The organism is Bacteroides sp. AM16-13 (assembly GCF_003602705.1).
Lineage (GTDB): Bacteria > Bacteroidota > Bacteroidia > Bacteroidales > Bacteroidaceae > Bacteroides > Bacteroides xylanisolvens.
The window spans coordinates 37661-95331 of record NZ_QTLK01000024.1 but is presented as its reverse complement, the minus strand read 5'-3'; the positions used below and the strand labels follow the sequence as shown (position 1 = coordinate 95331).

Genomic DNA, 57671 nt, shown 5'->3' with positions numbered 1-57671 from the left:
ATCCGACGACCATTAATCGGGCTATGAGAAGGAAGCATTATTTCTTCTATGAGATTATAAAAGATGGTATTCTGTTGTATGACGATGGTACGTTTCAGATTGGCAAACCGGAGAAATTGCCGTTTCGGGAAATTAAGCAATATGCGGAAGAAGAATATGCAGAATGCTTCGACATGGGAGAATGTTTCCTAGATTCAGGACACACTGCTTACAAAAATGGTAATTTTAAATACGGTTCTTTCTTATTACATCAAGCCTGCGAGCGTTTCTACAAAACATTTACGCTTGTGTATAGCGGCTTTCGCCCTAAATCTCATGAATTGAAAGTGTTGGGAGCGATGGTTAAAAGCTGTTCACGAGAATTCGCAAATGTATTTCCAACCCATACTTTCGAAGATAATAAAGCCTTTGATAAATTATGCAGAGCATATGTCGAAGCGCGATATAACCGACTATTCACCGTTAGCAAAGAGCAATATGAGTATATGCTGGCACAAACAGAGGTGCTACACGAAGTTACTATTCGGGAATGTGCCGCACGCATGGCATATTACGATGAGATGATAGAAAAAGAAGAGAAAGACAAGATGTAAACCATATATTGTAAAATAATATATCAACCTTTTACATTCTCCTTTCATGTACGATTTGTTTTTCAAATATCTCCCTTTTAAAATAGCCAAAACAAGAGAAAAGAGGCTGTATTCCTCTTCGGGATACAGCCTAAATATCAAATTTATACATGAGTAACTATATACTTTATTTGGTCACTTTGTAAGTTCCACTTCCATAGTCCTTTGACTTCACCTCTCCGGGAAGGGTTACGGTAGCGGTAACACCCTTAGGAATGGTGAATTCCCAAATCCAAGTGTCACCTTCGTATTTCCAGGCACTCTTGATGAGTCCGGCGGTGGAACGGTATTCGGCAGTCACATGTCCCAGTCGCTTGTCTGGAATGGGCTTCATGATGATATGCTTAAAGCCGGGAGTGGCAGGATCGGCTGCGATGCCGGCAACGGTTTCCCAAATCCATTCACATACACATCCGTAGGCATAATGATTGAAGCTGTTCATGCCGCGCGGTCCCATTCCCTTGTCTATCATATAACTGTTCCACCGTTCCCAGATGGTGGTGGCTCCGTTGTCCACAGAATACAGCCAACTTGGGTTCTTACGTTGGAAGAGGAGTTCATAGGCAATGTCTTCCATGCCATTTTCCGTGAGGGTGGGCATGAGGATAGATGTGCCCAGAAATCCGGTCTGCAAGCAAAGATCGTGTTGTGCAAAGTTTTCGCGCAGGCGGTCTATCATCTTCGCTTTGGCTTCGCCTTCCACAAGCTGGTTCTTTAGGGCAAATAAGGCAGGAGTTTGCATGGTGTTGAGGATGGCGGTTTTGAAAGTGCCGTCCTCGTTGAGGAAGTTCTCTTTGATGTATGCCTTTGCCGAATCGGCCATTTGCTGGTACTTGGCGGCATCGCGACCAGTGGCGGCAGCCATATCCCGCATCATGAAAGCATCTATCACCCAGTAAGAAGCGCTCAAATAGTTCCAATAGCTGACGGCATCAGGAAGCGGGCCTTGGGGAGAGAAAGCGAGTCCGCTACAACTTTCCAGTGGTTCGTAGCTCAACCAGTCAGCCCATTGGTAGTTGCCGTTCTCACCGCAGAGAGTCTCGTGATTATACTTGGTGTCGTTGATGTGGTTCATAAACAGGTCCATGGCGTTCCAGCTCTCTTCAATAATTTGCGTGTCACCGAATTGCTTCCATACCGTCCAGGGCACAATGATTCCGGCATCGGCCCAACCCAAACGCATTTTCTCATCACCGTATTGTGCCAAGGGAGCCACTCCGGGGAATCCACCCAAACTGTTTTGAGTGTCGCGCATGTCACGCATCCACTTATGGAAAAACTTCATGGTGTTAGCAAAGAACGTACCGGTTTCTGCAAACACTTGTGTGTCTGCTGTCCAGCCCAGACGCTCGTCACGCTGCGGACAGTCGGTGGGTATAGACAGGTAGTTGGATAGCTGTCCCCAATAAGTGTTGGAGATGAGCTTGTTCACAAGGTCGTTGCCTGTGGTGATAGTGCCGGTCTCCAGTTCCTTTGCGATGGAAGTAACGGGGATGGACTTCAACGACTTGATGGCAACATTCCCGGTGGCAGTTATGGAGACATAGCGGTAACCGAAGAAGGTGCAGTGAGGATAATAGGCCACATAGTTATCTCCGCCAGCAAAGGTGTAATCCAGACGGATGCTGGTGTGGGGGATGCGCAGGTTTTCGCGATGGCAGCTTCCTTCCGGACCGTCCATGCCACGAATCTTGGCACCGTTGCCATCATTGAGCAGCTCTGCAGGAAGGCAGGTCAGCACCGTTCCCTCGGCGGCTTTGAATACGAAAGAGGGTACGCCGGCACAATTTTGTCCGAAGTCCACCACTAACGTCTCTCCCGGACTTACGGTCATCTCCGTACCCGATGCGAACTCACGGGCGATAATTACCTTACCGAACTCATTCTCCTTTGCTCCTTCTACATTCTTCCAAACGTATGCTTTGACAGGAGCGAGGGCGAGATCAGTACGCAGATAGACTTCCGCTCCGTCCGAAGGCAGGATGTCGCCGGAGAATTCTGTATTCTCTTCGGGGGTGGAAAGTTTGTCCACACATTCGTAGCCCATCGGCTCGCGTGCATCGTACTCTTCTCCGTCAAAGATACCGGCATGTTTCACCGGGCCGGCAATTCCGGCTTTCCAGTTTTTAAGGTCAGTACCGTAACGCTTTTTGCTTCCGTCAGAAAAAGTCAGTTCCAGTACACCACGGAAGGCACATTTCTTGCCTATCATGCCGTCATATCCTCCGGGGGTTATGATTTTGTCACCCCACCATCCCGGCGTCACCTGTACGGAAAGCATGTTCTCGGCGTTTGGCTTGGTACGGATGATGTCTGTAATATCATAGGTGAAAGAACGTTTGGTCTTGGCATAGTGTGTGAAGCCCGGTTTCAGAAATTCCCCGCCTACGGGTTTCCCATTCACATACAACTCGTAAACTCCCAGTCCAGCGGTCATCCACTTGGCAGAGACAATTTTCTGTTCGTTTTTCACGGTGGACACGAACCAACTCGCGCCATCGGCTGCGCGACCGTTGTTATGTCCTTTCACTACAGGGGCGTCTACTGCGGAAATCCATTGGGATTCGTTCCAGGCTGATGCTTCCAATGCGTCAGTACGTTTTCCGACTTCGGTTGCGTTTATCAGTCCGCTATTCGAGAAAAGCGCGAGAATCATTATCGGGATAAGATTCGCAAAACAATGAAGATTCATTTTCATACTTATATGTATTTTTTAGTATTAAAAGATTAACTTGGAAATGCAGTTTTAGTTTTACAGGGCTTGCACAACAAAATTACAGAATTATATGATATGACAGACGATTTCTGCATTTTTTTTGACTCAATGATGGTTTCTATTCAATCCGGAACTGACTCATAAGTCCGAACTGATTGAACAGACAACAGGAGCTTTTTACGTTGAATGATCGATTACCGAGCAAAACAATGACATATTGTAAAATAATATAATCAATACACTCATTCAGTATATTGTAGAAATTATTTATTAAAAAAGAAAAGAAGATGCCGGTTATTCATTGCAATCATTCTTTCTTCTTTACACGAAAGCCTCGAAATCGAATAAACTCTATTCAAGTTTTTAATAAATAACAAAGAGGTTTATTATAAACGGTATCCAAGTTTATTATAAACTCTTTTTTGACACTTTCAATACCTAAAATAGAATTATTGCAACAAAAATGGGCAAGAACCTTCACAGTTTCTTGCCCATTCGTTATCCTCATTATGCAATTCGCATATTAACCTATTGAACTTTATGTAATAAAATTTATATATTTCATTGTTATTTCTTTATTATTATTGACCTCAAATATACAAAATAAAAAGAAGAAAGTCAATAGGGAAAGCGTGGTTATCTGAAAATAAACACGTAAATTTGTGCCTCGAATTAGAAATAACAGTATAAATCACTATAAATAAAAACTTTATCACTATGGAGTACAATTTCAGAGAAATTGAAAAGAAGTGGCAGAAAAGGTGGGTAGAAGAGAAAACCTACCAAGTTACGGAAGATGATTCGAAGCAAAAATTTTATGTACTAAACATGTTTCCTTACCCATCAGGAGCTGGTCTACACGTAGGTCATCCGCTGGGATACATTGCTTCGGATATTTACGCCCGTTACAAACGACTGCAGGGCTTCAATGTACTCAACCCGATGGGATATGACGCTTACGGTCTGCCGGCAGAACAGTATGCCATCCAAACCGGACAGCATCCCGCCATCACTACCGTCAACAATATCAACCGCTACCGCGAGCAGTTGGACAAAATAGGTTTCTCTTTCGACTGGAACCGTGAAATCCGTACTTGCGACCCGGAATATTATCATTGGACCCAATGGGCCTTCCAAAAAATGTTCAACAGCTATTATTGTAACGACGAACAGGAAGCCCGTCCTATCGAAGAACTGGAAAAAGCCTTCGCCATCTACGGAAACGAAGGACTCAATGCCGCTTGCAGCGAAGATATCAGCTTTACTGCCGAAGAGTGGAACGCCAAAAGCGAAAAAGAAAAGCAGGAAATCCTGATGAACTATCGTATCGCTTATCTGGGTGAAACAATGGTAAACTGGTGTGCCGAATTAGGAACTGTACTGGCTAACGACGAGGTAGTAGACGGAGTCAGCGAACGTGGCGGTTTTCCTGTTATCCAGAAGAAAATGCGCCAATGGTGTTTGCGTGTATCTGCGTATGCACAACGTTTGCTCGACGGATTGGACACAATCGAATGGACAGATTCTCTGAAAGAAACCCAAAGAAACTGGATCGGACGTTCGGAAGGTGCTGAAGTGCAATTCAAAGTAAAAGACAGTGACCTCGAATTCACTATTTTCACCACTCGTGCAGATACCATGTTCGGTGTTACCTTTATGGTATTGGCTCCGGAAAGTGAATTGGTGGCACAGTTAACGACTCCTGAACAAAAAGCAGAAGTAGACGCCTACCTCGATCGTACCAAAAAACGTACGGAACGCGAACGTATTGCCGACCGTAGTGTTACCGGTGTGTTCAGTGGTTCGTATGCTATCAATCCGTTCACAGGTGAAGCAGTACCTGTATGGATCAGCGATTACGTACTGGCCGGATACGGAACAGGAGCTATTATGGCCGTACCTGCTCATGATAGCCGCGACTACGCATTTGCCAAACATTTCGGATTGGAAATCCGCCCGTTGGTAGAAGGCTGTGATGTAAGCGAAGAAAGTTTCGATGCAAAAGAAGGTATTGTTTGCAACTCTCCGCGTCTTGATGTCACTCCTTACTGTGATCTTTCATTGAACGGACTGACCATCAAAGAAGCGATAGAAACAACCAAGAAATATGTAAAAGAGCACAATCTGGGCCGTGTGAAAGTGAACTACCGTCTGCGTGACGCTATTTTCTCTCGCCAACGTTACTGGGGTGAGCCGTTCCCTGTTTACTACAAAGACGGAATGCCCTATATGATTGACGAAGCCAGCCTGCCGCTGGAACTTCCGGAAGTCGCTAAATTCCTGCCTACCGAAACAGGTGAGCCTCCATTAGGACACGCAACTAAATGGGCTTGGGATACAGTAAACAAATGTGTCGTAGAAAATGAGAAGATTGACCATGTAACCGTCTTCCCGCTGGAACTGAACACCATGCCGGGATTCGCCGGTTCTTCGGCTTATTATCTCCGCTACATGGACCCGCATAATCATCAGGCATTAGTTGATCCGAAAATTGACCAGTACTGGAAAAATGTAGACCTATATGTAGGTGGTACCGAACATGCAACAGGCCACTTGATTTATTCTCGTTTCTGGAATAAATTCCTGTATGACATGGGTGTGTCTGTAATGGAAGAACCCTTCCAAAAGTTAGTAAACCAAGGAATGATTCAAGGTCGCAGTAACTTTGTATATCGTATCAAAGACACCAATACTTTCGTTTCACTGAACCTGAAAGATCAGTACGAAGTTACCCCTATTCACGTAGACGTAAATATCGTATCTAATGATATTTTGGATTTGGAAGCATTCAAAGCATGGCGTCCTGAATATAAAACAGCCGAATTTATCCTCGAAGACGGAAAATATGTCTGCGGATGGGCAATTGAAAAGATGAGTAAATCTATGTTCAATGTAGTCAATCCGGATATGATTGTTGAGAAATACGGTGCAGATACACTTCGTATGTATGAAATGTTCCTCGGCCCGGTAGAACAGTCTAAACCGTGGGATACAAACGGAATCGACGGTGTACACCGTTTTATTCGTAAATTCTGGTCGTTGTTCTACAGCCGTACGGACGAATATCTGGTAACGGACGAACCTGCAACAAAAGAAGAATTGAAGAGCCTTCATAAATTAATCAAGAAGGTGACTGGTGATATTGAACAGTTCTCTTACAATACATCTATCAGCGCATTCATGATTTGCGTAAACGAACTCTTCAACCTGAAATGTAGCAAAAAAGAGATTCTGGAACAGCTCGTTATCACTCTCGCTCCTTTCGCTCCACATGTCTGCGAAGAGTTGTGGGATGTATTGGGACACGAAACTTCCGTATGCAACGCCCAATGGCCTGCATACAACGAAGAATATCTGAAAGAAGATACTATCAACTATACCATCTCTTTCAACGGAAAGGCACGTTTCAATATGGAATTTGCAGCAGATGAAGCTTCGGACGCTATCCAAGCCGCAGTATTGGCAGACGAACGTTCACAGAAGTGGATTGATGGCAAGACTCCGAAAAAGATCATTGTCGTTCCGAAAAAGATTGTAAACGTTGTAATTTAAAGTATTAAGTATAAAACAATAAGTATTAAGTAATAAGTATTAAGTATTATCCGTAGTCGTTTTCCAAATATATCCGCCAGGTTAATACTTAATACTTATTACTTAATACTTGAACTTAAAATCCATGCATAAACTGACAAAAGCGGAAATAATGAGAGAAGTGAAAGATTATATCTACATCACTCTCGGATTGATAAGCTATTCTTTGGGATGGGCTGCATTCCTGTTACCTTATCAGATAACTACCGGAGGAACTACCGGTATCGGGGCTATTATCTATTATGCAACAGGATTCCCAATCCAATGGTCATACTTCATCATTAATGCAGTTCTGATGACCTTCGCAATCCGGGTATTAGGTCCAAAATTTAGTATAAAAACCACTTATGCTATTTTTACGCTGACTTTCCTGCTTTGGTTATTCCAGTTGGTGGTGAACAATTATATAGAAGCACCGGATATGACGCCAGACGGTAAGCCGCTGTTGCTTGGTACAGGACAGGACTTTATGGCTTGTATTATCGGTGCAGCCATGTGTGGTGTAGGTCTGGGCATCACTTTCAACTACAACGGAAGTACGGGTGGAACAGATATTATCGCTGCTGTTGTTAATAAATACAGAGATGTATCACTCGGACGAATGATTATGATCTGTGATGTATTCATTATCGGTTCCTGTTACTTTATATTTCATGATTGGCGCCGGGTTATTTTCGGCTTTGTCACCTTGTTTATCATTGGTGTTGTGCTCGACTGGATTATCAACAGTGCCCGTCAATCGGTTCAATTCTTCATCTTCTCCAAGAAATATGATGAAATAGCCGACCGTATCATTAAAGACGCCGACCGGGGAGTAACGGTACTCGACGGTACGGGATGGTACAGTAAAAACAATGTGAAAGTATTGGTAGTACTTGCCAAGAAACGTCAGTCACTCGAAATTTTCCGTTTGGTAAAACGCATTGATCCGAATGCTTTTATCTCTCAAAGTTCCGTTATCGGTGTGTATGGCGAAGGATTCGATAAGCTGAAAGTAAAATAAGAACCGGTTGATAAGTAGTGAACAACCCTGTTAAAACAAAAAATAAGATGATGAAACGCAAACTTGTATTTGCTACCAATAATGCTCATAAACTGGAAGAAGTAGCCGCTATCCTGGGAGATCAAGTAGAATTATTAAGTCTCAATGATATCGGTTGCCAAACGGATATTCCCGAAACAGCCGAAACACTGGAAGGAAATGCGTTATTAAAATCTTCCTATATCTACAAAAACTATCATCTGGATTGTTTTGCCGATGATACGGGATTGGAAGTGGAAGCCTTGAACGGAGCTCCCGGAGTCTATTCCGCCCGCTATGCAGGAGGTGAAGGACACGACGCCCAGGCTAATATGCTCAAACTTCTTCACGAACTGGACGGAAAGGAAAACCGTAAAGCACAATTCCGCACCGCTATTTCGTTGATACTGGACGGAAAGGAGTATCTCTTTGAAGGAGTGATAAAAGGCGAAATAATCAAAGAAAAACGTGGTGATTCCGGATTTGGCTACGATCCTGTATTCATGCCTGAAGGTTATGACCGGACTTTTGCCGAATTGGGAAATGATATAAAAAACCAAATCAGCCATCGTGCACTGGCTGTACAGAAACTTTGTGAGTTTCTGCAAAGCTGATTATACATACCCACTTAAAATATAAAACACAATGAAGAAAATTACTTTATTTACTTTACTTACGCTCCTATTGTGTACTTCGTGTGTAACAAAAAAGAAGTTCATGCTTGCAGAGATGGCAGCCATCGCAAGCAAAGACAGTCTGCAAGGGTTGTTGAATAACTCCCGCGAAGTTGGTAACCAGCTATCGGCACAAGTCAAAAACCTCTTGCGTGATACGACCAAGATGGGGAACAGTATCCGCCAGTATCAGAGTATGTTGAATGTCAACATGACTGAACAGGAAAAACTGAATGCGCTGTTGAGCCAAAAGAAAAATGAGCTGAACGAAAGAGAACGCACGATCAATGAATTGCAGGACATGATTAAGGCGCAGAATGATAAGGTACAAAATCTCTTGAGTAATGTAAAAGACGCATTACTTGGTTTTAGCACCGACGAGCTGACCGTTCGCGAGAAAGACGGAAAAGTATATGTAGCGATGTCCGACAAATTATTATTCCAGTCAGGAAGTGCCCGCCTGGACAAACGTGGAGAGGAAGCTCTCGGCAAACTGGCCGAAGTATTGAACAAACAGACGGATATCGACGTATTTATCGAAGGACATACGGACAACAAACCGATCAATACTGTACAATTCAAAGATAACTGGGATTTGAGTGTGATCCGTGCCACTTCCGTAGTTCGTATCCTCATCAAGAATTACAATGTAAATCCTTTGCAGATTCAGCCTAGCGGCCGCGGTGAATATATGCCTGTTGATGATAACGAAACAATAGAAGGAAGAAGCAAGAATCGCCGTACGGAGATTATCATGGCTCCGAAGTTGGATAAGTTGTTCCAGATGCTTCAAAGTTCGGAAGAATCCAAATAAAAAATAATTGATTCAATAATCAACAATAAAAAATCCTCTCGGTTAATAAACTGGGAGGATTTTTTTATCTTTAAAGAATTGAATTATTTTAAAACAGTTTCTAACTGTTATTCATTCAAGAACAATAATAGAAACCAAATTTCTTTATAATCCCAACTTAGCCGAAATCTCCAACATCCGCTGAATCGGCTTCACTGCCTTCTTAGCCACCTCCGGATCTACCGTAATTTCCGGTGCTTCATTCTTCAAACACTCATAGAGCTTCTCTAACGTATTCAACCGCATGAAGCTACACTCGTTACATCCGCACGTACTATCGTTCGGAGGAGCAGGGATAAACGTTGTCTGCGGACACTTCTTCTGCATCTCATGCAAGATACCCGATTCGGTAGCCACAATATACGTGTTTTCCGGATGGTTCACGGCATACTTCAACAAAGCAGCTGTAGATCCTACCACATCAGCCAATTTCAAAACCGTACTCTTACATTCGGGATGTGCCAAGACCAACGCTTCCGGATGCTGCGCTTTCAATTCCACAATCTTTTCAACAGAGAACTGTTCATGCACGTGACAGGCTCCGTCCCAAAGCAACATATTCCTGTTCGTAACAGAGTTGATATAATTACCCAAATTCCTATCCGGACCAAAGATTATTTTCTCATCTTTGGGGAAGCTTTCCACGATCTGCTTCGCATTGGTGGAAGTCACCACCACATCTGTCACTGCTTTCACGGCAGCTGTTGTGTTGACGTACGAAATAACGGTGTATCCCGGGTGTTCTTTGACAAACTGTGCAAACTGATCCGCCGGACAACTGTCCGCCAACGAACAACCTGCCGCCATGTCGGGTACCAACACTTTCTTGTCCGGACAAAGCACCTTTGCCGTTTCCCCCATAAAGTGAACGCCACACATCACAATAATGTCCGCTTCCGTTTTGGCTGCCCATTGAGCCAATGCCAAACTGTCGCCAACGTAATCGGCGATGTCTTGTATTTCCCCTTTCTGGTAGTAGTGGCCCAGAATGATTGCATTCTTTTCTTTCTTTAGCTCGTTAATAGCCTTTATGAGTTCATTCATAATAATATTCTTATTTCTTTCCTTTTAAAAAAAATCCTTTGTTAGTGATGATAGCCTGTTAATAATGTTAGCAAATAAATACGATCTTTCTTGCCGGATAAGTTATTAGTCCATACTTCTGCTTTATGAGTTGGTTATGAACTGATGTAAAGGGCAAGATATTCTATCCTACTTGCTTCATTATCAATGAAAGCATCGTTAAATGCCGTCAAATGGAAGTTTGCTATTAACTCCCTGTTGATAAAGTGCAAAGTTAAAAACTTTATGGATATAAACAGGTAGATAAGTGCTGAAAAATATGTTTATGTCTGTGTAGAAAGTTTTGGGTTAGTTTTTTGGAATGTTCATAACGAAGACCTCTTATACCTTCTTTTGAATAATGCAAGAATTATTTTTCAAAATCTTTGCCGATAGTTTTGACAGGTTTTAAACCGTTATCAACACCTTGTTAACTGAAAAGAATTACCTTTGTGGACAAGAACATAATAAAAGAAAAGACGTATGCGTAAACTGAAAATAACAGAGCTGAACCGTATCAGTGCCGAAGAGTTTAAACAGGTTGAAAAACTGCCTCTGGTGGTAGTGCTGGATGATATTCGTAGTTTGCATAATATAGGTTCTGTGTTCCGTACTTCGGATGCTTTCCGTATTGAATGTATCTATCTGTGTGGTATAACAGCTACCCCACCGCACCCTGAAATGCATAAGACTGCGTTGGGTGCAGAGTTCACTGTCGACTGGAAGTATGTTAATAACGCTGTTGATGTTGTTGATAACCTCAAAAACGAAGGGTATATCGTTTATTCTGTAGAACAGGCGGAAGGAAGCATCATGCTTGATGAACTCCAGCTGGATAAAACCAAGAAGTACGCTATCGTTATGGGAAACGAAGTGAAAGGGGTACAGCAGGAGGTTATTAACCATTCGGATGGCTGTATAGAGATTCCTCAATATGGTACAAAACATTCGTTGAATGTTTCCGTAACTACCGGTATTGTGATTTGGGATTTGTTCAAAAAGTTACACTAATAGTCATAATACAGGATTGGTTAATAAGTTGTTTATAACGAGTTAATAGCTTAGTTAATTCATTTATAATCAATAACTATGTTCTGTTTATAACTATATGGAGCCATGTTGATTCTATGGGTGTTGGGTAGTTATTATTATAGTTGTTGATTGTTCGTTTTCAGGCTGTTAATACTTGAGTTGTCAGGTATTAACAGCCTATATGATACGTATTAATAGCTGGGAACTCAAGTATTAACTTCTGAGAAACCGGAAATTAATACCTTGCAGGAAGCTTATTAATTCTTGAAATGATAACTAGTATGGTTGAGTAGTGATCAATTAGTTTATAAAGTTGATAAACTTATAAGCTGATTGATTTTAGATCTGTCCGTTCTCCACCATCAACACTACACGTTCCGTTAGTTTGTCTTCACCTTGCGGATCATATTCTTTTTTTAAACTGGCTCCGAACAATGCAGCAAAAGTCTGATAGAATCCCGCTTTGAAAGGTCCCATAAATGCTTTTACCAGTTCATAACTGGTAGAATTGCTTTGGCGGTCTATTAATTTAATCAACAGTTTCCCCTGTGCAAACGATAGTTTTTTCATTCGGGGAGTATATTGATCTTTCAATCCTTTTTCAACCCGTTTGATATGTTTTTGGCGGGCTTTCTCATTGGGCAAAGTCTGAAGATATTCGTAAGTTTCAATGATGGCCTGGTTAATTTCTCTGGAGATAGGATATACCTTTTTCACATTGCGAATCAGTCGGTAATATTCCTGACGTTCCTTTTCATTTTTGAATTTCAACGGACGGAAAATATACACAGTTCTTAACTGGACACATGGAATGGTATCTCCATTGTAGATACACATCGGAACCAAATATCCATTGATGCTTTGTTTATCTTGAGCTTGCAGGCGCAACGAACAACAAACAATAGCAAACAGCGTCATTACTACTATGTTAAGCCTTCTTTTCACGATACAAAAATAGAATTAAAATTTTATTATTCAGACATTTCTCTTCGATGTTAACCTATTTAAAGTATCTTTGCGGCCTTATCTGTTAAAAAGCAGGAAGAATAAACCATTTTATTGATGAAAACTATTCAACTTTTACGGTTGATAAGTATTATAAACAGCCTGTTAATAATTCCTGCTTGTAGTGCTCAAAACCCTTCCGAAAGTCTTTTAGAAGATGTTCTTGAAGATTTATCTGTTAATAACGGAACTGATAACTCTGTTAATACTCCTAATTGGGAAAATGAATTGGAAGAACTTTCCAATCGTATGCAGGAACCAGTTAATTTGAATGTTGCTACCCGTGAACAACTCGAACAGTTTCCTTTCCTTAGTGATATTCAGATTGAACATCTGCTGGCCTACATCTATATACACGGACAGATGAAAACCATCTATGAACTTCAACTGGTAGAAGAGATAGATAGGCAAACAATCCAGTATTTACTACCTTTTGTCTGTATAAAAGCTATTAACAATGAACCTGCTTTTCGGTGGAAAAGTCTGTTGAAAAGCGCAGCAAAGTATGGAAAGAATGAACTGTTAACTCGCTTTGATATACCATTTTATAGGCGAAAAGGTTATGAACATACCTATTTAGGACCTTCTGTTTATAACTCTGTGAAATACAGTTTCCGATACAGTGACCGACTCTATGCAGGAGTCGTTGCTGAAAAAGATGCCGGAGAACCTTTTGGAGCTTTACACAATCGCTACGGCTACGATTATTATTCCTTTTATCTGTTATTAAAAAATTGTGGACGATTAAAAGCATTAGCTGTTGGTAACTATCGGCTTAGTTTCGGACAAGGATTAGTGATTAGCACTGATTATCTGATGGGAAAAACAATCTACGCCTCTTCTTTCAACAGCCGTAGTAGCGGGATAAAGAAACATTCTTCTACCGACGAATACAACTATTTCCGAGGAGTAGCTGCCACTGTTTCTTTAGCAAAAGATTGGGATCTTTCCGGTTTCTATTCACACCGTTCATTAGATGGAGTAATCACTGACGGAGAAATCACCTCTATCTATAAAACCGGACTGCACCGAAGTCAAAAAGAAGCGGATAAAAAGAACCTATTCACCATGCAATTAACAGGTGGAAACGTGAGTTATCAACACAACCGTATTCGACTGGGTATCACCGGTATTTACTACCTTTTCAACCGACCATACGAACCGGAATTAACAGGCTATTCCAAATACAATCTTCATGGAAACAACTTCTATAATCTGGGGATTGATTATGCTTACCGCTGGCATCGTTTTTCTTTTCAAGGAGAGACGGCCATCGGAAAACAAGGTTGGGCCTCTTTGAACCGTTTGCAATATTCACCGGTTCAAAACACTCAAATCATGTTGATACACCGGTTTTATTCTTATAACTATTGGGCCATGTTTGCCCATTCTTTTGGTGAAGGAAGTACGACACAAAATGAACAGGGATATTATATCGGCATGGAGACTTCTCCTTTTGCCTATTGGAAATTCTTCGCCTCATTCGATTTATTTTCTTTTCCGTGGAAAAAATACAGAGTAAATAAACCCTCTCGCGGAACAGACGGATTGCTTCAAGCCACTTTCACTCCACGCAGCTATCTATCCATGTATCTGAAGTACCGCTATAAACGCAAAGAACGGGATTGGACAGGTAGTAAAGGATCACTAACACTTCCTATTTTTCACCATCAACTTCGTTATCGTTTGAACTATTCTTTAGGAGATGTGTTAAGCAGTCGTACAACTTTAGATTATAATCATTTTCATTCTCAGGACAGAGCTGCTAATATAGGATATCAGGTTACACAAATGATATCCTCCCAACTGCCTTGGGCCAGGCTGTTTGCTGACGTTCAGGGCAGTTACTTTTTTACAGAGGATTATGATTCGCGCGTATATGCTTCGGAAAGCGGATTGCTTTATACGTTCTACACACCGTCCTTCCAAGGTCGTGGATTTCGCTGTAGCGTCCGTCTCAGATATGAACTGAATAAGCACTGGTTGTTCATAACCAAGTTTGGCGAAACAGTCTATTTAGATCGGAATGAGATCGGTTCGGGCAATGATTTGATCTGTGGAAATAAAAAAGGAGATGTACAAATGCAGCTGCGTATTAAGTTTTAATGTATATTTGTCTGCCAAAAATAATAGAAGAATACGATATTAAATGGATGACAGGGCTACTTTTGACAAAATGTTTAATGAATGGTATGCACAGTTTGTATATTTTGCATATTATTTTATAAATGACGCTGAGGTATGCAGAGATATCGTAAGTGATGCTTTTGAGTATTTGTGGCGTAATTATGAAAAGATAGAAGAGGCGACGGCTAAAACTTATCTTTATACAATCATTCGTACACGTTGCATTGACTATCTTCGCAAGCAAAATATCCATGAAGAATATGTAGAGTTTACTTCGCAATTAACTGATAAAATGATAGAAAGCGATTCGCAACATTCTGATTCTCGTGTTTTGCGTATTCGTAAAGCTATGGAAAAGTTGACTCCTTATAATTATCATATATTGGAAGCATGCTATATTCATAATAAGAAATATAAAGAAGTGGCCGAAGAATTGAATGTAAGTGTTGCGGCTATTCATAAGAATATAGTAAAGGCTTTGCGTATTCTTCGCGAAGAATTGGGTCAAGAGGGTAACCGGAATAGACTTTAAAACGTAAATATATATATTGAATACATTATTTATGGATGAAAAGAATATAAATATAAGTAAGTCGGAAGAAGAACTCCTGGAAATTATGGAGAATCGTTCTCATATAACTGCTGATCAATTGCATAATTTGAAAGAAGATGAGGAGTGCTTGCAGGCATGTTCTGATTTGGCAGAAATTGTGATAGAGATGCAGAAAAAACAAAATATGCTGGCAATTGATGTCCGGAATGAATTGGCAGATTTTCATAATAAACATTCTAAAAACGATCGAAGAAAAAATACGCGGATACTGTTGTGGGCCAGTGCCACAGGTGTAGCGGCGACTGTTGTCATAATTTTAGTTTTGCGTGCAATGATGATTTCGTCGCAACCGGAAATCATTAAAGTGTTTCAAGCCAATCATGTTGCCCAACAGGTCACTTTACAAGTGAATGATGAGAAGGAAATAAAACCACTAAAAGAAGTGGTAGAATCTCTTTCGTCTTCCTCTACTGCACAGTTGTCTTCTAAAGAAATAGATTATAGTCGTGCTCTTCTTCAGACAGAAACCAAGGAAGTAGGAAAGCAGAAAGTACAGATACATAGATTAAGTATTCCTAGGGGAGAGACATTCAAAGTCGTTTTATCTGATGGGACTGAAGTTTTCTTGAATTCGGATAGTCGTCTGGCTTACCCTACGGTTTTTAAAGGAAAAGAAAGAGTCGTCTCTTTGGAAGGTGAAGCTTATTTTAAAGTTACTAAAGATGCAAAACATCCTTTTATTGTGAAAAGTGGAAATCTACAGGTTCGCGTATTAGGAACGGAATTTAATGTGCGTAGCTACTCTCCTATTGATGTCCGTGTTACGCTCATTACAGGAAAAGTGGCTGTTAGCGATACTTGTGGAATTCATAGTGTTGAAATGATGCCGGGACAAAGTGCACAGCTTTCTTCTGACGGAACGTTTGCTGTGAACGAGGTGGACATTGAATCATTTTTATATTGGAAGGAAGGATTTTTCTATTTTGACGATGTTGCCCTGGTTGACATGATGAAAGAAATAGGGCGTTGGTATAATATAGATATTGAGTTCCGCAATAGCAAAATTATGGATCTTCGTATGCATTTCTTTGCAAATCGTCACCAAGACATCTTTCACTTGATTGAATTATTGAATCGAATGGAGAGGATACATGCTCATTTTGAAACAGGAAAACTAATTATTGAATAAAAAACGAGCAAAAAGTCATAAATCTGAATAGAAATATATATTTCTGAAAAATAAATTCTTTTAAGGGTAACCATTCTTTTTTAAACTTCGTATATAATTAAAAGAATGAAATATTATTTAACTATTCGGGCTTATGAAAAAGAATCAAGCACAAAAGTTCATTGTCTTGTTCTTGTTTTTCCTTTTTGCCTATTCATGGCGTGTTGAAGCGCAAACAGGTAAGGAAAAGCAAATAACAATGGAGTTTAAAAATGAAGGATTACCCTCTATTTTTAAACGTTTTGAAAAAGTATCGGGATATAAAGTTCTTTTTATCTACGATGAAATCAGTTCTTATACTTCTACCGGAAAAGTAGAAAAAGCTACAGTCGATGAAGCATTGAAAGTGATTATCGGGAAAAATCCGTTGAAATACCACATTGACGGACAATTCATCAATATCACAAAAGAGGATTCTAAAAAGTTTTTTTCACAAGTAAAAGGAAAAGTTTTTTCCGAGGAAGACGGACTTCCTGTTATCGGTGCCACTATTATCGTAGAAGATACCAATAATATTAGGGCTATCACGGACAATAATGGTAATTTTCAGCTTTCTAATGTTTCGAAAGATAGTCGGGTTAGAATATCGTATGTAGGTTTGGAGACTCAGTTCTTGAATCCTTCATCCTATATGTCGGTAGTGATGAAGTCTGATACAAAAACACTCGATGAAGTGGTGGTGACAGGTATGTTTAATAGAAAGAAAGAGGGATTCACTGGTTCTGCTGTTACTATCAAGGGTGAAGAGCTGAAAAAGTATAGTACGAATAATGTGGCTAAAGCGATAGCTGCTGTCGCTCCCGGGCTTCGTATCATGGATAATATCAATATGGGGTCTAATCCGAATAATCTGCCTGATATGCGTATGCGTGGCGGTGCAAATATGGATTTGAATGCACAGGCTACGGTAGATTTAAATTCTGCCAGTAATGATGTGCTGGCAGTTCAGGGCGAATATGAGACCTATGCCAATCAACCGCTGCTTATCATGGACGGATTTGAAATCAGTATACAGACACTTGCTGATATGGATCCCGACCGTGTTGCTTCCATCGTTGTGTTGAAAGATGCGGCAGCTACGGCTATTTATGGTTCGCGTGCGGCAAATGGAGTAATTGTTATCGAAAGCAAGACTCCCAAACCGGGACGGATTTGGGTGACTTATGGTGGGGAACTTCGTATTGAAGCTCCGGATATGACCGGGTATAACTTGATGAATGCAAGAGAGAAGATAGATGCAGAGTTGCAAAGCGGACTTTATACATACGGCGGCGAAACAGTTGAAAAATGGCAGCTCTATCAATCTAAATTGCGTGAAGTGCTGGCAGGAGTAAATACTTATTGGCTGGACAAGCCTTTGCAAACAGCTTTCCAACAACGACATACAGTTACGCTGGAAGGTGGTGATGAAGCCTTACGCTATCGGATGTATGTCGGATATAATAGTTCTCCGGGTGTGATGAAAGACAGCAAACGTGATGTACTGACCGGTTCACTTGATTTTCAGTATCGTCTGAAAAAGGTGTTGTTAAAGAATAGCATTACGTTGGATAATTCGGTGGCTAATGAGTCTCCGTGGGGAAGTTTTAGTGAATATACCCGCTTGAATCCTTATCTGCGTCCGTATGGAGAGAACGGAGAAATACAAAAACGGCTTGATAATTTTGAAGGAGTGGGTGGTGAGTCGAGCTACCTGAATCCGATGTACAATACGACATTCAACAGCAAAGATCAGAGTAAGAACTTCACAGTACGTGAACTTTTCAGGGTAGAATATAATCCTACTAATGAATTACGGTTTGAAGGAGCTTTTAATTTGTCCAAAAGTGTAGGACATCGTGATATTTTCCGTCCTGCACAACATACGCTTTTTGATAATGTGACCGATCCTACCTTAAGAGGTGATTACCGCAGAAGCCAGAGTGAAGCTGTCAGTTGGGGAATCGATTTGACAGGAAGCTGGAACAAGCAATTGAAAGACCATTATCTGACTGCTAATGCACGCATGAGTGTATTGGAGAATAATTCGGAGACTTATGGAAACTATGTGACCGGTTTCCCGAATGATAATATGGATAACTTGTTGTTTGGTAAGAAATATAACGAGAAAGTGACGGGCGATGAGAGGACAACACGCTCTATCGGTTGGGTGGCTGCCGGAGGTTATTCTTATAAATATAAGTATTCGTTCGACTTTAATATACGTTTGGACGGTTCTTCACAGTTTGGAAAAAATAACCGTTGGGCTCCTTTCTGGTCAACAGGATTGCGCTGGGATTTGAAAAAAGAGAACTTCATGAAAGATGTATCTTTTATTTCCGATTTCATTTTGAGGGGTACATACGGTACGACCGGTTCGCAAGGTTTTGATCCTTATCAGGCACATGGTTATTATACATACTCTAATTTGCTGCTTCCTTATTACTCATCTGATGCAACAGGTTCGGAAATCTTGGCTATGCATAATGAGAGTTTAAAATGGCAGACAACGAAAAGCACTAACCTTGCTTTGGAACTCGGTTTCTTTGACCAGCGTCTTACTGCACGTGTGGAGTATTACCGGAAAATAACAGATAATATGGTTACTTCGATAAGCCTTGCTCCTTCTCTTGGCTTCGGCAGTTATCCGGAAAACCTGGGTAAGATAGAGAATAAAGGTTGGGAAATCTCTCTTTCGGCTATTCCTTATAAGAATACTGCCAAGCAGGCTTATTGGACCATTACGGTGAATGGTTCTCGCAATACAGACAAATTGCTGGAGATATCGGAAGCAATGAAATACAGGAATGACCTGAATGCGTCAAATCTGAAAGATACACCATTGCCACGTTATGAAGAAGGCGAATCTCTTTCCCGCATTTGGGTAGTACGTTCATTAGGTATTGATCCCGCTTCCGGAGATGAAATATTATTAAAGCGTAACGGAGAAATGACCAGTGCCGTTAACTGGAGTGCGAATGATGTAGTACCTATCGGCAATACGGAACCTACATGGCAAGGATATATTAATTCTTCCTTTACATACAAAGGTTGGGGAGCGGATGTTAGTTTCAGATACCAGTTTGGCGGTCAGGTGTATAACCAGACTTTGATTGACAAGGTGGAAAATGCCAATCTGAAATATAATGTAGACCAACGTGTGAGCCAGTTACGTTGGGAGAAACCGGGTGACAAGGCACAATTCCGTGCTCTTAATCCGAGCGGTTGGGAAACGAAAGCTACATCCCGGTTTATCATGGATGAAAATATATTTCAGGGAAGCTCGTTGTCTGTCTACTATCGCATGGATCGTACTAATACAAAATTTATCAGCCATTGGGGATTGAGCTCCGCCAAAGTGACGTTTAATATGGAAGACTTTTTCTATTGGTCTACAGTGAAACGCGAAAGAGGTTTATACTATCCATATTCCCGTCAGTTTACATTTGCTTTGAATGTTGCTTTCTAATTAAAAACCTATTTGTATGAAACAGATAATATATATATTATTAACGACAACCGTGCTGGGACTTATGTCTTGCAGCGACTGGTTGGATGTATCTCCGAAGACTTCTATTCCTACCGACAAGCAATTTGAGTCGGAATCCGGATTTAAAGATGCTCTTACAGGTATTTATTTGAAGTTGGGCACCAAGACATTGTATGCCGGAGACTTGACCTATGCATATTTGGATGAGTTGGCAGGATTATACTCCGATTATCCGGGATATAATACAAACGCTGTTTTCAATCAAAGTATCGTATTTGATTATGAGAACATGTTTTTGAGTAAGAAAAACGGGATTTACTCGGCAATGTATAACGTCATCGCTAATATTAACAACTTCCTGGAGTACGTAGACAAAAATAAAGATGTTTTGGTGACCGAACGCTATTATGAAACCATGAAGGGAGAGGCGCTCGGGCTTCGTGCTTTTCTCCATTTTGATTTGTTGCGCATGTTCGGTCCTATTTACAAGGAACATCCTGCATCCAAAGCTATACCCTACCGTACAGCTTTTGATAAGGACGCCACGCCTGTTTTATCGGCCAGCGAAGTGGTTGATGCCATTCTCAAAGATTTGAATGCTGCTGAAAAATTACTGGAAGAGAGTGACCCTCTTGACTTCTTTACCGATCAGATGGGTGAAGATGCTACAGAGGTAAATCCTTTTCTTGTCAATCGTGAATTTCGTATGAATCTATATGCGGTGAAAGCTATGCTGGCCCGTGTATATTGTTATAAAGGGGATGCGGAAAGCAAAAGATTGGCTGTGGAGTATGCTAAACAAGTGATTGCTGCCTCTAAATATTTTACGTTGTACAAATCGCAGACAGCTTCCAATTACAATTCCATACGTTACGCAGAGCAAATATTCGGAATAACAGTCAATGAATTCTCCAATCTGCTTATTGGAAACTATATGGATATGGAGAATACCAATACTCAGCAACATTTCTACTTGGATGGAGATAAATTTAATGCTTTCTATGAAACAGCCAGTGCGGGGAATACCGATTGGAGAAGAATTGCAGAAATGTTTGAAGTTGTTGACGGAGGAAACCAGGCAAATGTTTTCTGTAGAAAATATAACCAGAAACCTTTGAATAGCGGATATACTTATTCCGGTGCTAATGCCGTTCCGTTGATACGTTTGCCTGAAATGTACTATATTGTAGCAGAGTGTGCATCTTCTGCGTCGGAAAGTGCTGATGCACTGAACACCGTACGTTTTGCTCGGGGTATTTCTTACAGTGATGAGATACCGACTACCGGATATGATGATCTTGATACTACTTCGGAAGAAGACAAAAACCAGACTAAACGTATCAATGAAATAATGAAAGAATATAGAAAAGAATATTTTGCAGAAGGACAACTTTTCTATTTTTTGAAAGCGCATAATTACAGCACTTATTACGGTTGTGGGATAGAAACAATGACTGAAGCCCATTATCAGATGACATTGCCGGATGATGAGTATATTTTTGGAAACAACTCTAAATGATGAAGCATTATGAAACGTATTATATATTTTGTTTTAGCTATTCTTGTTTGCGGCATCTATGCGGGATGCAGTGAAAGCGAGATAGAATTATACAATCAGACATCACGTATCAATTTCTATGGAAGTCTACATATCCGCACGTTGGTTGATACAGACTATGTGAAAAAAGATGATCCTTATGCCATAGACAGTTTTACGGTGAAAATACAGGGGGATCTTTTGAAAGAGAACCGTGATTTCTGTGTGAAAGTTAGTCCGAATAGTGATTATCAGAAGTCGGTAGATGTATTGTTGGAAAGCAAGTATACATACACTGAATTGGATACGGTTTGCCAAGTATTCTATTATAAAATTAAACGTCCGGCAGTAGAGGCAGGTAGAAAAGTCTATGGCTGTTTTCTGGAGTTTGATTTGAACAATCCTCTACATCAGTTTGACAAAGGGCTGGTTGAGCAACATCAAATACCTTTAAATGTCAGATGGGAGTTGAAAACGGATGAATGGGGTTGTTGGAGCGGATATAAATATGGCAGCTATAGTGACGAGAAATATATGTTCATTATGGATGTATGTGGGTGTGTGTATGAGGAACTGGAAGAGGAGGATTATGACAAAGTCAAACAAGCTTACAAGGAATATAGAGAAGCAGGAAATCCTCCTATTTTAGGTGAAGACGGTGATGAAATTGTTTATGAATAAGATTAAAGAAAAAACGTTATGAGGAAATATATCATCTATATAGCAAGTTTTATCGGAGCGGCTTTATTGCAAACAGGTTGTTACGATGACAAGGGAGATTACGATTATCATGATGTGAATATGATGGGAATTGTAATACCTGAAACCAAGTTGCGTATGCCGAAGGAAGAAGCGGTGGAAGTTTCAATCATGCCGCAGATTTCTCAGACATTGGAACAGAATGAAGAAAATCTTGTATTTCAGTGGAAGCGTCTCAATCCGAATGCCACATTGGGTTCGGACCGCTTGTCTGATTATACGGATTATTCTGTAGGAAAAGAATGTAAGATAACTGTTGAGCCTAATGAATCGGATAATATAGGTTTGATGTTGGTTGTTTCGGATGAAAAGAATGGAACTATGTGGTATCAGCAAGGACAGGTGACAATAATCAAGCCATTTAATCCTTGTTGGTTTGTCCTTCAGGAGAAAGAAAATAAGGGAGTGCTTGGAGCTATTGAAGGAACATCGGAAGGGTATTATGTATATCCGGATGTATTTCTGTCGGAAACAGGAAATACGTTTCCTTTAGATGGAAAGCCATTAGCTGTGACTACCCGACGCAAATACGGTCCGATTGATCAGATATCTGCTATGATTATAGGATTAAAAACTGTTCCTGTTCTTACGTTAGTGACAGATAAGGATGTGGCTTTATTTACTCCGAGTTCGTTAATAATGAAATTTCAGGCGGATAGGATATTATTTGAGCCGGTTCAACAAGGCAAAGCAATAAAAATTGATACTTATAAAATGGATAAACATGGCGAATTGTTTGTGAATGACGGTAAGTCTTATTTCGCTTATATGGATGGTTGTTGCGTACCTTATTCTATTAAGAATAACGCTACTGGTGATTATCCTTCTGTTTCTGTTTATGGTTCTTATGGAAAAAAATTGCTTTTTTTTGATTCTTCTACACATTCTTTCTTGAGGCGTAATGCTTTGTCTAGTTATGGTGATTATCTCAATCCTTCTAATAATGCTAAAGCTATTCGCGAGAGGGGTACTATATGGGATGATAAATATCCGATACAAGCTTCTGCAATTGATTTTAATGATGGAGATGGAAGTGCCTTTGATCCGAATAACATTGATCCTTCTTTACAAGTGAGAACGATTGTCACAGGAGGAAGTGGTGGTAATAATGCTTATGCCATTGCTTCTACTCAGAGCGGGAAAGATTTGACGGTATTTAAGTTTAGCAATAATACTCCTACTTGTGCAGGTTTATATACTGTTTCTTTACCGTCGGATATAAATGTGGAAACTGCAAAGTTTGCTGCTTCTTATGCTTATACGGCAGATCTTCTGTTTGTAGCTTCCGCTAACAAGTTATATCGAATAGACTTGAATCGTAGTCAGGTGACAGAACTTTATCAATATGAAGCAGACCCGTCAGCACAAATCACGTGTCTGAAGTTTAAGGATGCTGAAGATGAAGAACTCGGTATGTCTCTCGGATTGGGTGTCAATACTGCTGACAAGGGTTTAGTTGTAGAATTACAGCTGACAGTGGCTGGAGATGTATCCCGTGGAGAAAACAGCATTTGTGTTTACGAAGATCCCAATCAGCCTATCGGGAAGATTGTTGATATTAGTTATAATTACGAATAGAATGAACCACTTCTTATGCTAAAAGGAATTATCAGTGCAATATTTCTTGCTGTTGTCTGTACTTTTTTGTACGGGCAACAGCCAAGTATTGCTACTTTCTTAAAGGGGAGAGCCCCTGTGGAAGTTATTCCCGGTATGTTTACTACCTATCGAAGTGATAAACATATCTATTGGGAAATCCCGGATTCATTGATTGGACGTGAGTTTGCCGTAACGACAACTATCCTGACAGCTCCTGCCCGTCCGGACCGGGATATGGAAAAGAAATTCGGATATGCGGGTGACATGATAGGTCCGGTATTTTTCAGTTTCCGTAAACAGGGTGACGAGTTGTGGATGATGGATCCACAATATGAAAGGGTGATAGAAAATCCTGAAGGAACGTATGCAAAAATCGCTGCCCAACGTGGGAATGAAAGGCTTTATAAGATATTACCGATTAAAGCAAGGAATCAGGGAAGTAGCCTGATAGAGATTGGTGAAGTATTAAAAGATTTTCCTCTGTTCACTCTCGGCATTGTGTCTTTTGATTTGTTGATAGGTACACATCTAAGCGAAAAAGACTGTATCAAGGAAATCAAGGGATATGATAATCGTTTGTTGATACATGCGTCACGAACTTATCAAAGTTCATCAATGGGAATACCGGGTAAGCCTGTTGCACCTCCTTATATTGGAGACTGGGATACAGGTATCTGCATAAAATTACTATCAAAAAGACCGTTGGAGGCAGTAACTGCAAATACCGGAACTTATTTTACGATCAGCAAGGATTGTTTTCAAGGGGATCAGCCTGCTATTCAGAAATCTGTTGTCAAACGATGGCGGCTGGAAATAAGGGTGGAAGATGAAGAAAGATATATGAGAGGGGAACTAGTAGAACCCATACAACCTATTGTTTTTTATATAGATCGTAATACACCGGAAAAGTACATCAACTGTATTATTGAAGCGGTACGTGACTGGCGTCCGGCTTTTGAAAAAGCCGGGTTTAAGAACGCCATTGATGCGCGGCTGGCTCCTACCGTTGAGGAAGATCCTGATTTTAGTATTTATGATAGTAGTTATCCGTTCATTTCATGGAAGATATCAGGGCAAAATAACGCTTATGGACCGACTCCATGCGAACCCCGGTCCGGTGAGATTATAGCTTGCCACATCGGTATTTTTTGCAGTGTCTTGAATTTGGAACAGAAATGGTATTTTGCTCAATGTGGAGCGAATGATCCGCAGGCATGGAATATAGAGTTGCCGGACTCTTTGCAATACGAACAGATAAAACAAGTATTGACACATGAAGTGGGTCATACATTAGGGTTGGAACATAACTTTCTGGGTAGTTCTCATTACTCCATCGATCAATTACGTGATAATGACTTTTTAAGTCAATATAGTATTGGTAGTTCCATAATGGATTATGTGCGGTGTAATTATGCTTTGCGTCCTCAAGATAAAGTTGATTTGAGAAACAGGCGGGTACGTGTCGGCGAATATGATAAGTGGGCTATTGAATGGGGCTACCGTATATTTCCGGGTAAAGATGCTTCTGAAAGAGAAAAGAACAGGAGCCTTTGGAATCAGGAAAAACAGAAAGATCCCTCGTTACATTTTTCGGGCAGAATGGATGTAAGGGCTCAGGCAGAAGATTTGGGTAATGACCATGTTATGGTTAATACACAGGGAATAGAGAACTTGAAATATTTGTGTGAACATCCGGATGTCTGGAATGTGACGGATAAAACGTCTTTGCGTGTATTACAGGGGCGTTATGAAGCGGTATTGGAGCATTATAAACAGTGGGTACAGCACGTTTTGTCTCATTTGGGCGGGAAACGTCTTGCTGAGCCGGATGATGAGAATATTTACATACCTGAAAAAGCCGATTACAATAAGAAGGTTATGAGCTTTATACAGGCTTATATATTACAACCGCCTGTGTGGATGTTTGATGAAAAACTTACCGCTAAATTAGAAATAAATGGTAGTCGGGAGTTCGATCGCTTTTATGAAGAGCTGATGTCGGAAATGATTCGTTCCCTCCGGGAAGTGGAAAGAACGGAGAATGTTTGTGAGGATATGTTGTCTGTAGATGAGTTTTTGGAAAGCATACATAAAGAATTATTTACCGAATGGGCTGACAATATTCCTGTAAGTGACGCCAAGTATAAAGTGCAGCTGCTTTATGTGAGTAAACTTGTTAAATTGTTGGATAGATCAGAAAAGATAACTTCGTCGAGATTATTGGTTTCCATTATGCAGGCTTTGAATAGAATAAAGGAGGAAAGTCTTGATTATAGCCATAAGATTACGGATCCGGTTACCAAAAAACGGGCAATGTTTCTTGTAGATAGTATTTTGTTTTAATGATGAAAAGTAAATAAAGAAATTCATGAAGAGAAGAAGATATGTGATTGGTATATTGTTGTGTGTCACAGCTTTGCTTCAGGCACAGGATTCCGTCAAGTCATTTGACGAGTTTTTTGTTGCCGGGATGGATAAGATCGACGGTGTGTTTCCTGTGTATGTAGCGGAAAAAGAAATCTATTTGGAAATACCCGAAAAATATATCGGGCGGGAAATTGAAGTCAGTGGACAGATAGACCGAGGGTTTGATTTGTTGAATCGTCCGGTTGACGGACTGGGAGTAGTGCGTATTATATCTCTGGATAAAGCTACAATTTGCTTTCAAAAACCGTTTTATACAGAGCGTATTTTAGATGAAAAAAGCACATATCAGCAATCTTTCTCGTTGTCAAATATGCAACCTGCCGGTAAAAGTTATCCAGTGGTGGCCTATTCAAAAGAGCAGGGAGCTATTATTCGGATAACAGAGTATCTGATGACTGGCGATGACTGGTTCAGCTATAATGATAGTTTTATTCGTTCCTTGGTTCCGGAACTGTCGGAAATAATGAAAATACATCCTTTTAAGGAAGGTGTGTCGTTTACGGTCAGGCGCTATCATGGAGTTGAAGCAGAAAGATATATGCTGTCCAGTTCTGCCGTTCTATTGCCTGAAGGTAGTATGCCTTTGGAAGTCACTTGTGCAGTACGCTTGCTACCTCTGAAAAAAGATCAGATCCGCCTGGCAGATTACAGAATACCCTACCGGACATTGAGTTTCAAAGATTACTCGCAAAATCCTTATTGTATGGTAGAAGATTCATTGATTCTTCGTTGGGATATGTCACAACCGCTTACTTTCTATGTAGATACCCTTTTTCCGAAGGAATATTTCCAGGCAGTAAAGGAAGGAGTGGAAGCATGGAATACCGCCTTCCATAAAGCAGGTATTCATGATGCTTTACAAGTAAGGTATGCAGACCGAAAGATAATTCCGGCGGAACAACGTGCTTTTATATCTTATGATTTAAGAATACCGGGGATCAAAAGTGACTTTATCTGTCATCCTCGTACCGGAGAAATACTTTCATGTCGTCTGAATATCGGACATGGATTCCTAAAAGGAAAATTAGACGACTATCTGTTAAGTTGCGGTGCCTCGGATTCGCGTATTCTGGCTGACCGTTATTCTAAAGAAGTGGAAAAAGAATTGTTGCAAAATGAAATAACGGAAGAAATTGGATATCTTTTAGGTTTGCGCAGAAGTTTATCGAAAAGTTCGTGTGGAAAGACTTTAAAAGTTGGAGATGATGATTGCCGGACTATTTATTTTGGTTATCATCCTTTCAAAGGAGACCAAAATTGTTATGATGAACGGGAGAAGCTCCGCCAATGGATAGATCATAATTTACCAGATCACATTCGTTTATTCCAACCATCAGGGAAGGAGAATTCTGATTCTTCATTTCCAGAAGATTATACGGTCAAAATATCGGATTTACAGACTGTAGTGAGTCGGTTGGACAAGATTGTGTATAAGGGGAAGAAATACGATAAAGGGAGTTCGCTCACTGATATATACAGAAAGGCTATTCGTCTGTATGGGAGTTATCTGATGGAAATGGCAAAGGTGGTGGGTAGTTCTCAACCGGCAGATGCGCAGCGTCAGGCAATGCTTGATTTGGACAACTATTTATTTCATTCTGTTAAAAAGATGGAATGTACCTATGTAAAAGAGAATTTGTTGGAAACAAGAAACAATCTTCTGTATCCGGAACTGGCGAAGTTGTTCAAACAATTGTTGAGTGTAAAGACAATTTCAGCTCTTCGATTGCAGGCGTTGCAGAGTGACCGGAAGGGGTATGACGATATTGATTTTTTCCGGGATCTTTATAAAGGATTGTTTAATGGTTTTGATCCGCAGTCTGCCGTTAGTTATGAACAGATGGATATTCAGCTGATATGTTTGGAAGCGTGGCTGGATATTATGCAGGAAGCTACTGAACATAATAGTATAAAGAAACGTTTAACGAACGAATTGCATAGTCTGCACGATAGACTGGAGGAGCTTAGCACGATACATTCCCAAAAGGAAGTACGTGATATGTATATTCTGCTTTTGAGAAGAATGGATCAATATTTCCGTGTGGTTTCTTGAGTGGCGTTAGAGTAATAATTTGTTTGGGATGATGAAAAAATGGTCGTACAGATAGAATAACCTATAAGTTTTGGGTTATCTTTGCTATGATTTATGAATAAATAATTAGAATAAGATGACTATTATTTTTCCTTCACCCATCTTCGGCCCTATTCATTCCCGCCGTTTAGGCGTTTCATTGGGAATCAATTTATTGCCGGACGACGGTAAGGTTTGTTCATTCGACTGCATTTATTGTGAGTGTGGTTTCAATGCCGAACATCGTACGAAGAAACTTCTTCCTACCCGTGAAGAAGTCCGCACGGCTCTCGAAGAGAAACTAAAAGACATGCAGGCAAACGGCCCTGCTCCCGATGTACTGACATTTGCCGGAAATGGTGAACCGACTGCGCATCCCCATTTCCCGGAAATCATAGAAGATACACTTGCGCTTCGCGACAGGTATTTCCCAAAAGCGAAAGTAAGCGTATTGAGTAACTCTACATTTATTGATCGCCCTGCCGTATTCGAAGCACTGAACAAGATAGATAATAATATCCTGAAACTGGATACAGTGGATGAAGAATATATTCATCTGTTGGACCGTCCTAACGGAAAATATTCTGTTAAGAAGATCATCGAAAGAATGAAAGAGTTCAAAGGAAACTGCATCGTACAGACGATGTTCCTGAAAGGAGGTTATCAGGGAAAAGACATGGATAATACATCCGACAAGTATGTGCTCCCCTGGATAGAAGCAGTGAAAGAAATCGCTCCCCGTCAAGTGATGATATATACGATTGACCGGGAGACTCCCGACCACGATTTGCAAAAGGCTACGCATGAAGAGTTAGACCGTATTGTGGCTTTATTGGAAAAGGAAGGTATTCCGGCAACAGCTTCTTATTAAAATATAATTTAAACAGGGATATATTTCTTCTTGATAATACGTAAGAAAATTAATATAAGAGGGCGAACCTATAGAATTCAGAAGTTTTATACTTCCTATTCTATTGCTCGCCCTTTTATTGGCTTCATGAGCTGTTTCAGCCTATTCTGACAAGGGTATATTCTCACTTTGATGAGAAAAAGTTCTCATTGCAGTGAGAGTTTTTTCTCATTATAATGAGTATTTTTTCTCATCGCAGTGAGAATGCTTGAGAATGTGTACTTCCCTGATAATGTTTCCTTTCTTCACATAATCTTTCGGCAATATCCCGAACTGCTTTTGAAAGCAACGGGCAAAGTACGAAGGATTATTGAATCCTACAATGAAACAAACCTCATTGATTCGGTATTTACGCCAAGTGTTATCTGCAAAACGTTCTTTATAAAGAACACTCCTTTCAGATTAAAGGGCTTGTTTACCTAACTATGTTTCGGTAAAATGGCTATTTACAGGAAACATAATTAGGTAAACAAAATAAAGTTCTTATATTTGCATGAATTGAAGGTTATTAAAAAACTGATTTTGGTATGGAAAAGACCCTGATACGCCAGAATGCCCAATGGAATGGCAAAATGTTTGATCACTTGTGTCCGAGAGACATCATGGACAATCTTTTGAAAAAGAAAACGATGCGTCATGTTCAGATACTGACCGGTGTACGTCGTTGTGGCAAATCTACTGTCTTCAAACTATTAATTAATGACCTGTTGCAATCAGGAGTGAGCGGTAAGTCGATTCTTGTACTTAATTTGGATGATCCGCAGTTCATTCCATTTTGGGATGATTCCTCCAAATTATTCGGCGTGATTGAAAATGCAGAACGTCTGACGGGAGAGAAAGTGAAATACCTGTTTTTGGATGAAGTACAACATTTATGTGATTGGGAGATATTCATAAAGAGTGCTTATGACACTGAGATATTTGAAAAGATATATATTACGGGGTCTAACTCGCAATTGTTACAGAACCGTTTTTCCGCCTTGTTGTCCGGTCGTTATTTCGAGAATGAAGTGCGTCCGTTTTCTGTTCGGGAAGTTTTTCGTTCGCAAGGAATAACGACTTTGCTTGATTGTTATACCCAAACACCGAAAGTTCTGCGTATCATGGACAATGTCCTTTCTACAGGTTGTTTTCCTGAAATCGTATTGGGTGATGCTGATGAGGACATCAAACAGGAATTATTAAAAAGCTATTTCGAATCCATTGTGCAGAAGGATTGCATCGTTTATAGTGGCATACGTGACACCCATTTGTTCTTTCGTCTGGTCAGTTACTTGATGCAGAATATGGGGAGCCGTTTTTCTATACCGGCTGTGGGTAAGGCACTGAAAAGCAATGAAAATACAGTTGCGTCCTATCTCAACTTTTTGTGTGACAGTTATATTTGCGTCGATGTACGTAACTTTTCTTATTCTTTGAAAGAGACTTCCCGTTCCCAGCATAAGTGTTATTTCATTGACAATGGCTTGGTTTCAGCCAATGTCTTTCGTTATTCTCCGCAAAGTGGTAGTGCCTTGGAGAATCTTGTTTATAATGAGCTGAGAAATAAAGGGTATATGAATATTTCATTCGACAATAGTAAGACGGAATGTGATTTTTTGGCATATAAAAACGGGAAAGCTTATGGCTTTCAGGTTTGCTATGAACTGAATGACATGAACCTGAAACGTGAACTGTACGGATTCGAACTGGAAAATGTGATGCTCGAAAAGAAGACCCTGCTTACTTACAACCAGAAGGAAACTTATGGGGATATTGAAGTTGTTCCCTTTTGGGAATGGGTTATGTCACCACCTTTCACATAATCTTTCGGCAATATCCCGAACTGCTTTTGAAAGCAACGGGCAAAGTACGAAGGATTATTGAATCCTACAATGAAACAAACCTCATTGATTCGGTATTCTCCTTCACGCAGAAGTTCTCCGGCTGTTTTGAGTCGTATCAACCGGATATAATCATTGGGCGGCATTCCGGTCAGTCCTTTCAATTTGCGCTGTAAGTTGGAACGGCTGATAGCCATCTCCTCTGCCATCTTATCGATGGTAAATTCTTCATTGGTGAAATTGCGGGTAATGATTTCATTGATCGTGTTCAGCCATTTCACGTCTGTTTTGTTCATTAATGTCTGGTCGTATGACATATTCGGAACAGTTGTAAAGTGGTTGAACAGCATGCGCCTGTTTTCCAGCAGATTATTGATGGTGGCTTTCATGTGGCTTAGCGAGAAAGGCTTTTCTATATAAGCGTCCGCGCCATAGTCAAGACCCGCAATTTTTGAATCGATGCTGTCGAGTGCCGAAAGCAGGATAAACGGGATATGGCAAAGCATATTGTCGGAACGGATGGACTTTAATAATTCGAATCCGTCCATGTGAGGCATGACGATGTCACTGATAATAAGATCTACTGTCGTTGTCTCCAGACATTCCAAGGCTTCCTTGCCATTGGCGGCTGTATGGATGGTGTAGGTATTTCCCAGATTCTTAGCCAAAAACTCCAGCATATCCGTCGTGTCTTCCACTACCAGAAGAGAGTAACCGGCGGGTTCGCCTTCTTCTTCCAAAGCGGGAACCTTGTCGGGCATGGAAGTAATGGAAGGGCTGACAGAGACGCTTTTCTCCAAATACGGAATTTCTACACATACCTCGCACCCTTCCGCATAGCTGGGATTGATATAAACCTTTCCCTTATGCTTCTCCACCAACAATTTGACGAGACTCAATCCGATTCCTACTCCCGATCCGTTATTTCCTGTATTCCCTACCTGATAAAACGGTTCGAAAACCTTGCTACATTCCTCCTGTGGGATGCCCGGACCGTCGTCACGCACACAAAGAGAGAGCGTGCGCCCTTCGGAAGACAGGTGTTCGTCCATAATGACCATAATGCGGGTGCGGGCATACTTCATGGCATTCGTCAACAGGTTGCTGACAATTTTAGTCAGCGCCTCCTGGTCTACATTATATTGCAGATGTTCTTTCGGCAGCGAGACACTGAAAGATATTCCGGTCAGGGAGATGGCACGGAAACGGTCGATGATGTCCTCAATCATTCGGTTGATGTCTACCTGATTGAATGAAAGCGTATAACCTTCCTTGTCCACTTTACGGAAGTCGAGCAATTGCTTGATAAGCTCCATCAGCCGGTTGGTGTTCTTCCGTATCACAGATAGGTTGCTTTCTACTTCACTGTTCCATTCATGTGTTTCCAAAATAGCTTCCAGCGGAGCTTTGATAAGACTTACCGGAGTCTTGATTTCATGTGCCACTTGGGTGAAGAATGTAATTTTCGACTGGAACAACTCCTGATTCTTGATTTGTTCCATCTCTTTCATCTTTCTTATTTTCACGGCCTGTTGCTTACGCAGATAAAGCCTTACCAGAAAATAAGTGAAGCCACATGCAATTAGTAAATAGAAAATCTTGGCGTAGATCGTTTTCCAGGGTGGAGGAAGAATTTCAATATGCAGGCAACAGTCGTCATTGCTCCAATATTCATCGTTGTTACTGGCTTTCACACGGAAAGTATATTCACCCGGAGGCAGGTTGAGAAAAGATACGTTATGTTTATCCGTGTATATCCATTCTTTGTGAATACCGTCCAGTTTGTAGGCATATAAATTCTTGCTGGGAGCCACATAACTAAGACTTTCGAACGTGATGTCGAACGACACCACCTGATAAGGAACAGTTACCTGTCCGCTAAGAGCAGGTATACGCTTGCTAAGGCTTACTTTGTCGTCGGGGCTGTGCATATATACCGCCGAGATAGACGCTGTAGGTCTTACCTTATTAATAGATAATTTGAACGGATAAAAACAATTAAACCCGTTCACCCCACCGAAATAGAATTTCCCGTCACTGGCTTGCAGGGAAGAACGGAAATTGAACTGGTTACTTTGCAACCCATCCTCGATGGTATAGAGCTGTGCCCGTTTGTTTTGCGGCTCATACCGGATCAGTCCCCTGTTGGAAGAAAGCCAATAGTTACCCGATTGATCGTCCAGTATGCCATAGATGATATTGTTCGGCAGATTCTCTTTGGTAGAGAAGTTTTCAAAACGGTCCTCCTGATAATGATAACGGCAGATGCCACCACCTTCAGTACAGAACCATAGATGCTGTTTATGATCGATATACACACGGATTACCCAGTTACTGCAAGGAGAATCAGGATTTACTGGGTCGTTGCGATAGTTGTGCAATTTACCGGTTTGGCGGTTGTAACGCCAAATGCCGTCCCTTTTGCTTGCCAGCCACATGTCCCCATGTTGGTCTTCAACCATATCGTAGATAAAGATATGGCTTAAAGGTTCCAATGTCCGGAAAGAGTCACTTTCCGGGTCATACCGGCAGAATCCGGAAAGCGTTCCCAGATAAATGCTGCCATCCTTCGTTTGATAGATGGAGTAGATATGGTCGTTAGGAATTGAATGTGGGTTTGCGCGGTTATGGCGATAGTTTTTCATTTTTCCCGTTTGAGTATCCAGGATATATAATCCCCGTGAGAAACTGCCAATCCACAATTTTCCTTCATTGTATAGTAGTGCATGGATATTGTGATAACCGATGTTAGGGTTACTGCTTCTCAACAGATGGTTTTTGAACTTTTTCGTGCGGGGATCAAAGAGATTCAGTCCCCCGTCTTCGGTAGCAATCCAGATGTTACCGTCGGGATCTTCGCAGAATTGGCTGATTACATTTCCCGAAAGAGAATTTTCCGTACCATTGGGATAATACCACTCGATATCCTTATGCTTGGGAGACAGGTAACTCACTCCACTGAAATAAGTCCCGATCCAGATTCCCCCTTCCCTATCCTGATAACAGGCATAGATACTTTCTTTATTTTGTTCGTCGTCGGTAGGCAGACATTCTCCTGTCGTGGTGTTGAATGTATAAAGTCCGTCGTCGGAGCCGAGATAGAAAGAGTTGGCTGTCCGTTGAAACAAGGTGCGGATGCGCGGAATGGTAAGCGTGTCCCCTTCTCCGAAGTAATAGCGGAATTGCCCTGTCTCTTTATTGAAACGTGCCAGTCCCCCGTACCATGTACCCGCCCATAATACTCCCTGCGAACTTTCCATCAAAGAGATAATCTCGTTGCAGGCAGGACGTCCGAAAGAAGTGCCCTCGGATATATATCCTGTGAAGTTGTCCGTACGTTGGTTGTATTTCGCCAGCCCATTCCGGGTACCTATCCAGATAGTCCCGAACGAGTCGTTATAAATCACCCATATGTGATTATCCGGCAGTGAATGAGGATCGGAAAGAGAATGCAGATATTGCCTCAACGTACCTTTTTTCTCGTTGTAGACAAACAGCCCGTTGGTTGTTCCGATCCATAACTGCCCGTCATTGTCGTATGCCATTCCGAAGACGCTGTTGACTGATGCCCCGTCTTCCGTCTGTTTATCGAATACGGAGAACTTCTCTTCCCACGAATCGAATAAATACAGCTTCTCCGTACTGGCCACCCAAATCTGATTGTTATCCTGATGGCGGCAGATCGTTACTATATTCATATAGCTGTTTCCGCCGTTTTCTGACGAATGTCCGTAGTTGGTGAACTCGATGCCGTTGAAACGATTCAGCCCGTCCTGCGTTGCAAACCACATATATCCGATGCTATCCTGAAGGATGCTCCGGACACAATTGCCCGATAACCCCGATCTAACGTCATATTTCTTGTAGATATTGGCGAAGACCAGAGAAACGGATGCAAGCAGTATACCTATGAATAAGATGAATCGTTTCATAATTTCCTTTCTTTGTTATTAGGTTCGGTTTAATTCAATTCTGTCCAGCTTAATTCTGTTCCGTTCTGTTTTTCAGTTTAATTTTGTTCCGTTCAGTTTAGTTCTATTCATTCCGGTTTGCTACCGTTTAGTTTTCGTTGGCAGTTATCCCCTCCACAAGCTATGAGAGCCTGTTTTATGGGGGATATATTTCTTGTTTACAAGAGCTATATGTGCTGCGTATTGGATCTATATACCCAACACGCAGGGCATATATACCCAACAGATTGGATCTATAGCTCCTGTAAACAGGGTAATTACCCCCTTTGTAGAAGCCTTTATTTCACGTCATCCCACGTATCTGTGCGGAATGGGAAAGCACTCAATCCGAAAGTATTCCGCAGCGTGATATTTCCCACATAATTACGGAAAGCATAGCGCACGGCAATCGGTTGGGCTACCTCTTCACTCCACACTTCTACTGTGTTGGTACGTCCTACAATCTTTGCTTTCGCCGGATAGAACTTCTTGTCCGCTCCCGCAATCTCAAATCCTTCCAGTTCGGAGAAAGTAGGGAACAACCCCGCAGGTGCATTATCAAATGTCACTATGGCCTTTTTGTCCGCATAGTCCACTTTGGTCATCGTCGGACCGTTGGATGGTAACCGGCGAATACCGTATGTTTTAGTCAGTGCAAGCGTAGCCAACCGAAGCCCTACTACATCCTTCTGTGGCGGATGGATACAGAATTCATCACCAATATCCGTAGTAGGCACCATGCCCGAATTAGGAATTGTTTTCAGTGCTTCCATCTGTGCTTCCCGCAATAGAGCGGCCCCTGTATCACGGCTGTCCTTATATTTATGAGGAGCAATCTGCACATAATAGAAAGGCATATCGGGAGCCTCCCATACATTTCTCCATAGCTGCACCATAGCAGTCATCATCGGAGCATAGAATTGATAGTTGGATATATTCGATTCTCCCTGATACCAAAGGAAACCGCGTGCCGTGAAGTTCTTAACAGGCCATAACATCGAGTTGTACAGACATTCCAAACGCTGGTGCACCCCTCTTTTAGGATTTTTGGCAGCTTCAATGTTCATACCTTCCACGGTTTTCAATGTCGGTTCATCCATCCATGCTTCAATCGCCGAACCTCCCCAACTGTTGATAACCAGTCCTACCGGGAGATGGAGACTTTCAGTCAGTTGGCGGGCAAAGAAATAGGCGGCGGCACTGCAATCAATGCTCGTTTCGGGTGACGATACTTCCCATTTTCTTTTCTCGAAATCCGTGCGGCGTTCTGTATCATTGGTTCTCGGTACGGTAATAAAACGAATACGGTCGCGATAATTTCCCGAGTTCAGCAGCGTTTCAAGTGAGTGGTCAATGGGTTGTGCTGCATTTCCCATCATACGCATTTCCATGTTCGACTGTCCGGAGCAGATCCACACCTCCCCTATCAGTATATCCGAGAGAGTGACCGGAGTGCCGTCACTGATCGTAATAGAATAAGGAGTATATCCTCCTTCGGGAGTGTCTACTTTTACCAGCCAGGCCCCGTCTTTATCCGTAGATGCCTGATAAGTCCGGTTGTTCCACGAAGTGGTGACAGTTACTTTTTTGCCATCCGCCCAACCCCATAACTTAACGGAGCTGTTCTGTTGAAGTACCATGTGATCTCCCATCATTGCAGGGAGTTTTACTTTGCCTTGTGCAATCGGCAGGAATAAAAGTGATAAAATAAGAAGTAGAAAATGTTTTTTCATACTGTTTTTATTAGATATTCGACGAATAATTATTAGGTATCAGGCAAAAATACAACCTATTTTTAAATATGGAATAAAACTAGCTAGTCATTTTCTGATAAAAGCTGGTCGAAATCTTAAAAGCTTGTTTTTCCTTTTCATTCTCCGCCGAATTTTCTTAATTAGTGGCATCAATCGCCTAAACAGTATTATTAGATTGGCTAAATATCCCATTTCTTTGCAGGGTGAGTATTTAACAACCTAATTGTTTCATTAAATCTAATAAAATGAAAAAGAAGCATTATCTATTATTTTTATTGGCTTCGCTCTTTTTACTGACAGATGTGGTGTGGGCACAAACATCTGCCACGGTAAATGGAGTAGTGATCGATGAGAATGGAGAAACCCTGCCGGGTGTTTCCGTCGTCGAAGTAGGTACAACAAACGGTGTCCTGACAGACCTGAACGGACACTACACCTTAAAAACAACTTCTGCCAAACCTTCCGTTTCTTTCAGTTACATTGGTTATCAGACCACCACGCTTCCCCTGAACGGGCGTACGAAACTCGATGTACAGATGAAAGTGGAAACGAAAGTATTGGATGAAGTAGTGGTAGTGGGCTACGGTGTACAGAAGAAAGTGAATCTGACCGGCTCCGTGACTTCCATCAACTTTGCCGACCAGACGGAAGGACGACCCATCATGAGTGTTTCTTCCGCCCTTTCGGGACTCGCCGCCGGTATGAACGTCACACAAGCTTCGGGACAACCCGGCTCGGACGGTGCCACCATCCGCGTCCGCGGTAACGGTACGTTCAATACCAACTCCCCATTGGTCCTGGTGGACGGTATCGAATGGAGCATGGACAATGTGAACCCCAACGACATCGAAAGCATCTCCGTACTGAAAGACGCTGCCTCCACAGCTATTTATGGTACGCGCGCCGCCAACGGAGTCATCCTTATCACCACCAAAAACGGGAAAGGCAAACCGCAAATCTCCTATTCTTATTCGGGAGTCGTGCAGATGCCCTACAATAACCTCTCTTTCGTAAGCGACTATGCCCGTTATATGGGACTGGTGAACGAGGCTTGCGACAATGTGAATACCAAAGGTATCTTCTCACAGGAAAGCATCGACCGCTGGAGGGCTGCTTCTGCCGATCCGAACGGGTTGAACGAGTACGGAGTACCCAATTACGTGGCTTATCCCAACACCGATTGGTTCGACGAAGTATTCGACACCGGATATTCGCAAGAGCACAACCTGTCTGTCTCCGGCAGTTCGGAGAAAGTGAAATACATGCTTTCCTTAGGCTATCTCGACAATCAGGGAGTCATGAACCGCTGGAACCTCGACTCAAGTACGCAGAAAATCAATTTCCGTACCAACCTGGAAGCCAAGATAGTGAAATGGATGACCGTCGGCACCCGTCTCTACGGACAAAAGCAAGATTACGGGATGGCTAATATCAGCAACGGATTCAAGTATCTCTATCAGACCACTCCGGGTGTATACCCCGGCGAACCGAACTACTGGGGACGTGCCGCGCTGGCCAGCGAAGAATCTTCCAATGCCAATAATATCTTCGGTCAGATGGCAGGAGCTACCGGTTTCAATACCGTCTGGCGTCTCAACGCATCAGTCTACGGAATTATCACTCCCTATAAAGGGCTCAACATTGAAGGTACATTCAACTATTCGCCGACATTCACCGACAAGTCTTCTTATAGCCGCCAAAATGGTTATTGGGACTACGTCACCGACCAGCGTGTCAGCGAAAGCGCGTTGGAGAACGCTTCCATCACCAATACGAGCGCACGCACCTGGCGTCAGAGTGCCGAAATACTGGTACGCTACAATACAACCATCAAGAAAGACCACGACCTGGGCGCACTGCTCGGATATTCCGCACAGGAATATTACAGCAAGAGCTTTGCCGTTTCCCGTAAAGGCGCTACGGACTGGACGCTGAACGAATTAAGCACTTACGAGACGCTCGTCAGCTCTTCCAGCTCGGCACCCGCCAAATGGGGATTGCTCTCTTATTTCGGCCGTGTCAACTACGGATATAAAGGGCGTTATCTCTTCGAAGCCAACCTTCGTGCCGATGCCTCCTCCCGTTTCGGTGTGAACCAGCGTTGGGGATATTTCCCCTCGTTCTCCGGTGGATGGCGTATTTCGGAAGAATCGTTCATGCAGGGAGCATCGGACTATCTCTCTAACCTGAAACTCCGTGTTTCCTGGGGAAAGACAGGTAACAACTCAACGGGCAACTACGACTGGCAGGCAAACTACGCCACAGGCAATGTTGTAATCGACGGTGAAGGAACCAAAGGATTGGTACGCAAGAAACTAAGCAACGACAAGCTGCATTGGGAAAGTACCGCCACCACCGACATCGGACTTGATTTCGGCTTCTTCAACCACCGCCTGACGGGTGAGATAGACTATTATAATAAGTATACTTCGGACATTCTCTACCATCCCGAACTCTATCTTTCGATGGGTGTTGTAGGCTCTGCTCCCGAGAATTTGGGTGAAGTGCGCAACCGTGGTGTTGAATTTACCCTCAACTGGAACGACCGTATCGGAAAAGATTTCGAATACCGAGTGGGTATGAACTTCTCTTTCAACGCCAACAAAGTGATGAAGTTCAAAGGCGAACTCCAGAAATACTGGACGTATGATGCACAGGGAAACAAAGTGAGCTATGTCAACAACTTCAGTGATGTGTCTGAATCTGGTTTCGGAGGCTACATCTGCGAAGGCCGCCAACTGGGAGAAACCTATATGTATAAGGTGTACAGAGGTTCCGGCGAAGGCTATACCGGAGGTGCGGTGGATATCCATGCGGGACCGAAGGACGGAATGATACGTACGAAAGAAGATATGGTATGGGTGCAGGCCATGATTGACTCCGGTTATTCGTTCGGAGGAATGAAGACGGTTGCCAAAGACCAGCTTTGGTATGGTGACATACTCTATGCCGACAGCAACGGTGATATGAACTACGGTGATACGAACGACCGGGATTTCTCCGGACACACCAGTGTCCCGAAATTCAATCTGGGCTTCAACTGTGCCTTCTCTTACAAGAACATTGATTTCTCCATGTTATGGTCGGGAGCTTTCGGGCATTACCTCAACTGGAATACGGATTACTACAACTCGACACTGGTCAGCCACGGATATGGCATTATCGAGCATATCGCCGATAACCATTACTTCTTCGATCCTTCCAACCCGGACGATCCGCGCACCAACCAGTGGGGCAAATATCCCCGCCTGACATACGGTACTACCTATAATAACAGAATCCAGAGCGACTGGAACGAATATAAGGGCGACTACTTCAAGTTGAAGAATATCCAAATCGGCTATACGTTGCCGCAACGGATTTCCAGCAAGTTCTTTGTTAATAAACTCCGTGCTTTCGTGTCGATGGACAATATCCTGACGATTACCAGTTATCCGGGACTCGATCCGGAAATAGGAACTGCCATCGGTTATCCGTTGATGCGTCAGATCTCTTTTGGCGGACAGATTACCTTTTAATGATGTAGAACTAAAAAAACAGAATCTGATATGAAAAAGATATTAATGATTTTAACGATGGCGCTGGCGGCTACCTCCTGCATGGATATTCTCGATGTGGCTCCGGAAGACCAGATTGCAAGTGAAAACATGTGGACCACGGAGGAGCTTGCCGACAAGGGAATGGCAGGACTCTACTTCCCGTTCTATGCCACCCAACTCTCCTCCACCCAGCTTCGCCGTGCCGACGGACTGAACCGTCAGGGAATCGAAGCTATGAGCTTTGCAACCGATTATTATTCCAACAACTATCCGGTGGAACTGCTTTCGCTGGCTACCAAGCCTGCCAATGACTTTCAGGTGTGGTATGAATGGAAGTTCTGTTACACCATCATCCATGCGTGTAACGATGCGATTGCCAATCTGCATAAAGCAGATATGAGCGCTAATAAACTGGCACGTTACCAATGCGAAGCCCGTTTCCTCCGTGCCTGGGCGTACAATCGTCTGAATATGCTTTATCAGGGTGTCCCCGTTTATCTGGAACCTATCAATAACGAAGACTGTACCCGTGGCCAATCTTCGGTGGATGAGGTATGGCAAGTGATTCTGGATGATTTGACGTATTGCATCAACAATCCCGACTTCCCCAATAACACGTTGAATGAAAACTACGGCCGTCCTTCTAAAGGTGCCGCTTATGCCCTGCGTGGTATGGTATATATGTGGAAGAAGCAATACAAGGAAGCAGGCAACGATTTCAAAGAAGTGGAAACGTGTGGTTATGGCTTGTGGACAGGCGAATATGCCGACTTCTTCAAATATGAAAACGAAAAGGATAAAGAAATGATCTTCTCGCTCCAGTTCAGCGAAGAAACCGGTTATTGTGATAACATTCAGCAAATGACCGGTGCCCGCGATACGTATGATGGCTGGACGGAAATAAAACCTTCCGCAGACTTTGTAGATTACTATAAGAACGCAGACGGATCGGACTTCAAATGGTCGGAAGTAGACGGCTTGCAAGACTGGGACTTGCTGACTCCAAAACAGCGTGAAATCTTCTTCTGCCGTGACGGACTGGAATCCATGTCCTCACAAAAGAATGCCCTCGTCAAACGGGTAGGTGAAGATATCTATCAGAAATATTACCTGAACAGCGGTAATGAAGCCCGCATCAAAAAGGCGTATGACAGTCGTGACCCGCGTCTGCAACAGACCGTCGTCACTCCTTATGTGCCGGTAGACTGCTACAAGCCTAATTATGCAGGAGATGCCAACCAGATCGGTAAACAACTCCGTTGGCCGTTGAAGGAACAGGGCACGAATGGTGGAGACTTCTGGCTCGATAAACGTACTTCTGCTTTCTACTGCTATCGCAAGTACAATGAGTTTGAGAAAGGACGTTTGATTAGCCGGAGCCGTTGCCATACCGACTGGCCGTTGATTCGCTATACCGATGTACTGTTGCAGTACGCCGAAGCATTGGCGCAGACCGATCAGTTGGGAGAAGCCATCCGCCTGGTGAATAAAGTGCGTACCCGCGCCCACATGCCTGCACTGACAGAGGGCGGAAGCGGCCCGTGCGCAGTGAACGGAAAGGAAGACATGCTCGAAAGGATACGTTATGAACGTCGCGTGGAATTCTGTCTGGAAGGAATCAACTTTTTCGATGAAGTACGTTGGGGAACCTACAAAGAAACCAAATTCCAGGGGAAAGACATCAATGGCGGCAAATCCTGGTGGGGCGAACTGGTAGAGTATAACTGGTATTACACCGATTACATGTGGCCATGGACTGCTCCTATCTCTGAAACGCAAAAGAACCCGAACCTGACTAAACGAAGCGGTTGGGCGTATTAATCATAAAGATTTGAATAAGGATGAAGAAAATACTTTTACTATTACTCATTTTTGTATCTGGTTGCACGGGTGTAGTTGCGCAACAGTTTGATTATGGCAAGATAGCGCCTCATCCCCGGTTGTTATTGCCGGCGGGAGGAGAAGAAGCCATCAGGAAAGCCATTGCGGAGTATCCCCCGTTGGCCACTGTTCACCAGCGGATCATGGAACTTTGCGACCGGACACTTACGGAACCACCTGTGGAACGTATCAAGGAGGGCAAACGCCTGCTGGCGATTTCGCGCATCGCATTGAAGCGTATCTATTACCTCTCATACGCTTACCGTATGACGGGAGATAAGAAATATGCTCACCGTGCGGAACAGGAGATGCTGGCCGTCAGTTGTTTCACCGACTGGAACCCCACTCATTTCCTGGATGTGGGTGAGATGGTAATGGCATTGGCTATCGGTTATGACTGGCTGTACGATTCTTTGCAGCCCGACACCCGCCGGGTAGTGCGCGAAGCAATCATCGCGAAAGGCTTCGACGCGGCAAAGAACACCCGTCATGCCTGGTTCTATACAGCTAAGAACAACTGGAATTCCGTATGTAATAGTGGATTGGCGTATGGCGCGCTGGCTCTTTTTGAAGAGATTCCGGAAGTATCGAAAGGCATCATAGAGAAATGCATGGAGACAAATCCGAAAGCGATGGTAGGTTATGGCCCCGACGGAGGTTATCCCGAAGGATTCGGATATTGGGGGTACGGGACAAGTTTTCAGGTAATGCTCATTGCTGCGCTCGAAAGTGCTTTCGGCACAGACAATGGGCTCTCCCAAGCCCCCGGTTTCATGGAGTCTGCCCGTTTCATGCAGTATATGACGGCTCCGGGCGGAGATTGTTTCTGTTTCTCGGACTCTCCGGTAGAGGCGGAGTGCAACATGATGATGTTTTGGTTTGCAGGCAAAGCGAAAGACCTTTCCCTGTTGTGGATTGAACGTCAGTATCTCGACCGGCCGGATATGCCGTTTGCCGAAGACCGTTTACTGCCCAGCCTGATGGTGTTCTGTTCGCAGCTCGATTTGAAGCATATCGGCAAGCCGAAGAAAAACTTTTGGTTCAGTCGAGGAGATACGCCTGTGTTTATCTACCGTGGCGGATGGGACAGCAAGGAAGATACCTATCTGGGAGTGAAAGGCGGTTCGCCTTCTACCTCTCATGCGCACATGGATGCCGGTTCGTTTATCTTCGAGAGAGACGGGGTGCGTTGGGCGATGGACTTGGGTATGCAGAGTTACATCACGCTCGAAAGTAAGGGAGTAGACCTGTGGAATATGTCGCAGAACGGACAACGTTGGGAAGTATTCCGGCTAAGCAATATCGCTCACAACACCCTGACGATTAACGGCGAACGCCATTTGGTAAAGAGTAATGCTCCGATCACCCGTACTTTCGAGTCGAAGAAACAGAAAGGGGCGGAAGTAGACCTGTCGAGTGTGTTTGCCAACAGCGTAAAGAAAGTCGTCCGCACCGTGATATTGGATCAGAAAGACCATCTGGAAGTAACCGACCGGTTGCAGACGGGGGACAAGGAAGCTACCGTATCCTGGATAATGGTCACTCCGGCGGAAGCCAAAATTACAGGCAAGAACCGGATGGAATTAACCAAAGACGGACAACGGATGCTATTGACGGTAGATGCCGATACGGAAGTAGAAATGAAAACCTGGTCGAACGTGCCCCCGCATGAATATGATTTCCGCAATCCGGGAACCATCCGCGTGGGCTTTGAGACGGTGATTCCTGCCAATCGTGCCTCGCAACTGAAAGTACGACTTATTCCTTTGAAGTAGTAATACAAATAAATTCATTGAACCATGAAAACGATTCTTTTTAAAACAATCATCATAGCTTTCTTTGTAGGAACAGCCGTTAGTTGTTCCGATGAAGATGAGAACAGATTCCGTCCGGGATCTACCCATGAGAAACCGAATCCCACGGAACCGGAGGGCGGACTGGATTATTCCAAACTGACCGCGGACAATCATCCCCGCCTGTTGATGAACGCCGAGGCCTTCACTGCGTTGAAAGCCAAAGTGGATGCCAATTCGAGTGCCAATCTGACCTTGCTCCATAATACCATTATGGGAGTGTGCAACAGCAAAGGGATGAACGCCACGGCACTGACTTATAAATTGGATGCCAGCAACAAACGTATCCTCGATGTGTCTCGCGATGCGTTACTGCGTATTTTCACCTGCGCTTATGCCTACCGGATGACCGGCGATGCCAAATACCTGACTAAAGCGGAAACGGATATCAACGCTGTCTGCAACTTTCCCGACTGGAACTCGAAACGCCACTTTCTCGATGTAGGCGAAATGGCTACGGCTGTTGCGTTCGGCTACGACTGGCTCTACAACGAATTAAGCGTAGCCACCCGTACGAAAGCGGCCAACGCATTGTTGAAGTTTGCCTTCCAGCAGGCACAAGATAAGAACTGGAACCTCAACTTCTACGAAGCCACCAACAACTGGAACCAGGTTTGTAATGGCGGACTGGTTTGTGCGGCACTGGCTTCCTATGAAAACAATCCTTCCGAAGCAAAGGACATGATTGAAAAGGCGTTAGAATCCAACAAACCTGCATTGGAAGTGATGTATTCTCCCGACGGCAACTATCCGGAGGGCAGCGGTTACTGGTGTTACGGCACGCTCTATCAGGTATTGATGCTTGCCGCCCTCAACAGTACGCTTGGCACGGATAACGGGCTTTCCGATACACCGGGATTCTCCAAGACGGCAGAGTATATGCTGTATATGACAGGCTTGAACAGTAAGTTCTTTAATTATTCCGACTGTGCTCCCTCCTCTACTGCGGCATTGGCTTCGTGGTGGTTTGCCGATAAATACAGTAATCCGTCCTTATTATATAATGAGCTTAAAATGCTGAAGAACGGTGAATATGCTTCCTGTGCCGAAAACCGCCTGTTGCCGATGATTATGGCGTTTGCCAATAATCTGAATCTGGACGCGATCTCCGCTCCTTCCAATAAATTATGGAGTGGAAAAGGGGAAACGCCCGTGGTGATGGTACATACCGACTGGACGTACACCGATACGGATAAATACCTCGGAATCAAAGGTGGCAAGGCAGGTTCGAGCCACGGACACATGGATGCCGGTTCGTTTGTGTACGACGCGTATGGAGTGCGCTGGTCAATGGATTTCGGTCTGCAAAGTTATACAACGCTCGAGTCGAAATTGGCAGCTTTGGGTGGTAATCTTTGGGATATGGGACAGAACTCGATGCGTTGGGATGTATTCCGCCTGAATAACTTGAATCATAGCACGATTTCAATCAACGACGCCCGTCACCGGGTAAATGGGGTGGCTACACTGACTACTACTATCAATACCGCTACGGAATTGGGAGCCACTTTCGATCTGACTGAAGTAGTGTCCGATCAGGCGGCGTCCGCTACCCGTACCGTGAAAATCGTGAACGATAAAGATTTAGTAGTCATGGATGAGATCAAGGCGAGAACGGATAAATCCGCCAAAGTGCGCTGGTGTATGGTGACGCCTGCCGTTCCGACGGTGGAAAGTAACCGCATCGTACTAACGAACGGAAGCAAAGTGATGTATCTCACAGTCAGCGGAAGCGTGAAGCCTACCTATAAGCAATGGAGTACCACCAGTGAGAACTCTTATGACCAGGCTAATCCGGGCACCTATATGGTCGGCTTTGAAGCAACGGTCACCGCCAATCAGACCGCCACATTTACCACAACCCTGTCCCCTAAATAAAAAAGAATGGAACGTATGAGAATCCTATTAATATCTATACTCGGACTTTTGACATTGGCCTCCTGCACGAAGCAGGAGCCGATGGAGGCATTGATTGACCGTGTATTTACCGTTGCGGAGCAACAATACACGACTATGGACACCCGCTTGACAGAAAAGACACTTCCCCGCACGTTCTCTGCCGACGGTGAGTTTGTTCCCTCGAATATTTATTGGTGGTGCAGCGGCTTCTATCCCGGTTCCCTCTGGTATATCTACGAATATACAGGCAATGAAGCAGTGAAAACACTGGCCGAGAAGAACACGCTGAAACTCGACTCTATACAATACGTGACCAGGGATCATGATGTCGGTTTCCAGTTGAATTGCAGTTACGGGAATGCTTTCCGGCTGACAGGTAATGAGGCTTATAAACAAGTGCTCTATCAGGGCGCCAAGTCCTTGTCAACCCGCTTCAATCCTGCTGCCGGTGTGATTCGTAGCTGGGACTTTGTGCGCAAAGGCTGTGACTGGAAGTTCCCGGTGATTATTGACAATATGATGAATCTTGAACTGCTGTTGTCCATGTCGAAAGCCTATGCCGACGACTCTTTGCAGAACATTGCCTGTACGCATGCCAATACCACTATCCAGCATCACTTCCGGGATGATTATTCCACGTATCATCTGGTGGATTATGACCCTGAAACAGGTGCAGTGCGCGGCAAGCAAACGGTGCAGGGCTTCTCGGACGATTCCTCCTGGAGCCGCGGACAGGCATGGGCCTTGTACAGTTATACGATGATGTTCCGCCTGACGGGGTATCAGAACTATCTGTTGCAAGCCGGACATATTGCCGATATGCTGCTCCGCCGTTTGCCTGCCGACGGTATTCCTTACTGGGATTTCGACGCTCCGGTAGAAGAACAGACCTATCGGGATGCTTCCGCTGCGGCTATCATGGCCTCCGCTTTTATCGAACTAAGTCGTTATATCCCCGGCACGGACGCCAAGGAATCTTATCTTGCCATGGCAGAAAAGCAACTCCGTACGCTTGCCTCGAAAGAGTATCTGGCAGAACCGGGTACGAACGAATGTTTCATCTTGAAGCACAGCGTGGGTGCACTTCCTGATAAAAGCGAAGTGGATGTCCCCCTGACGTATGCCGATTATTATTTTTTAGAAGCATTGCTGCGGTATAAGAATCTACAATAATAAAACTAATACAATATGATTATGAAGAACTTATATATAAATATGGCATTTATCTTCGTACTACTGCTGATAACTGCCTCCTGCTCGGACAAGGATGATTCGGCTCCGCGTGTCATTCCCACCATGAACCTGACAGTTTCGGAGATTGCGGACAATACGGCTCTGATTACTTCCGAGCAGCAAACAGGAACTACGTTCGGAGCGAAAGTCATTGAATTCTATCCGGTGGCGGACATCGGCTTTGATTATAACATTGAAGTGAAGCTGGTGAAATTTGTAGAAGAGAACGGAGAACCCGTATCTCTGCCCTATACGCGTAAAATCACCGAAGGATTACGTCCGGGAGTGAATTACATCAGTGCGATCATCGCCTATAATGCCGAAGGGCGTGCCGTGTGTTCCGCTTTCCAGACCTGGAAAGCTTCAGGAACGGAAGGAGCATGGAGTGACGGCGGTTCTGCCGGTGATCTGGAAGAGAATGAATGGTAAAGAATGGTGTAACTCAAAAGAATGAATGGTATGAAAAATAGATTATTTGCAATAGGTGCAATGATTCTCATGATGACAAGTTGCACGCAGGACGAACTTATTTCGTCCGATAACGGCAAAGAACCGGCAACGGCAGGTTCATGTCTGACGTTGGTTGGACTCTCGTCTCCGCAGACACGTATTTCTATCGGTGACAAAACAGGGGATGTTTATCCGATGATTTGGAGCGAAGGGGATGCCTTGGGTGTTTTCTCCCGTACGGCAGGGACCGACATCAATAATGTGCAGTCTTTATTGAGTGATGAGTCGATCGGGCAGAACTCCGGCGTCTTTACTTCGGACGACGTGAAGATGGCGGAAGAAGGAGCTACGGAACTTCTTATTTACTATCCTTACCGGGCAAGTACGGAACTAGCCGAAAATGACAACAAGATTACTTCTACCCTGTCTGTTGAGCAGGAACAAAGCCGTCCCGGCGATAGCCATCATATTGGAAAGTATGGTTTTGCGTTTGCCAAGGCTACGGTCAGCAGTCCGGATATGCTTGCTAAATTTACGTTGAACCATGCGATGGCGTATGTGAAGTTCAGCATCTCATCCCAGGAGCTTTCTACGTACAAGCTAAAGAGTGTTTCTTTATATGACAAGGAGACAAAAACTCCTCTTTCCGGTGTATTCACAGCAGATTTGGATACGGACGAACTGACCTACGGTACGGATGTGAAACCGTATGCCACTGTTTCACTGACTACTCCCGAACTGCTCGCTTCCGCACAGGATATATACCTGACTACATATCCTGCCGATTTAAGTGGCAAAGAAGTGTACATTGTCATCACTTTGGAAAATGACCAGCAGACTGTTACCATTCCTATTCTCAAAGAAGGAAAGCAACTGAAAGCCAATGCTGTCAATACGATTGCTATCAACAACCTGAAACTTTCGGATAATTCCTGCGAATGGTACGAGCCGGTAGAGACACGTTTATTGGCAGGAGGATGGGCTTATGGCGAGTCCAACTGTCTGTTGACGAATATTTCTACCAGTGGCGTGAGCAATACGATGAGCGTGAAAGCACGTGGTAACTTTATGGAAGTGGAAGAACCCAAGTATGCCAAGACTATTCTGGGTTGCGATTTGAATAAGGATCATAAGATGATTGCCGTAAATGGCTCTACTACGGACATCTCCCCTATTGGCAGTGATTACAATATTACGATCAACACCTATAAAGTAAGTGGAGGCTATGACGGCGGTTGCGGTCAGGTGGCTATCTATGGAGCGGATCAGACTACCATCATCTGGAGTTTTATTATCTGGATGACCTCTACTCCGGCAGAACACTCTTATGGTAATACGGGATATGTAGTGTTGGATCGTAATCTGGGTACTTATATGACGTGTGAAGGAGACAACTGGAAGCAAAACGGTGTTTACTTCCAATGGGGACGTCCTACGCCGGTCGGCTGGTCGGGAACCGTGGGTACTAATATACCTACCGAAGCCACCAACGTCCGCTTCTCTATAGAAAATCCTCGTGCGTTGCTTTATACTAATAATGTGGAGAATACAAAATCCGACTGGTATCTGGGTGCATGGACCGGTGCACGTACCGATCGTAAAGATGACTTCTGGGGTAACCCGAATGAATCGAGCACTTATCTCAATCCTTCTGACGGTCATAAATCTATTTATGATCCTTGTCCGAAAGGTTACCGGGTTGTGTCTCCCCGAGTATTGGATGAGATAGAGCAGAAAGGAGAATTTGTGAAACAGAGCGCAACTGCGGTATTTAAATATTGCTATGACGGTACGAATTACGCATATTGGCCGTTGGCAGGTTGTAAGTGGGGTTCCAACGGCGGTAATAATGGCAACAATACAGGATTGGATACCGCTAAGGGTGCCGCTTGCTATTGGTCTAACTCATCGGCTAGCAGTTATGGAAATGACAAGGATCAGGGAGCTACTTCTCTGTATTATAAAGTCTCCGATAAGACCTGGACACATTCCTCCGGTCGTTCCCATGCATTCTCCGTGCGTTGTATGAAAGATACCGAGAATCGTTGATTCTCTTCATGGATTCTCTTCATTGAGAATATGAAATAGAATTCCCCGTTATATGAAAGTTTCTGCCTGTCTCCGGATACAAGGTACTTTCATATAACGGGGAATCTGTTCTGTTTTTAAGAACTTCACAGAAAAAGGAAAGAAAGAAAAGGGCCAAACAGAAAATAAACTGCATGAACAATTGCAAGAATATGCATTATCTCTCTTTATCTTGTATTTATTTCCTTGAAATATGCACGATATGGTGTAACTAAACCATCCGTTTGCCGTAATCAAACCTTCCGTTTGGTTTAAACAAACCTTCCGTTTGCTATAATCAAACCATCGGTTTCTTTTAAAGGAAGCTAAACTTGGTTTTTGAAGAGGATATATTGAGCTGGTTTGTCTTTTTCTACTGCCTATTTATAAATAGCAATCTGATATATCCTTTGTGATATGATAGCTATTTATGCTTTTGATTAACTGCTTTTATTGTAACTTGTTTGCTAATAATGCCTATTTTGTGTTATTTGCGAAATCTGTAACTCTAAATGGAGGGCGTTTTTCATGAAGTGCAAGGAAGGGCTCGAAATATAAAGAGCAGGATAGGTAAAATATACAATTCTTCATGTTGGCACTTCTTTCAGCAATCAATGTCTTTCCTTTATAAGCATGTATCTCTTTTAAATCACCATATATGGTGAAAAGCATGATAGTATGCTTTAATACTATGCTATTTATGTGCAAATTCACTGTATATGGTGAATTTACTTGTTTTTATACTAAAAAGATTCTATCTTTGTGAGAAAGTTTCTATATATGGTGAATTATGGATTTAATAGAGATAGGAAAACATATTCGCGAAAGGCGTAAGGAGTTGGGGTTGGATCAGTCTACGTTGGCCACTCTTGCAGGAATAGGGATTAACGCTTTGGTCCGCTTGGAACGTGGAAGTGGTAATCCCCGCTTCGATGTTCTTTTTAATGTCCTGAAAACTTTAGGACTTAGTATTCATATTCAATAATAGACACACATATGAGTCGATCTGCCAAAGTCTATATAAAAGGTGTTTATGCCGGTCTGTTAACAGAAATAGATCGTGAACACTATTCATTCTGTTATGATACGGACTATTATAATAATCCACAACTCCCAGCTGTCTCACTGACCATGCCCAAGACACAGCAGGAATATACCTCTTCCTATCTTTTCCCTGTCTTTTTTAATATGACATCTGAAGGGGATAATCGGATTATTCAAGCTAGAAACCTGCATATTGATGAAGAGGATGATTTTGGTATTCTTCTGGCTACTGCCCATACAGATACAATCGGAGCAATAACAATTAAAAAAATGTGATAATGGGAACTGATATTCATATTTGTCCCTCACTTTTACGGGAGACTGGTGGAGAAAGCGGATATTCACCCAAAGCCTTGAAGCAGCTTTCTGATGGGAAAAATATATCTTGTGAATTACCTTACAGGCATTTTGACGATAATGTCGGTATTGATCTCTTCAATAACAATAGCAAACGCATATCCGTTTCTGGAGTCCAGATTAAGTATTCTTTAGTTGCCGATGACGGGATATTGCGATTGACCAAAGAGGGAGAACAGGGCGAATTCATATTAAAGCCTGTTCCCAATAATCTCCGTAACAAGGAGTTTTGTCCTGCCAACGAACATTTGACAATGCAGATAGCTGCGCAAGTATATGGGATTCCGACAGCTCCTAATGGATTATGCTTTTTTCAGGACGGAACCCCTGCTTATTTTGTACGACGTTTTGATTTGTCGGAGAAAGGAAAGTTACAAAAGGAGGATTTTGCTTCTTTAGCCGGGCTTACCAGGAAAAATGGAGGTTCCGATTATAAATATGACAATCTGGCCTATGAAGAGTTTGCAGGAATTATAGATAAATACAGCTCTGTCCCCCAAGTGGATAAATTGCGTTTTTTTGAACTTATCTTGTTCAACTTTGTCTATTCTAACGGCGATGCCCATTTAAAAAACTTTTCTTTATTGGAAGAGAAGAAAGGAAGATTCCGCCTATCTCCTGCTTACGATTTATTGAATACTCATCTCCATATAAACGATGGTATCTTTGCCATGAGCAAAGGTTTGTTTGTTAATCCTGAACCGGATTATTTCGGTGGTGCATCGGCGGTTACTGGGAAGACTTTTTATCACTTTGGCTTAAAAATAGGTCTACCCGAGCGTTTGGTAAACTCTTGTCTCGAAAAATATAGTAAGATATATGAATTGACTGATCAACTGATTGAACATTCTTTTCTCTCTAAAGAATTGAAAAAGCAATATAGACTTATGTATAAGTCAAGAGTCGGGAGCTATCTTAGTGTTATTGAGTAATAATGTGCACATTATTACTCTTTTTTTATATTAAGATGAACAAGATCCCCAAAAAGATTTGTCTAACATAAGAATCTGTTCTTTTTGTCATTCTTCTTTTCTGTTCCGATAATTGGCCGGTGATGTTCCCAAATGCGCTTTTACGTATTTCCCGAAAAAGGACTGATTGGGGAAGTTGAACTCTTCCGCAATTTCCTTGATGGACTTTTCCGAACGTTTTAATCGGTATTTGATGTGCTCCACGGTAGTTTCGTTAATCAAATCCAACGGCGTTCTGCCACATGCCTGCTTGATGACTTTCGAGAAATGCTTCGGAGTATAACAAAGTTCGTTGGCAAAATAACTCACCGAACGATGCATGCCCTTGTCCTTCGATAACAGTTCCATGAACTTCCGCAAAATATAATTCACCTGTTTGATGCCTTCTTTCGAACCTTCCATGTTGCCGGAAGCTTCGATTTCCTTATGAAGCTGCCCCATCATTTCGCAAAAGATAGCGGAGAAGAGATGTTGTATCACTTCTTTGTGGTAACAATGAGGCTCATCGTTTATTTTCGCTATAATTAAATCCCGGTAGAATCCGAAGACTGTTTGATCCTCCCCGTTGTCAACCGACTTCACCGGATTGTTGTGGATATGAATGGCAGTATTCCACGTTTCCTTTTCCATTTTAATAATACGTTGCAGGAAACGGGTAGAGAATCCGGCAAGCCTGACTTTATATTTAGGACTAAGCATCGTATGGCTGATAATCGTGTTGGGCAGACCGAGCAGCAGCTCGCCCGCCTGCAACTTATAGGTCCGGTAGTTGACGTCCAGTTGGATGCACCCTTCTATACAAACCGCGATGAGAAAACAATTCAGTTTGATTGTATCATTACTATAAGGAGTCCCCTCCAGACTGTTGACTATCGCAAAGTCATCATCGATATAATCAAGGACGTGCTGACTGTCCTTAAAATCCTCTATATCCACCGTAATAATGTTCTCTTTTTCCATGTTCTTTCCTTTTTTACTTTTTGCAAAGTTGGTGAATAATCGGGAAAACAGAATGTCCCATACTTCTTCAGATTTGTTTGATATGTCGTTTATTGCCAAATAATTAGCTATAATAAACGTAAATGGCGAAAATAGGACATTTATGGAGGGAAATTGGTCACTCTTGCCTTGTTCTTTTCTCCTACTTTTGTCCAGGATTTAACAAAAGACCAAAAGAGAAAGTATGATTACAGTAAGCAAAAAATGGATACGGCTGATAGGGATTGTCGGTTGTACAGTGTGGATGGCATCTTGCAAGCAAGCATCGGATGCGGGAGTGAAATCTTCTTCTTATGCAGTAATGCAGATAGAAGCGGCGGATAAGGAATTTTCTTCTTCCTATTCGGCGAGCATACGTGGGCGGCAGGATATTGATATCTATCCGCAGGTGTCGGGAACGATTGAGAAACTCTGTGTGACCGAAGGACAGAAAGTGCGCCGCGGGCAATCGCTTTTCATTATCGACCAAGTGCCTTACAAGGCCGCGCTCAAAACCGCCATTGCCAATGTGGAAGCAGCACGTGCCGCGCTGGGTACTGCCGAACTGACCTACAAGAGCAACAAAGAACTGTATGCGCAGAAAGTAGTTTCGGAATTCAGCCTGAAAACGGCCGAGAATTCTTATCTCACCGCCAAAGCTCAACTGTCGCAGGCCGAAGCACAAGAGATCAGTGCCCGCAACAATCTCTCTTATACCGAGGTGAAAAGTCCCAGTGACGGAGTCGTAGGTGCGTTGCCTTATCGTGCAGGCGCATTGGTAAGTGCCAATATGCCCTATCCGCTTACTACGGTCAGCGACAATTCGGATATGTATGTCTATTTCTCCATGACCGAGAATCAGTTGCTTGCCCTCACCCGCCAGTATGGCGACATGGACGAAGCGTTGAAGAACATGCCGGAAGTGGAATTACGCCTGAATGATAATTCGGTTTATAATAAGAAAGGTGTCATCGAATCCATCAGCGGCGTCATCGACCGGCAAACGGGTACTGTGGTGGCGCGCGTGGTGTTTCCCAACGAATCGCGGTTGCTTCATAGCGGAGCATCGGGCACGGTGGTAGTGCCGAGCATTTATAAAGACTGTATCGCCATTCCGCAAACGGCCACCGTGAAGATGCAGGATAAGACGATTGTATATAAGGTAGTGGACGGGAAGGCTGTATCTACCCTGATAACAGTGGCCGCAAACAATGACGGACGCGAATATGTGGTGCTGGACGGACTGAAAGCAGGTGATGAAATTGTATCGGAAGGCGCCGGACTGGTGCGCGAAGGCATGCAAGTAAAATAAGAAGGAGACTGATTATGAAAGGAAATATATTTATAAAACGGCCGGTGATGGCTATCTCCATCTCCGTACTGATTCTGGCCATAGGGCTTATTTCGCTCTTCACGCTGCCGGTGGAGCAATATCCTGACATTGCACCTCCAACGGTATACGTAACTGCCAGTTATACGGGTGCCGATGCCGAGGCAGTGATGAACAGTGTCATCATGCCACTGGAGGAGAGTATCAACGGTGTGGAAGACATGATGTACATCAGTTCCAGTGCTTCCAATGCAGGTTTGGCCATTATACAGGTTTATTTCAAGCAGGGCACGGATCCCGATATGGCGGCAGTCAACGTGCAGAACCGTGTAGCGAAAGCGCAGGGATTGCTTCCGGCTGAAGTAACGAAAGTCGGCGTCAGCACGATGAAGCGGCAGACCAGCTTCTTGCAGATTGGTGCTTTGGTCTGCACGGACGGTCGATACGACCAGACGTTCCTGGCCAATTATCTGGACATCAATGTCATTCCGCAGATTAAACGTATCGAAGGAGTGGGAGACGTGATGGAGCTGGGCGATACATACAGTATGCGTATCTGGCTGAAACCGGAACGGATGGCACAATACGGACTGGTTCCGTCGGACATAACCGCCGTGTTGGGTGAGCAGAACATTGAAGCTCCTACCGGTTCACTGGGCGAGAGCTCGAAGAATGTTTTCCAGTTTACGATGAAATATCGCGGACGCCTCAAAAGCGTAGAAGAATTCCGGAACACGGTTGTCCGTTCGCGCGAAGACGGTTCCATACTTCGCCTGCAAGATGTGGCAGAGGTGGAGCTGGGTACGATGACGTATAGTTTCCGCAGTGAGATGGACAGTCAGCCTGCCGTTCTTTATATGATATTCCAGACAGCCGGTTCCAATGCTACCGCTGTCAACAAAGAAATCACTACGCAGATAGAGCGAATGGAGAAGAATCTGCCGGAAGGAACGGAGTTCGTCACGATGATGAGTTCGAATGACTTCCTTTTCGCTTCCATACACAATGTGGTGGAGACGCTGATTATTGCCATCATTCTGGTCATCCTCGTGGTCTATTTCTTCTTGCAGGATCTGAAGAGTACGCTGATTCCCTCCATCTCTATCATTGTGTCGTTGGTGGGTACGTTTGCCTGTCTGGTGGCTGCGGGTTTCAGCTTGAATATCCTGACATTGTTTGCTTTGGTACTTGCTATCGGTACGGTGGTGGATGATGCCATTGTGGTGGTGGAGGCCGTGCAATCCAAGTTCGATGCCGGGTATAAGTCTGCCTATCTTGCCACGAAAGATGCAATGGGCGACGTGACGATGGCTATTGTCTCCTGTACCTGTGTATTTATGGCTGTGTTTATTCCTGTAACCTTCATGGGAGGTACTTCGGGCGTGTTCTATACACAATTCGGTATCACGATGGCAACTGCCGTAGGTATTTCGATGATTTCGGCTTTGACGCTCTGTCCCGCTTTGTGCGCCATCATGATGCGTCCGTCGGACGGAACCAAGAGCGCCAAGAGCATCAACGGACGGGTACGTGCAGCTTACAATGCTTCGTTCAATGCCGTATTGGGTAAATATAAGAGAGGTGTGATGTTCTTCATCCGCCATCGCTGGATGGTGTGGACTTCACTGGCTGTTGCCGTTGCTTTGCTGGTTTACCTGATGAGTACCACTAAAACGGGACTTGTGCCGCAGGAAGACCAGGGTGTCATTATGGTGAATGTCAGCATTTCACCGGGAAGCACGCTCGAAGAAACCACGAAAGTGATGGACCGCCTGGAAAATATCCTGAAAGATACGCCCGAAATAGAACACTACGCCCGCGTAGCAGGATATGGACTGATATCCGGTCAGGGAACTTCGTACGGTACGATCATTATCCGCCTGAAAGACTGGAGCGAACGAAAGGGCAAGGAGCATAGCTCGGATGCTGTGGTGTCACGCCTCAACGGACAATTCCAGGCGATAAAGGAAGCGCAGGTATTCAGCTTCCAGCCTGCCATGATTCCGGGTTACGGTATGGGTAACTCCCTCGAACTGAACCTTCAGGACATGACGGGTGGAGAACTGGCTACGTTCTATGAAGCGGCTATACAGTTCCTCGGTGCTTTGAACGAGCGTCCGGAGGTAGCGATGGCGTATACATCGTATGCTATCAACTTCCCGCAGATATCGGTGGAAGTGGACGCTGCCAAATGTAAGCGTGCAGGAATTTCGCCGAGTGCAGTGCTCGATGCGGTGGGCAGTTATTGCGGTGGCGCGTATATCTCCAACTATAATCAGTATGGTAAAGTATATCGTGTGATGATGCAGGCTTCGCCTGAATACCGCCTCGACGAGCAGGCACTGAATAATATGTTTGTACGCAATGGTACGCAGATGGCTCCGGTGAGCCAGTTCGTGACGCTGAAGCAAGTGCTGGGACCGGAAACGGCCAACCGTTTCAATCTTTACAGCACCATCACCGCCAATGTGAATCCTGCCGACGGTTACTCCTCCGGCGAGGTGCAGAAAGTGATTGAAGAAGTGGCTGCACAGTCTTTGCCGGCAGGCTACGGATATGAATATGGTGGTATGGCACGCGAAGAAGCAAGTAGCGGTGGTGCGCAGACGGTTTTCATTTACGCCATCTGTATCTTCCTTATCTATCTGATTCTGGCCTGTCTTTATGAGAGTTTCCTCATACCGTTTGCCGTTATCTTCTCCGTGCCGTTCGGACTGATGGGGTCGTTCCTTTTCGCCAAAATACTCGGGTTGGAGAATAATATCTATCTGCAGACGGGTGTGATTATGTTGATCGGTTTGCTGGCTAAGACGGCCATTCTGATTACGGAGTACGCCATAGAACGTCGCCGCAAGGGAATGGGCATCGTAGAGTCTGCCTACTCTGCCGCACAAGTCCGCTTGCGTCCTATCCTGATGACGGTGTTGACAATGATCTTCGGTATGCTTCCGCTGATGTTTTCCTCCGGTGCAGGTGCCAATGGCAACAGTTCGTTGGGTACGGGTGTTGTGGGCGGTATGGCTGTCGGGACACTGGCATTGCTCTTTGTCGTTCCGGTTTTCTACATCATCTTTGAGTTTTTGCAGGAGAAAATCCGTAAACCGATGGAAGAGGAACCAGATGTGCAGGTGCTTTTAGAGAAAGAAAAGAGTGAAGTTGAACGCGAACGTAAATAAATGAAAGAAAGAATGAAGAAGAATATCATCACATTAGTTGCTATCAGTCTGTCGTTGAGCGGTTGTGGCATCTATACCAAATACGAACCCGCCACTGTCG

General features: G+C 43.3%; 35 protein-coding genes and 1 pseudogene (1 of these 36 cut by a window edge). 29 read left to right on the top strand and 7 right to left on the bottom strand.

All coding sequences use genetic code 11. From position 1 onward, the window contains the following. Nucleotides 1–593 carry the 3' portion of a HEPN domain-containing protein gene (locus DW173_RS18250; RefSeq protein WP_004298698.1) on the top strand. The gene continues 322 nt to the left of window position 1, outside the view, so the window shows 593 of its 915 coding nt (coding positions 323–915); its start codon lies off the left edge, out of view; it ends in the stop codon at nucleotides 591–593. A 166-nt stretch (nucleotides 594–759) separates the two neighbouring features. Here the strand turns inward: DW173_RS18250 and DW173_RS18245 are convergent, their stop codons facing one another. Then, nucleotides 760–3330: a family 78 glycoside hydrolase catalytic domain gene (locus DW173_RS18245; RefSeq protein ID WP_120144931.1), complete on the bottom strand. Its 2571-nt coding sequence runs from the start codon at nucleotides 3328–3330 to the stop codon at nucleotides 760–762. Nucleotides 3331–4065: 735 nt separating this feature from the next. Between DW173_RS18245 and leuS the strand changes: the two genes are divergently transcribed. The 4 genes from leuS (at nucleotide 4066) to DW173_RS18225 (ending at nucleotide 9448) form a co-directional block, all read left to right on the top strand. Further along, on the top strand, nucleotides 4066–6900 hold the full coding sequence (leuS, locus tag DW173_RS18240; RefSeq protein WP_120144930.1) for a leucine--tRNA ligase: 2835 nt from the start codon (nucleotides 4066–4068) through the stop codon (nucleotides 6898–6900). Nucleotides 6901–7024: 124 nt separating this feature from the next. Further along, complete coding sequence (locus tag DW173_RS18235) at nucleotides 7025–7942, top strand: YitT family protein (RefSeq protein WP_118408015.1); 918 nt, start codon at nucleotides 7025–7027, stop codon at nucleotides 7940–7942. Nucleotides 7943–7992: 50 nt separating this feature from the next. Next, nucleotides 7993–8574: a non-canonical purine NTP diphosphatase gene (locus DW173_RS18230; RefSeq protein ID WP_004314157.1), complete on the top strand. Its 582-nt coding sequence runs from the start codon at nucleotides 7993–7995 to the stop codon at nucleotides 8572–8574. A 31-nt stretch (nucleotides 8575–8605) separates the two neighbouring features. Then, nucleotides 8606–9448, top strand: coding sequence for a flagellar motor protein MotB (locus DW173_RS18225; RefSeq protein WP_120144929.1), 843 nt, complete (start codon nucleotides 8606–8608; stop codon nucleotides 9446–9448). A gap of 144 nt (nucleotides 9449–9592) precedes the next feature. Here the strand turns inward: DW173_RS18225 and nadA are convergent, their stop codons facing one another. Next, nucleotides 9593–10531 carry a quinolinate synthase NadA gene (gene nadA, locus DW173_RS18220; protein WP_004298721.1) on the bottom strand — a complete coding sequence of 313 codons (939 nt, stop codon included), beginning with the start codon at nucleotides 10529–10531 and terminating at the stop codon, nucleotides 9593–9595. A gap of 501 nt (nucleotides 10532–11032) precedes the next feature. Between nadA and DW173_RS18210 the strand changes: the two genes are divergently transcribed. Further along, complete coding sequence (locus tag DW173_RS18210) at nucleotides 11033–11560, top strand: RNA methyltransferase (protein ID WP_008641423.1); 528 nt, start codon at nucleotides 11033–11035, stop codon at nucleotides 11558–11560. Nucleotides 11561–11920: 360 nt separating this feature from the next. On the opposite strand, the gene DW173_RS18205 is transcribed toward DW173_RS18210, so the two are convergent. Then, on the bottom strand, nucleotides 11921–12499 hold the full coding sequence (locus tag DW173_RS18205; RefSeq protein ID WP_004308443.1) for a DUF4294 domain-containing protein: 579 nt from the start codon (nucleotides 12497–12499) through the stop codon (nucleotides 11921–11923). Between the two features lie 144 nt (nucleotides 12500–12643). On the opposite strand from DW173_RS18205, the gene DW173_RS18200 reads away from it, so the two are divergent. The 10 genes from DW173_RS18200 to DW173_RS18155 all read left to right on the top strand — a co-directional run bounded on the left by DW173_RS18200 (nucleotide 12644) and on the right by DW173_RS18155 (nucleotide 29227). Then, complete coding sequence (locus DW173_RS18200) at nucleotides 12644–14692, top strand: helix-hairpin-helix domain-containing protein (protein ID WP_120144928.1); 2049 nt, start codon at nucleotides 12644–12646, stop codon at nucleotides 14690–14692. A 43-nt stretch (nucleotides 14693–14735) separates the two neighbouring features. Next, nucleotides 14736–15245: a sigma-70 family RNA polymerase sigma factor gene (locus tag DW173_RS18195; RefSeq protein ID WP_004316100.1), complete on the top strand. Its 510-nt coding sequence runs from the start codon at nucleotides 14736–14738 to the stop codon at nucleotides 15243–15245. 31 nt (nucleotides 15246–15276) lie between these two features. Next, nucleotides 15277–16455, top strand: a complete 1179-nt coding sequence (locus DW173_RS18190) for a FecR family protein (RefSeq protein ID WP_087322073.1) — start codon at nucleotides 15277–15279, stop codon at nucleotides 16453–16455. Between the two features lie 133 nt (nucleotides 16456–16588). Continuing rightward, the gene (locus DW173_RS18185; protein WP_120144927.1) at nucleotides 16589–19942 is read left to right on the top strand and encodes a SusC/RagA family TonB-linked outer membrane protein; all 3354 of its coding nucleotides are present in this window, start codon (nucleotides 16589–16591) and stop codon (nucleotides 19940–19942) included. 16 nt (nucleotides 19943–19958) lie between these two features. Further along, on the top strand, nucleotides 19959–21482 hold the full coding sequence (locus DW173_RS18180; RefSeq protein WP_008023640.1) for a RagB/SusD family nutrient uptake outer membrane protein: 1524 nt from the start codon (nucleotides 19959–19961) through the stop codon (nucleotides 21480–21482). Between the two features lie 9 nt (nucleotides 21483–21491). Beyond that, complete coding sequence (locus DW173_RS18175; protein ID WP_008023642.1) at nucleotides 21492–22181, top strand: DUF4843 domain-containing protein; 690 nt, start codon at nucleotides 21492–21494, stop codon at nucleotides 22179–22181. Nucleotides 22182–22199: 18 nt separating this feature from the next. Continuing rightward, nucleotides 22200–23837, top strand: a complete 1638-nt coding sequence (locus DW173_RS18170; protein WP_120144926.1) for a PKD-like family lipoprotein — start codon at nucleotides 22200–22202, stop codon at nucleotides 23835–23837. 15 nt (nucleotides 23838–23852) lie between these two features. Further along, nucleotides 23853–26201 (top strand): zinc-dependent metalloprotease, encoded by a 2349-nt coding sequence (locus DW173_RS18165; RefSeq protein WP_120144925.1) that lies wholly within the window; start codon nucleotides 23853–23855, stop codon nucleotides 26199–26201. Nucleotides 26202–26226: 25 nt separating this feature from the next. Beyond that, nucleotides 26227–28338 (top strand): DUF5117 domain-containing protein, encoded by a 2112-nt coding sequence (locus tag DW173_RS18160; RefSeq protein ID WP_120144924.1) that lies wholly within the window; start codon nucleotides 26227–26229, stop codon nucleotides 28336–28338. A gap of 115 nt (nucleotides 28339–28453) precedes the next feature. Beyond that, nucleotides 28454–29227: a radical SAM protein gene (locus tag DW173_RS18155; RefSeq protein ID WP_004322640.1), complete on the top strand. Its 774-nt coding sequence runs from the start codon at nucleotides 28454–28456 to the stop codon at nucleotides 29225–29227. A 210-nt stretch (nucleotides 29228–29437) separates the two neighbouring features. On the opposite strand, the pseudogene DW173_RS24425 reads toward DW173_RS18155, so the two are convergent. Then, a pseudogene (locus DW173_RS24425) lies at nucleotides 29438–29617 on the bottom strand (helix-turn-helix domain-containing protein); the annotation flags it as partial. 176 nt (nucleotides 29618–29793) lie between these two features. Between DW173_RS24425 and DW173_RS18145 the strand changes: the two are divergent. Continuing rightward, complete coding sequence (locus DW173_RS18145) at nucleotides 29794–31071, top strand: ATP-binding protein (RefSeq protein WP_008641466.1); 1278 nt, start codon at nucleotides 29794–29796, stop codon at nucleotides 31069–31071. Here DW173_RS18145 and DW173_RS18140 read toward each other — a convergent pair. Continuing rightward, nucleotides 31011–35021 carry a hybrid sensor histidine kinase/response regulator transcription factor gene (locus DW173_RS18140; RefSeq protein ID WP_120144923.1) on the bottom strand — a complete coding sequence of 1337 codons (4011 nt, stop codon included), beginning with the start codon at nucleotides 35019–35021 and terminating at the stop codon, nucleotides 31011–31013. The genes DW173_RS18145 and DW173_RS18140 overlap by 61 nt on opposite strands. Nucleotides 35022–35338: 317 nt before the next feature. After that, a complete protein-coding gene (locus DW173_RS18135; protein ID WP_009040673.1) occupies nucleotides 35339–36772 on the bottom strand; it encodes a sialate O-acetylesterase in 1434 nt (477 codons plus the stop codon). A gap of 266 nt (nucleotides 36773–37038) precedes the next feature. On the opposite strand from DW173_RS18135, the gene DW173_RS18130 reads away from it, so the two are divergent. The 10 genes from DW173_RS18130 (at nucleotide 37039) to DW173_RS18080 (ending at nucleotide 52048) form a co-directional block, all read left to right on the top strand. Next, nucleotides 37039–40311 carry a SusC/RagA family TonB-linked outer membrane protein gene (locus tag DW173_RS18130; protein WP_120144922.1) on the top strand — a complete coding sequence of 1091 codons (3273 nt, stop codon included), beginning with the start codon at nucleotides 37039–37041 and terminating at the stop codon, nucleotides 40309–40311. Between the two features lie 30 nt (nucleotides 40312–40341). After that, a complete protein-coding gene (locus DW173_RS18125) occupies nucleotides 40342–42153 on the top strand; it encodes a RagB/SusD family nutrient uptake outer membrane protein (RefSeq protein ID WP_117809326.1) in 1812 nt (603 codons plus the stop codon). A gap of 20 nt (nucleotides 42154–42173) precedes the next feature. Further along, a complete protein-coding gene (locus DW173_RS18120) occupies nucleotides 42174–43988 on the top strand; it encodes a heparinase II/III family protein (RefSeq protein ID WP_120144921.1) in 1815 nt (604 codons plus the stop codon). Nucleotides 43989–44012: 24 nt separating this feature from the next. Further along, nucleotides 44013–45944 (top strand): heparinase II/III family protein, encoded by a 1932-nt coding sequence (locus tag DW173_RS18115; RefSeq protein ID WP_120144920.1) that lies wholly within the window; start codon nucleotides 44013–44015, stop codon nucleotides 45942–45944. Nucleotides 45945–45959: 15 nt separating this feature from the next. After that, complete coding sequence (locus DW173_RS18110) at nucleotides 45960–47138, top strand: glycoside hydrolase family 88 protein (protein WP_120144939.1); 1179 nt, start codon at nucleotides 45960–45962, stop codon at nucleotides 47136–47138. Between the two features lie 15 nt (nucleotides 47139–47153). Continuing rightward, on the top strand, nucleotides 47154–47627 hold the full coding sequence (locus DW173_RS18105; RefSeq protein WP_061447914.1) for a hypothetical protein: 474 nt from the start codon (nucleotides 47154–47156) through the stop codon (nucleotides 47625–47627). Nucleotides 47628–47657: 30 nt separating this feature from the next. Then, a complete protein-coding gene (locus DW173_RS18100; protein WP_120144938.1) occupies nucleotides 47658–49697 on the top strand; it encodes a fimbrillin family protein in 2040 nt (679 codons plus the stop codon). Nucleotides 49698–50505: 808 nt separating this feature from the next. Further along, nucleotides 50506–50700, top strand: coding sequence for a helix-turn-helix domain-containing protein (locus tag DW173_RS18090; protein ID WP_004316118.1), 195 nt, complete (start codon nucleotides 50506–50508; stop codon nucleotides 50698–50700). 11 nt (nucleotides 50701–50711) lie between these two features. Then, nucleotides 50712–51035, top strand: a complete 324-nt coding sequence (locus DW173_RS18085) for a HipA N-terminal domain-containing protein (RefSeq protein WP_008016571.1) — start codon at nucleotides 50712–50714, stop codon at nucleotides 51033–51035. Between the two features lie 2 nt (nucleotides 51036–51037). Then, nucleotides 51038–52048 carry a type II toxin-antitoxin system HipA family toxin gene (locus DW173_RS18080; RefSeq protein WP_004313766.1) on the top strand — a complete coding sequence of 337 codons (1011 nt, stop codon included), beginning with the start codon at nucleotides 51038–51040 and terminating at the stop codon, nucleotides 52046–52048. Between the two features lie 87 nt (nucleotides 52049–52135). Here the strand turns inward: DW173_RS18080 and DW173_RS18075 are convergent, their stop codons facing one another. Further along, a complete protein-coding gene (locus DW173_RS18075; protein ID WP_004313768.1) occupies nucleotides 52136–53047 on the bottom strand; it encodes a helix-turn-helix domain-containing protein in 912 nt (303 codons plus the stop codon). A gap of 223 nt (nucleotides 53048–53270) precedes the next feature. Between DW173_RS18075 and DW173_RS18070 the strand changes: the two genes are divergently transcribed. Further along, a complete protein-coding gene (locus DW173_RS18070) occupies nucleotides 53271–54377 on the top strand; it encodes an efflux RND transporter periplasmic adaptor subunit (protein ID WP_120144919.1) in 1107 nt (368 codons plus the stop codon). A gap of 14 nt (nucleotides 54378–54391) precedes the next feature. Then, the gene (locus tag DW173_RS18065) at nucleotides 54392–57571 is read left to right on the top strand and encodes an efflux RND transporter permease subunit (RefSeq protein ID WP_118408004.1); all 3180 of its coding nucleotides are present in this window, start codon (nucleotides 54392–54394) and stop codon (nucleotides 57569–57571) included. Nucleotides 57572–57671: the final 100 nt, after the last annotated feature.

Coding starts and splice junctions, on each gene's coding strand:
- DW173_RS18245 (WP_120144931.1), bottom strand. CDS start 3,330: ATGAAAATGAATCTTCATTGTTTTGCGAATCTTATCCCGATAATGATT.
- leuS (WP_120144930.1), top strand. CDS start 4,066: ATGGAGTACAATTTCAGAGAAATTGAAAAGAAGTGGCAGAAAAGGTGG.
- DW173_RS18235 (WP_118408015.1), top strand. CDS start 7,025: ATGCATAAACTGACAAAAGCGGAAATAATGAGAGAAGTGAAAGATTAT.
- DW173_RS18230 (WP_004314157.1), top strand. CDS start 7,993: ATGAAACGCAAACTTGTATTTGCTACCAATAATGCTCATAAACTGGAA.
- DW173_RS18225 (WP_120144929.1), top strand. CDS start 8,606: ATGAAGAAAATTACTTTATTTACTTTACTTACGCTCCTATTGTGTACT.
- nadA (WP_004298721.1), bottom strand. CDS start 10,531: ATGAATGAACTCATAAAGGCTATTAACGAGCTAAAGAAAGAAAAGAAT.
- DW173_RS18210 (WP_008641423.1), top strand. CDS start 11,033: ATGCGTAAACTGAAAATAACAGAGCTGAACCGTATCAGTGCCGAAGAG.
- DW173_RS18205 (WP_004308443.1), bottom strand. CDS start 12,499: ATGACGCTGTTTGCTATTGTTTGTTGTTCGTTGCGCCTGCAAGCTCAA.
- DW173_RS18200 (WP_120144928.1), top strand. CDS start 12,644: ATGAAAACTATTCAACTTTTACGGTTGATAAGTATTATAAACAGCCTG.
- DW173_RS18195 (WP_004316100.1), top strand. CDS start 14,736: ATGGATGACAGGGCTACTTTTGACAAAATGTTTAATGAATGGTATGCA.
- DW173_RS18190 (WP_087322073.1), top strand. CDS start 15,277: ATGGATGAAAAGAATATAAATATAAGTAAGTCGGAAGAAGAACTCCTG.
- DW173_RS18185 (WP_120144927.1), top strand. CDS start 16,589: ATGAAAAAGAATCAAGCACAAAAGTTCATTGTCTTGTTCTTGTTTTTC.
- DW173_RS18180 (WP_008023640.1), top strand. CDS start 19,959: ATGAAACAGATAATATATATATTATTAACGACAACCGTGCTGGGACTT.
- DW173_RS18175 (WP_008023642.1), top strand. CDS start 21,492: ATGAAACGTATTATATATTTTGTTTTAGCTATTCTTGTTTGCGGCATC.
- DW173_RS18170 (WP_120144926.1), top strand. CDS start 22,200: ATGAGGAAATATATCATCTATATAGCAAGTTTTATCGGAGCGGCTTTA.
- DW173_RS18165 (WP_120144925.1), top strand. CDS start 23,853: ATGCTAAAAGGAATTATCAGTGCAATATTTCTTGCTGTTGTCTGTACT.
- DW173_RS18160 (WP_120144924.1), top strand. CDS start 26,227: ATGAAGAGAAGAAGATATGTGATTGGTATATTGTTGTGTGTCACAGCT.
- DW173_RS18155 (WP_004322640.1), top strand. CDS start 28,454: ATGACTATTATTTTTCCTTCACCCATCTTCGGCCCTATTCATTCCCGC.
- DW173_RS18145 (WP_008641466.1), top strand. CDS start 29,794: ATGGAAAAGACCCTGATACGCCAGAATGCCCAATGGAATGGCAAAATG.
- DW173_RS18140 (WP_120144923.1), bottom strand. CDS start 35,021: ATGAAACGATTCATCTTATTCATAGGTATACTGCTTGCATCCGTTTCT.
- DW173_RS18135 (WP_009040673.1), bottom strand. CDS start 36,772: ATGAAAAAACATTTTCTACTTCTTATTTTATCACTTTTATTCCTGCCG.
- DW173_RS18130 (WP_120144922.1), top strand. CDS start 37,039: ATGAAAAAGAAGCATTATCTATTATTTTTATTGGCTTCGCTCTTTTTA.
- DW173_RS18125 (WP_117809326.1), top strand. CDS start 40,342: ATGAAAAAGATATTAATGATTTTAACGATGGCGCTGGCGGCTACCTCC.
- DW173_RS18120 (WP_120144921.1), top strand. CDS start 42,174: ATGAAGAAAATACTTTTACTATTACTCATTTTTGTATCTGGTTGCACG.
- DW173_RS18115 (WP_120144920.1), top strand. CDS start 44,013: ATGAAAACGATTCTTTTTAAAACAATCATCATAGCTTTCTTTGTAGGA.
- DW173_RS18110 (WP_120144939.1), top strand. CDS start 45,960: ATGAGAATCCTATTAATATCTATACTCGGACTTTTGACATTGGCCTCC.
- DW173_RS18105 (WP_061447914.1), top strand. CDS start 47,154: ATGATTATGAAGAACTTATATATAAATATGGCATTTATCTTCGTACTA.
- DW173_RS18100 (WP_120144938.1), top strand. CDS start 47,658: ATGAAAAATAGATTATTTGCAATAGGTGCAATGATTCTCATGATGACA.
- DW173_RS18090 (WP_004316118.1), top strand. CDS start 50,506: ATGGATTTAATAGAGATAGGAAAACATATTCGCGAAAGGCGTAAGGAG.
- DW173_RS18085 (WP_008016571.1), top strand. CDS start 50,712: ATGAGTCGATCTGCCAAAGTCTATATAAAAGGTGTTTATGCCGGTCTG.
- DW173_RS18080 (WP_004313766.1), top strand. CDS start 51,038: ATGGGAACTGATATTCATATTTGTCCCTCACTTTTACGGGAGACTGGT.
- DW173_RS18075 (WP_004313768.1), bottom strand. CDS start 53,047: ATGGAAAAAGAGAACATTATTACGGTGGATATAGAGGATTTTAAGGAC.
- DW173_RS18070 (WP_120144919.1), top strand. CDS start 53,271: ATGATTACAGTAAGCAAAAAATGGATACGGCTGATAGGGATTGTCGGT.
- DW173_RS18065 (WP_118408004.1), top strand. CDS start 54,392: ATGAAAGGAAATATATTTATAAAACGGCCGGTGATGGCTATCTCCATC.